The sequence below is a fragment of the Nocardioides palaemonis genome, assembly GCF_018275325.1.
In the GTDB taxonomy this organism is placed as follows: Bacteria; Actinomycetota; Actinomycetes; order Propionibacteriales; family Nocardioidaceae; genus Nocardioides; species Nocardioides palaemonis.
Map to the genome: position 1 here is coordinate 900,115 of NZ_JAGVQR010000001.1, position 55,507 is coordinate 955,621.

General features: G+C 67.9%; 54 protein-coding genes and 2 pseudogenes (1 of these 56 cut by a window edge). 36 read left to right on the top strand and 20 right to left on the bottom strand.

Annotated elements, in window-relative coordinates; translation table 11 throughout:
* Nucleotides 1–264: 264 nt before the first annotated feature.
* Nucleotides 265–1,188, bottom strand: a complete 924-nt coding sequence (locus tag KDN32_RS04290) for an aminoglycoside phosphotransferase family protein (protein ID WP_211730857.1) — start codon at nt 1,186–1,188, stop codon at nt 265–267.
* A 421-nt stretch (nt 1,189–1,609) separates the two neighbouring features.
* On the opposite strand from KDN32_RS04290, the gene KDN32_RS04295 reads away from it, so the two are divergent.
* The 11 genes from KDN32_RS04295 to KDN32_RS04345 all read left to right on the top strand — a co-directional run bounded on the left by KDN32_RS04295 (nt 1,610) and on the right by KDN32_RS04345 (nt 15,630).
* Nucleotides 1,610–5,011, top strand: a complete 3,402-nt coding sequence (locus KDN32_RS04295; protein ID WP_211730858.1) for an NACHT domain-containing protein — start codon at nt 1,610–1,612, stop codon at nt 5,009–5,011.
* A gap of 372 nt (nt 5,012–5,383) precedes the next feature.
* The gene (locus KDN32_RS04300) at nt 5,384–6,337 is read left to right on the top strand and encodes a hypothetical protein (protein WP_211730859.1); all 954 of its coding nucleotides are present in this window, start codon (nt 5,384–5,386) and stop codon (nt 6,335–6,337) included.
* A gap of 61 nt (nt 6,338–6,398) precedes the next feature.
* Nucleotides 6,399–6,620, top strand: coding sequence for a hypothetical protein (locus tag KDN32_RS04305; protein WP_211730860.1), 222 nt, complete (start codon nt 6,399–6,401; stop codon nt 6,618–6,620).
* Nucleotides 6,617–7,465: a P-loop NTPase family protein gene (locus KDN32_RS04310; protein WP_211730861.1), complete on the top strand. Its 849-nt coding sequence runs from the start codon at nt 6,617–6,619 to the stop codon at nt 7,463–7,465. Before KDN32_RS04305 ends, KDN32_RS04310 begins: the two co-directional genes overlap by 4 nt.
* Before the next feature lie 47 nt (nt 7,466–7,512).
* Nucleotides 7,513–7,797 carry a hypothetical protein gene (locus KDN32_RS04315; RefSeq protein ID WP_246056794.1) on the top strand — a complete coding sequence of 95 codons (285 nt, stop codon included), beginning with the start codon at nt 7,513–7,515 and terminating at the stop codon, nt 7,795–7,797.
* A complete protein-coding gene (locus KDN32_RS04320) occupies nt 7,797–8,687 on the top strand; it encodes a hypothetical protein (RefSeq protein ID WP_211730863.1) in 891 nt (296 codons plus the stop codon). Before KDN32_RS04315 ends, KDN32_RS04320 begins: the two co-directional genes overlap by 1 nt.
* A gap of 1 nt (nt 8,688) precedes the next feature.
* Nucleotides 8,689–9,486 (top strand): hypothetical protein, encoded by a 798-nt coding sequence (locus KDN32_RS04325; RefSeq protein WP_211730864.1) that lies wholly within the window; start codon nt 8,689–8,691, stop codon nt 9,484–9,486.
* A complete protein-coding gene (locus KDN32_RS23200; protein ID WP_211730865.1) occupies nt 9,483–11,540 on the top strand; it encodes a type IV secretion system protein in 2,058 nt (685 codons plus the stop codon). Before KDN32_RS04325 ends, KDN32_RS23200 begins: the two co-directional genes overlap by 4 nt.
* Nucleotides 11,541–11,605: 65 nt before the next feature.
* Complete coding sequence (locus tag KDN32_RS04335) at nt 11,606–13,111, top strand: SCO6880 family protein (protein WP_211730866.1); 1,506 nt, start codon at nt 11,606–11,608, stop codon at nt 13,109–13,111.
* Complete coding sequence (locus KDN32_RS04340; protein ID WP_211730867.1) at nt 13,111–14,658, top strand: putative type IV secretion/conjugal transfer ATPase; 1,548 nt, start codon at nt 13,111–13,113, stop codon at nt 14,656–14,658. The genes KDN32_RS04335 and KDN32_RS04340 overlap by 1 nt, the downstream gene beginning before the upstream one ends.
* A gap of 327 nt (nt 14,659–14,985) precedes the next feature.
* Nucleotides 14,986–15,630, top strand: coding sequence for an FMN-binding negative transcriptional regulator (locus tag KDN32_RS04345; RefSeq protein WP_211730868.1), 645 nt, complete (start codon nt 14,986–14,988; stop codon nt 15,628–15,630).
* A gap of 589 nt (nt 15,631–16,219) precedes the next feature.
* On the opposite strand, the gene KDN32_RS04350 is transcribed toward KDN32_RS04345, so the two are convergent.
* Nucleotides 16,220–16,510 (bottom strand): type II toxin-antitoxin system RelE family toxin, encoded by a 291-nt coding sequence (locus KDN32_RS04350; protein ID WP_211730869.1) that lies wholly within the window; start codon nt 16,508–16,510, stop codon nt 16,220–16,222.
* The gene (locus KDN32_RS04355; protein WP_211730870.1) at nt 16,507–16,791 is read right to left on the bottom strand and encodes a type II toxin-antitoxin system Phd/YefM family antitoxin; all 285 of its coding nucleotides are present in this window, start codon (nt 16,789–16,791) and stop codon (nt 16,507–16,509) included. The genes KDN32_RS04350 and KDN32_RS04355 overlap by 4 nt, the downstream gene beginning before the upstream one ends.
* A gap of 78 nt (nt 16,792–16,869) precedes the next feature.
* Between KDN32_RS04355 and KDN32_RS23590 the strand changes: the two genes are divergently transcribed.
* Entirely contained in the window at nt 16,870–17,790 is a 921-nt protein-coding gene (locus KDN32_RS23590) for a recombinase family protein (RefSeq protein WP_443678607.1), read from the top strand.
* A gap of 195 nt (nt 17,791–17,985) precedes the next feature.
* On the opposite strand, the gene KDN32_RS04365 is transcribed toward KDN32_RS23590, so the two are convergent.
* Nucleotides 17,986–18,279, bottom strand: coding sequence for a hypothetical protein (locus tag KDN32_RS04365; protein WP_143554171.1), 294 nt, complete (start codon nt 18,277–18,279; stop codon nt 17,986–17,988).
* A gap of 95 nt (nt 18,280–18,374) precedes the next feature.
* The gene (locus KDN32_RS04370) at nt 18,375–20,741 is read right to left on the bottom strand and encodes an ATP-binding cassette domain-containing protein (protein WP_211730871.1); all 2,367 of its coding nucleotides are present in this window, start codon (nt 20,739–20,741) and stop codon (nt 18,375–18,377) included.
* Nucleotides 20,742–20,902: 161 nt separating this feature from the next.
* Here KDN32_RS04370 and KDN32_RS04380 point away from each other — a divergent pair.
* Nucleotides 20,903–22,069, top strand: a pseudogene (locus KDN32_RS04380) (low temperature requirement protein A).
* A 52-nt stretch (nt 22,070–22,121) separates the two neighbouring features.
* On the opposite strand, the gene KDN32_RS04385 reads toward KDN32_RS04380, so the two are convergent.
* The gene (locus KDN32_RS04385) at nt 22,122–23,771 is read right to left on the bottom strand and encodes a PucR family transcriptional regulator (protein ID WP_211730873.1); all 1,650 of its coding nucleotides are present in this window, start codon (nt 23,769–23,771) and stop codon (nt 22,122–22,124) included.
* A gap of 329 nt (nt 23,772–24,100) precedes the next feature.
* Here KDN32_RS04385 and KDN32_RS04390 point away from each other — a divergent pair, with 329 nt between their 5' ends.
* From KDN32_RS04390 to KDN32_RS04405, 4 genes are all read left to right on the top strand, one after another.
* Entirely contained in the window at nt 24,101–25,267 is a 1,167-nt protein-coding gene (locus tag KDN32_RS04390) for a glutathione-independent formaldehyde dehydrogenase (protein WP_211730874.1), read from the top strand.
* A gap of 1 nt (nt 25,268) precedes the next feature.
* Complete coding sequence (locus KDN32_RS04395) at nt 25,269–25,838, top strand: type 1 glutamine amidotransferase domain-containing protein (RefSeq protein ID WP_211730875.1); 570 nt, start codon at nt 25,269–25,271, stop codon at nt 25,836–25,838.
* Nucleotides 25,835–26,137 (top strand): putative quinol monooxygenase, encoded by a 303-nt coding sequence (locus tag KDN32_RS04400; RefSeq protein WP_075818624.1) that lies wholly within the window; start codon nt 25,835–25,837, stop codon nt 26,135–26,137. The genes KDN32_RS04395 and KDN32_RS04400 overlap by 4 nt, the downstream gene beginning before the upstream one ends.
* 141 nt (nt 26,138–26,278) lie before the next feature.
* Nucleotides 26,279–27,409, top strand: coding sequence for an NAD(P)/FAD-dependent oxidoreductase (locus tag KDN32_RS04405; RefSeq protein ID WP_211730876.1), 1,131 nt, complete (start codon nt 26,279–26,281; stop codon nt 27,407–27,409).
* A 375-nt stretch (nt 27,410–27,784) separates the two neighbouring features.
* Here the strand turns inward: KDN32_RS04405 and KDN32_RS04410 are convergent, their stop codons facing one another.
* Both KDN32_RS04410 and KDN32_RS22790 read right to left on the bottom strand, forming a co-directional pair.
* Nucleotides 27,785–28,051, bottom strand: coding sequence for a HigA family addiction module antitoxin (locus KDN32_RS04410; RefSeq protein ID WP_030485956.1), 267 nt, complete (start codon nt 28,049–28,051; stop codon nt 27,785–27,787).
* A gap of 665 nt (nt 28,052–28,716) precedes the next feature.
* Nucleotides 28,717–28,980 carry an ANTAR domain-containing protein gene (locus KDN32_RS22790; protein ID WP_211730877.1) on the bottom strand — a complete coding sequence of 88 codons (264 nt, stop codon included), beginning with the start codon at nt 28,978–28,980 and terminating at the stop codon, nt 28,717–28,719.
* A gap of 852 nt (nt 28,981–29,832) precedes the next feature.
* Here KDN32_RS22790 and KDN32_RS04420 point away from each other — a divergent pair.
* From KDN32_RS04420 to KDN32_RS04455, 8 genes are all read left to right on the top strand, one after another.
* Nucleotides 29,833–30,666, top strand: coding sequence for a mechanosensitive ion channel family protein (locus tag KDN32_RS04420; RefSeq protein WP_211730878.1), 834 nt, complete (start codon nt 29,833–29,835; stop codon nt 30,664–30,666).
* A 179-nt stretch (nt 30,667–30,845) separates the two neighbouring features.
* On the top strand, nt 30,846–31,697 hold the full coding sequence (locus KDN32_RS04425) for a PRC and DUF2382 domain-containing protein (protein ID WP_211730879.1): 852 nt from the start codon (nt 30,846–30,848) through the stop codon (nt 31,695–31,697).
* A 430-nt stretch (nt 31,698–32,127) separates the two neighbouring features.
* Nucleotides 32,128–32,862, top strand: a complete 735-nt coding sequence (locus tag KDN32_RS04430) for a TetR/AcrR family transcriptional regulator (protein ID WP_211730880.1) — start codon at nt 32,128–32,130, stop codon at nt 32,860–32,862.
* Nucleotides 32,863–33,048: 186 nt separating this feature from the next.
* Nucleotides 33,049–33,246: a hypothetical protein gene (locus KDN32_RS04435; protein WP_211730881.1), complete on the top strand. Its 198-nt coding sequence runs from the start codon at nt 33,049–33,051 to the stop codon at nt 33,244–33,246.
* Nucleotides 33,243–33,527 carry a hypothetical protein gene (locus tag KDN32_RS04440; RefSeq protein WP_211730882.1) on the top strand — a complete coding sequence of 95 codons (285 nt, stop codon included), beginning with the start codon at nt 33,243–33,245 and terminating at the stop codon, nt 33,525–33,527. The genes KDN32_RS04435 and KDN32_RS04440 overlap by 4 nt, the downstream gene beginning before the upstream one ends.
* 106 nt (nt 33,528–33,633) lie before the next feature.
* Nucleotides 33,634–34,701: a YihY/virulence factor BrkB family protein gene (locus KDN32_RS04445; protein WP_211730883.1), complete on the top strand. Its 1,068-nt coding sequence runs from the start codon at nt 33,634–33,636 to the stop codon at nt 34,699–34,701.
* A gap of 667 nt (nt 34,702–35,368) precedes the next feature.
* The gene (locus tag KDN32_RS04450) at nt 35,369–36,106 is read left to right on the top strand and encodes a hypothetical protein (protein ID WP_211730884.1); all 738 of its coding nucleotides are present in this window, start codon (nt 35,369–35,371) and stop codon (nt 36,104–36,106) included.
* A 140-nt stretch (nt 36,107–36,246) separates the two neighbouring features.
* Nucleotides 36,247–36,861: a GyrI-like domain-containing protein gene (locus KDN32_RS04455; RefSeq protein WP_307853705.1), complete on the top strand. Its 615-nt coding sequence runs from the start codon at nt 36,247–36,249 to the stop codon at nt 36,859–36,861.
* A 209-nt stretch (nt 36,862–37,070) separates the two neighbouring features.
* Here KDN32_RS04455 and KDN32_RS23485 read toward each other — a convergent pair whose 3' ends face one another.
* The 3 genes from KDN32_RS23485 to KDN32_RS04465 form a co-directional block, all read right to left on the bottom strand.
* Nucleotides 37,071–37,358, bottom strand: coding sequence for a protein-tyrosine phosphatase family protein (locus tag KDN32_RS23485; RefSeq protein WP_372446464.1), 288 nt, complete (start codon nt 37,356–37,358; stop codon nt 37,071–37,073).
* A 224-nt stretch (nt 37,359–37,582) separates the two neighbouring features.
* Entirely contained in the window at nt 37,583–38,152 is a 570-nt protein-coding gene (locus KDN32_RS04460) for a hypothetical protein (protein ID WP_211730886.1), read from the bottom strand.
* A gap of 241 nt (nt 38,153–38,393) precedes the next feature.
* On the bottom strand, nt 38,394–39,377 hold the full coding sequence (locus KDN32_RS04465) for an NAD-dependent epimerase/dehydratase family protein (RefSeq protein WP_211730887.1): 984 nt from the start codon (nt 39,375–39,377) through the stop codon (nt 38,394–38,396).
* Nucleotides 39,378–39,856: 479 nt separating this feature from the next.
* On the opposite strand from KDN32_RS04465, the gene KDN32_RS04470 reads away from it, so the two are divergent.
* The 5 genes from KDN32_RS04470 (at nt 39,857) to KDN32_RS04490 (ending at nt 42,686) form a co-directional block, all read left to right on the top strand.
* Nucleotides 39,857–40,438 carry an Abi family protein gene (locus KDN32_RS04470; protein WP_211730888.1) on the top strand — a complete coding sequence of 194 codons (582 nt, stop codon included), beginning with the start codon at nt 39,857–39,859 and terminating at the stop codon, nt 40,436–40,438.
* Between the two features lie 149 nt (nt 40,439–40,587).
* On the top strand, nt 40,588–41,202 hold the full coding sequence (locus KDN32_RS04475) for a recombinase family protein (protein ID WP_159899390.1): 615 nt from the start codon (nt 40,588–40,590) through the stop codon (nt 41,200–41,202).
* Nucleotides 41,203–41,428: 226 nt separating this feature from the next.
* Entirely contained in the window at nt 41,429–41,980 is a 552-nt protein-coding gene (locus tag KDN32_RS04480) for a TetR/AcrR family transcriptional regulator (protein WP_211730889.1), read from the top strand.
* The gene (locus KDN32_RS04485) at nt 41,977–42,366 is read left to right on the top strand and encodes a DMT family transporter (protein WP_211730890.1); all 390 of its coding nucleotides are present in this window, start codon (nt 41,977–41,979) and stop codon (nt 42,364–42,366) included. Before KDN32_RS04480 ends, KDN32_RS04485 begins: the two co-directional genes overlap by 4 nt.
* Nucleotides 42,366–42,686 (top strand): DMT family transporter, encoded by a 321-nt coding sequence (locus tag KDN32_RS04490; RefSeq protein ID WP_211730891.1) that lies wholly within the window; start codon nt 42,366–42,368, stop codon nt 42,684–42,686. Before KDN32_RS04485 ends, KDN32_RS04490 begins: the two co-directional genes overlap by 1 nt.
* Nucleotides 42,687–42,944: 258 nt before the next feature.
* Here KDN32_RS04490 and KDN32_RS04495 read toward each other — a convergent pair whose 3' ends face one another.
* From KDN32_RS04495 to KDN32_RS04505, 3 genes are all read right to left on the bottom strand, one after another.
* Nucleotides 42,945–43,469 (bottom strand): glyoxalase superfamily protein, encoded by a 525-nt coding sequence (locus KDN32_RS04495; protein WP_211730892.1) that lies wholly within the window; start codon nt 43,467–43,469, stop codon nt 42,945–42,947.
* 334 nt (nt 43,470–43,803) lie between these two features.
* Nucleotides 43,804–44,328: a glyoxalase superfamily protein gene (locus KDN32_RS04500; protein ID WP_211730892.1), complete on the bottom strand. Its 525-nt coding sequence runs from the start codon at nt 44,326–44,328 to the stop codon at nt 43,804–43,806.
* 861 nt (nt 44,329–45,189) lie between these two features.
* Nucleotides 45,190–46,173, bottom strand: coding sequence for a GlxA family transcriptional regulator (locus KDN32_RS04505; protein ID WP_443678608.1), 984 nt, complete (start codon nt 46,171–46,173; stop codon nt 45,190–45,192).
* A 66-nt stretch (nt 46,174–46,239) separates the two neighbouring features.
* Between KDN32_RS04505 and KDN32_RS04510 the strand changes: the two genes are divergently transcribed.
* Together KDN32_RS04510 and KDN32_RS04515 are read left to right on the top strand one after the other, a co-directional pair.
* A complete protein-coding gene (locus KDN32_RS04510; RefSeq protein ID WP_211730893.1) occupies nt 46,240–46,551 on the top strand; it encodes a putative quinol monooxygenase in 312 nt (103 codons plus the stop codon).
* Between the two features lie 560 nt (nt 46,552–47,111).
* On the top strand, nt 47,112–47,450 hold the full coding sequence (locus tag KDN32_RS04515; RefSeq protein WP_211730894.1) for a putative quinol monooxygenase: 339 nt from the start codon (nt 47,112–47,114) through the stop codon (nt 47,448–47,450).
* 569 nt (nt 47,451–48,019) lie between these two features.
* Here the strand turns inward: KDN32_RS04515 and KDN32_RS04520 are convergent.
* Nucleotides 48,020–48,784, bottom strand: a complete 765-nt coding sequence (locus KDN32_RS04520) for an IclR family transcriptional regulator (RefSeq protein WP_211730895.1) — start codon at nt 48,782–48,784, stop codon at nt 48,020–48,022.
* 68 nt (nt 48,785–48,852) lie between these two features.
* Here KDN32_RS04520 and KDN32_RS04525 point away from each other — a divergent pair, with 68 nt between their 5' ends.
* Genes KDN32_RS04525 through dmpG form a run of 3 tightly spaced genes read left to right on the top strand, consistent with a single transcriptional unit; the run spans nt 48,853 to nt 51,658 of the window.
* The gene (locus KDN32_RS04525; RefSeq protein ID WP_211730896.1) at nt 48,853–49,656 is read left to right on the top strand and encodes a 2-keto-4-pentenoate hydratase; all 804 of its coding nucleotides are present in this window, start codon (nt 48,853–48,855) and stop codon (nt 49,654–49,656) included.
* The gene (locus KDN32_RS04530) at nt 49,653–50,639 is read left to right on the top strand and encodes an acetaldehyde dehydrogenase (acetylating) (RefSeq protein ID WP_211730897.1); all 987 of its coding nucleotides are present in this window, start codon (nt 49,653–49,655) and stop codon (nt 50,637–50,639) included. Before KDN32_RS04525 ends, KDN32_RS04530 begins: the two co-directional genes overlap by 4 nt.
* Entirely contained in the window at nt 50,636–51,658 is a 1,023-nt protein-coding gene (gene dmpG / locus KDN32_RS04535) for a 4-hydroxy-2-oxovalerate aldolase (protein WP_211730898.1), read from the top strand. The genes KDN32_RS04530 and dmpG overlap by 4 nt, the downstream gene beginning before the upstream one ends.
* 27 nt (nt 51,659–51,685) lie before the next feature.
* On the opposite strand, the gene KDN32_RS22195 is transcribed toward dmpG, so the two are convergent.
* The 5 genes and pseudogenes from KDN32_RS22195 to KDN32_RS04555 all read right to left on the bottom strand — a co-directional run bounded on the left by KDN32_RS22195 (nt 51,686) and on the right by KDN32_RS04555 (nt 55,004).
* The gene (locus KDN32_RS22195; RefSeq protein ID WP_307853709.1) at nt 51,686–51,973 is read right to left on the bottom strand and encodes an EamA family transporter; all 288 of its coding nucleotides are present in this window, start codon (nt 51,971–51,973) and stop codon (nt 51,686–51,688) included.
* 268 nt (nt 51,974–52,241) lie between these two features.
* Nucleotides 52,242–52,538: pseudogene (locus tag KDN32_RS22200) on the bottom strand (EamA family transporter); the annotation flags it as partial.
* A gap of 29 nt (nt 52,539–52,567) precedes the next feature.
* Nucleotides 52,568–54,007 carry an aldehyde dehydrogenase gene (locus tag KDN32_RS04545; RefSeq protein ID WP_211730899.1) on the bottom strand — a complete coding sequence of 480 codons (1,440 nt, stop codon included), beginning with the start codon at nt 54,005–54,007 and terminating at the stop codon, nt 52,568–52,570.
* Nucleotides 54,004–54,216 carry a 2-hydroxymuconate tautomerase gene (gene thmT, locus KDN32_RS23490; RefSeq protein ID WP_211730900.1) on the bottom strand — a complete coding sequence of 71 codons (213 nt, stop codon included), beginning with the start codon at nt 54,214–54,216 and terminating at the stop codon, nt 54,004–54,006. Before thmT ends, KDN32_RS04545 begins: the two co-directional genes overlap by 4 nt.
* On the bottom strand, nt 54,216–55,004 hold the full coding sequence (locus tag KDN32_RS04555) for a 2-keto-4-pentenoate hydratase (RefSeq protein WP_211730901.1): 789 nt from the start codon (nt 55,002–55,004) through the stop codon (nt 54,216–54,218). Before KDN32_RS04555 ends, thmT begins: the two co-directional genes overlap by 1 nt.
* 163 nt (nt 55,005–55,167) lie before the next feature.
* Here KDN32_RS04555 and KDN32_RS04560 point away from each other — a divergent pair, with 163 nt between their 5' ends.
* Nucleotides 55,168–55,507, top strand: partial view of an ABC transporter ATP-binding protein gene (locus KDN32_RS04560; protein WP_211730902.1) — the 5' end (the start) only. Its footprint extends 464 nt past the window's final position; only the first 340 of its 804 coding nucleotides appear in the window; it begins with the start codon at nt 55,168–55,170; its stop codon lies off the right edge, out of view.

The following is a 55,507-nucleotide window of genomic DNA, read 5'->3' on the forward strand; positions in this document are numbered from 1 at the left end:
TCCAAACTCATCGCGTGACGCGGGCCCCGCAGCGGGCATCGTTCGAGGTTGACGTCGAGGCCGCGCCAGCCTCCCGCGCAGGGGCGATCACGGCCCGAGAAGTCGTGTCGAGATGCACTGAACTTTGCGCGCCCGCCCACGGGGAACCGTGAACAGATCGGTGGGTTGCGGACCCCCGTGAAAAGTACGGGTGGTCGCGGCCAGGCCTGGACCGGCGCTCGGCTGGCGCGTTCGACGTGGGCAGCGAGAGCCGGATTCCGGACCTCAGACCTCGGCGAGCACTGCGGCAGCCATCGATTGCCGGGCGGCGCAGCGTGCCGGCATCGTGTGCCAGTAGTAGGGGAAGGTGATCATCGCGATGAGCAGCGCCCAGCCCATCCCCTTCGCCCATGCGGCGTCGTCGACGCTGATCGCACCTTTGAAGGTCTGCCGCCCCTGTGGGTCGAGCACCTCCCAGGCGACGATGAGGTCCACCGAGGGATCACCTACCGCGAGCCCGCCGAAGTCGAGCACGGCGGCAAGCTCGCCGTTGCGAATCAGCAGGTTCTCCGCGAGCAGGTCCCCGTGGTACCAGCTCCTGAGCGGAGCGGTGGCTTGCTCGGCAGCCAAGGCGTCGTCCCAGACGCTGAGTGCGCGGTCGAGGTCGAGACCGAGATCGGCGATCGGCCGGCACTCATCGAGCGACTGGCGGAACTCGTGGTCCATGTCCGCCAAGCGGCCGCCGCGGTACCAGGACAGCGCGGGGTCGTCGTTCGCCGAAGGCGGGACCTCCACCTGCCGGAGCTCGGCCACCAACTGCGCCAGGCCGTGGGCGACGCGGTGCGAACTGCCGCTATCGACACCCCAAGGCACCTCCGGAACCTGTCCGTCCAGCCATGTGGTCACGGCCCACTTCTCTGGGTAGCCGAACCCGGGCTCGCCGACCGCAACGATCTCTGGGACTGCCGTGGTCAGTCCCTGAGCGATCACCGGCAGCCAGCGAGCTTCCTTCTCGATAGTGATCGAACCACCGGGCTGGCGCGGCATCCTCACGAGCAGCGCGTTCCCCAGACGGAACAGTGCGTTCGAGGAGCCCGAGGACGCCAGTGACTGGATCCTCAGGTCGGCGTACTGGGGCAGCGACTGCTCGACCAGCCGGCGGACCAGCTGAACATCGACGGCGAGTTCGTCGTCATGGAGTGCCGGCACCTGGTCGATGCTGGCTGGTCGGAAGCCGCGGCGCCACTCGTTTCCCCCGTCCGTGCGCCGCTCTTTCTACATGCGGCTGCCGCCCCACCGCCCGGGTGTCTCTCGGTCCGCCCCGCGGGGCATCCGCGCGCGAGCGGGGAATCTCTAGCAACCCAGTGCTGAAGGCTGATGTGGCGCGCTTGGAAGAGTTCGCTGCATCTCGACAAATGTCGAGATGCAGGCAGGATTGACGAACCTCGCGCGGCGAACGTTGACGAAGCCAGACAGCCCTATGGAGATCGTCAGGGTCCGGAACTGGCTGTCTTGCGCCCGAAATGATGCGGGCCTTGGATGCCCGACCAGTTTCGACTCGTACGTCTATGAGCGCGGGGCGGGGCGAGAAAGCACACCCAGTCGACTCCTGACAGGTAGCGTCCGAGGCGTGCCTGAAAGCAGATACAAGTATCTATACGAACGGCTCGGAGACCACAACTTCCAGTTGCTCGCGAACGCGCTGCTGACGGCCCGGTTCACCGACTTCGTTCCCCTCCCCCTGCGCCAGGCCGACGGCGGCCGGGACGGCGCCACTCGCGGATCGGATCGGTCGCTGATCTATCAGGTGAAGTGGTCGGTCAAGGGCATGGAGAAGGACCCGGTCGCCTGGCTCGACAAGGCCGTTACCGGAGAGGCCGACAACATCAAGCGCCTCGTCAAGGACGGAGCACGCCGCTACGTCCTGGTCACCAACGTCCCCAGCACCGGGAAAGCAGACACCGGAGCCTTCGACAAGCTGAACACGCTGCTTGACCAGCACGCCGAGGACTACGGGCTCGAGCAAATGACCTGCCTTTGGCGTGAGGCAATCGACGGGATGGTCGACAACTCCGACGATGCGCTGCTCTGGAAGTACGCCGACATGCTCGCCGGCTGGGAGCTCGTGCGCTACCTGATCGCCGAGGACCGCGCAGGCCAGCACGACGTCGGCCTCCGCAGGATCATCCGCAAGGTCGCCTCAGTGCAGTGGGACGAGGACGAACGGGTCAAGTTCAGTCAGGTCGACATCGACCGCGAGAAGGTCGCCGACTTGTTCATCGACGTGAACGCCGACAAGCTGGTCGTTCGGGACCGCCGAGACCCCGACCTGCTCGTCCGTGAACCGGTCGGCGGCGCTGCCAGCTACCTGCTCAAGCTCGACCCGCTGCAGGCCCATCGCTGGAACACGGTGGTCCGCGGAGCACCCGGACAGGGCAAGTCCACGCTGTCGCAGTACGTCTCGCAGGTTCACCGCAGCGCGTTCGTCCCCGCGGCGCTTCGCCCGGCCAACCTCCCGACGGTGGACAGGCCGCTCTTCCCGGTGCGGGTCGACCTCAGCGACTACGCCCGCTGGATGAGCGGCGTCGACATCTTCGATACCGAGTCGGACTCCACGAAGAAGACCAAGAAGCGGCCCGCCGCCTCGTGTGGGCTCGAACACTTCCTCGCCGACGTCATGTCGCACGCCGCTGGCGTTCCCGTCGCACCTGCGGGGGTCCAAGAACTGTTTGAGCTGGTACCCAGCCTGATCGTCCTGGACGGGCTCGACGAGGTCGGGCGTCCCTCGGTCCGAACCACCGTGGTGAAGGAGATCGACAACCTTGCGCGCCGCGGGCGCAGCTACAACATCCCCCCGCGCATCGTGGTCACCACGCGACCTAGTACCAACGAGCTTCCCGAGCCTTCATCCGACCACTTCGACATCGTGGTGCTCAGCCCTCTGACGCCACCGCAGCGCAAAGAGTACCTGCGCCGATGGAGCGCGGTGCGCACCATAACCGGTACGGCTGGGCGCAACCTCCGGACTGCGTTCCGCGCGAAGATCGCGGAGCCCTACCTCGACGAGCTCGCCGGAAACCCGATGCAGCTGACCATCCTGCTCGACCTGCTCCACAAGCACGGCGAGGCAACCCCAGACCAGCGGACGACACTCTACGACTCCTACGTCGACCTGCTCCTCGCCCGCGAGGCCAACAAGCATCCGGCCTCCGTCCGGCGACACCAGACCGAGCTGCGCTCCATCATCCCGTTTCTGGGGTGGCATCTGCACGCGCATAGCGAGACGGACCGGCTGAACGCGCGGATGACGATCGCTGACCTAAAAGCCAGCATCCGCCACTACCAGAGAACCTACGGCAACCCCGAGAGCGTCGTGGACGAGCTGTTCGAGGCTGCCAGCGACCGGCTCTGGGCCCTGACCAGCAAGGTCGAGGGCACCTACGAATTCGAGGTCCTCTCACTGCGGGAGTACTTCGCGGCGAACTTCCTGTACCGGTTCGCTGGCGAGGAGACCAAGAAGTTCGACCGTGTCGAAGTGCTCCGGGAGCTCCTGAGGCGCCCGTACTGGATGAACACGGCACGGTTTTACGCTGGCAACGCTGAAGGCAGCGACATCGCAGTGCTCGCCTACGGCATCATCGAAGAGCTCGAGGACGACCCGCCTCCGCACGCGGTCATCGCGGGCTGGACGTCGCTGACCGACGGCGTCTTCGCGAATCGTCCTCGTCTTGCTCGCGACGTGCTCGCAGCGCTGTGCGCCGACGAACACATGCACGTCCTAGTCAACGCGCTGACCCGGCGGGAGATCAGTCCGCTCCCGGCACTCCCCGAGCCCAGTGGCGGCGGACCCGACCCGACCTGGGAGCGGCTGACCCAGCGGATCGCCGAAGACCCAGGGCAGCCGTTCGCGCGGCTCCAGGTCCGGGTGCTGCGGGAACTGTTGAACCAGAAGAGCCGCTTCGCGTCATGGTGGGTCGGTCATGTCGTCGGCAGCATCGACGATCCCGCGAAGCTCGACGCATGGCTTGAGATAGCGGCAGTCTGCGAGGGCGCTGCCGGCCGGACCGTCGACCTGACCGGCGTGGACCTCACCCGGCCACTGGTCGCACAGCGGATCCTCGACACCGGGCTTGTGCCGCCGGCCGGTGGTGAGTTCGACAAGGCGCTGCTGGCCAGCGTCCTGGACGGCCTCTGCCCGAACGTGTCGTCGGTGAGGTCGATCCCGGCGCAGATCGCCGTTGCGTTCGCGCCCGAGGACCACCTGACGAAGTCCGAGACCGGTTTCCCTGAGACCAGCGACGAGCAGCGGCGTCGTCGGCAGGAAGCGCTCAAGCACCTGCGCAGGGAGCGACCGGCCCTCGCCGCGGCGGCAGCCCGGCGGAAGTTCGGACCCGGCGAGAAGGGCAGCACGTTTCCCTGGGCGAACACGGCGGCCGCGTTGTTCGACGAGGTCGGACCCTGCTGGATCGCCTCCCAGATTGCGATCATGGGTGCAGCGTCGCCAATGCGGGAGGGTCTACTCCGCCAACCCGACAAGCTCGCGTTCGGCCGTGACAGTCACCCTGCCGCCCTACTCGAGCAGACCCGCAGGAACGCCGGCGACACTGCGTGGTGGCGCGCCGAGCGCACCCGGATAGACACCGACACCGAACTGTCCGGCGGTGAGCTGGACCGCGCTCATGCGGAGTGGTGCCTGGCCTTGTGGTGCGTCGCCGACCCCAAGGTCGCCGTGGAGATCTTCGATGAATGGACCGCCGTGCTGGCCGCGTTGCCGGAGCCGCGGCGGCGCCCAGTGATCGACTGCGCCCTCCGGTGCAGCACAGGAGGCTGGCTCTCGAAGCTCCCGAAGGACCTCGCTTCGGATGAACCCGCCATCAGCGCTCTTCTGAGTTTCCGGAACCCGACACCGGTCCCGAAGGACGCCATGCCGAGCACCTACACGCGAGCCCCAGCGCGAACATACGACCCGCTTATCGAGGTCGCCCGGGCGCGCCGCTGGTTCAAGGTCGACGAACAGGGCGCCTACAGGTAGCACCTGCTCGTCCGCTGAGCGCTTCCGCGCGTCCGGCGCGCCCACCCCGGAGGTCGCCGACATCCTGTGGCCGGAAGCCCGGGTGGCGGAGTGGACCTCGTCGTCGTCACCCGAGCGGATAGTCGACTCCGTCACTAGATCTTGACCTTGACAGCGAGTTGTCAAGGTTCGCTGCATCTCGACAAAAATCGGGGCCCGCAAGGGGGTCGGCCGAACTTCTTGAACTTTCGGGGGGACGCCCTCTGACCTGCGGAAACGTACGTCCCCCCTCAGCGTCCCCCCTCCAAATCAGGGCCTTGGGGGGACGGATGCGGGGACGCCCGCTCGCGACCTTTCTGCCGTGCTCAGTCACGGACGAAAGGAGCGAGTGCGATGAGTGTGGGCGACCAGCTTGGCCTCGACGACAACAGCGAACTGCTCGACCAGGCCCGCCAGAAGTGGCCGGTCTGGGTGGCAGCGGATCCCCGGCTCGGTGTCGTCGAGAGGTTCGACGACCTGCGGGCCTGGCTGCCCTCGGTGGACAGCTCAGCCTCTGACGAGGTCCTCCTGGCGCTGGCCATGCTCGCGGCCCCCGACGGCGGTGACGATATCGCCGCGGCGGCCGCGCTCGCCAAGTGCCTGCTGCCCGGTGCGTGCCGGCTCGCCGGCTGGCTGAGCACCCTGCCGCCCCGCGAGGTCTTCCGGGACAGCCAGCCCGTCGCCGCCGGCTCCTGGTCAGCCGTCGAGCGGATCGACGAGCTCGTGGCCTCCCAGCTGTGGATCGAGGTGCGGACCTTCAAGTGGCGCCGACTGCGGAAGGTCGCCGCGAACATCCTGATCAACACCCGGGTCGGTGTGCTCCGCGAGGTCGGCGACTCCTTCCACGTCTCCCGGGTCGACCGCACCTGGGCGAACACCACCCTCGTCGAGTCGTTCTCGACCGGCGACTTGGACGCCTCCGACGGGGCAGCGTGGAGCAAGGGCGAGCTGCCGACCGAGCCGGTCGCCGGTGCCCTGGGCCACCGGCCCGAGATCCTCGCCGACGCCGGCCCCGAGCATGAGGAGCCGTCGGCCACCGAGGAACTGCTGGAGCTGCTGGCGTGGGCGTGTGAGAACCAGGTGATCAGCGCGGCCGACCGGTACCTGCTGCTGTGCCTGGTCGACGAGGCCGACCGGATCGAGACCCGCAACCTGACCCGCGGCTACGGCGGCCTGCTCAGCAACGAGGTGTCCAGCCGCGTCGCGCCCCGCATCGGGGTGTCTGAGGCGACCGTCCGCCGCCACGGCTCGCGCACCGTGCGCGCCCTCGCCGCGGCCGCCCCGAGGAAGTTCGGCCATGACGAATGAGCGCAACCGTGATCGCTCCCACCGTCCCGCGACACATAGGCGACTGGAGGTGGTGAAGCCCATGACAAACACCCAGGACGCCGGCGAGAGCCGGACGCCGGAGCAGATCGCGGAGCTGTTCGCGATCGCCGGCCGCGAGACCGAGGCGATCGAGCAGCTGACCGGCTGCGTCGCCCAGCTGCACGAGGTGCAGGCCGCCAAGGCCCAGCTGGCCAGCCTGACCCCGTCCGAGGTCCGCGCCGCGCTCGAGTTCCGCCGCGGCGGCATCGGGGAGGCCCAGTGAGCACCCAGACCTCGAGCCGCCCGGTCGGCGTCGACGAGCTCAAGCGGGCCTGGAACGCGGTGAGCGCCGGCGAGTTCCGGACCGGCCCCGGCGCCGGCAAGGGACCCCGCGGCCGCTGCACCGCCGCCGCGGACAACTGGACCCCGCAGGCGGGGGAGCACACCATCGCCGTGATCGGCTGCGCCGGTTCGGTCGGGGCCAGCACCGTCGCCCTGGCCGCCGGCCTGGCCGCCGCCAGCCCGGTCCGGGTCATCGAGTGCTGCTCGGTCACCGCATCCGGTCTCGCCGCGGCGAGCACCGCCGAGCTCGGCCTGCATCCGACCGACTGGCGCCAGGGCAAGCGCGACCACGTCCTGCTCGAGCGGGCCAGCGAAGTCCTCGCCGGCGTCGACGAGGTCCCGCTGCCCACCGAGGCCGAGCACGAGACCCAGCTGACCATCCTCGACATCGGCTGGGAGGCCGGCCAGCTCCTGGCCACCGACTGCTGGCTCGCCGAGGCCGTCCGCGCCGCCGACCAGGTCGTCCTGGTCACCACCGCCACCGTCCCCGGGATGCGCCGCGCCGGTGTCGTGATGGACCTGCTGGCCGGTTACTGGCAGCCCGAGCAGATCGTCCTCGCCGTCCGCGGCCCGCGCCGCAAGAAGTGGCCCCGCGGCCTCGAGCACGCCGGCGGCCCCGCCGTACGGCGCGCCCTGGTCGCAGACCGGTGCGTGGAGATCCCCGAGGACCGCGAGTTCGCGGTCAACGGCCTGGACTCCCGGCCCGTCCCGGCCCCCTTGATCTCGGCAGCACGTCAGCTGCTCGAGCCCGCACATCTGCCCACTGACACCAGCGAAAGCGCCTGACCCGCCCGGGGTCAGCAACCCAGAAAGGAAGTCCACCCATGGAAGTCATGACCGCAACCGCAACCACCGTGATGGCTGTCTGCCCGAAGGCGCCCCCGGGTGCCGTGGGCCCCACCAACGAGATCACCAGCTACGTGCTGTGGGGCGTCATCGTCCTGTTCGGTCTCGGCATCATCATCGCCATCGGCGCGATCATCGCCGGCCGAGTGTTCTCCCTGCCGCACGCCTCCAAGGTCGGCGTGATCTCGGTGGTGGTCGTGTTCGCCTGCGCGATCGCCTACCTGGTGCTGCCCGGCATGCTCAACGGCATCCTCGGCAAGGGCTGCATCTGATGCGGCGCGCAGCCACGAAGAAGGCAGAAGGCACCAGCGAGTGGAGCCGGCGCCGGCTGCTCGGCATCCTGGCCGCCGCCGTCGCCGTGGCTGCGCTCCTGCTCGGCGGCCTCGCGTACGCGGTCTACCTGGCGGTCGACGGCATCGGTGACGAGGCCAGCGCGAACACCGGCGTGGCCACCGGCGAGACCGAGCGCTCGACGGTGGCCCGCGGTGCCGCGCATCGCGACGACATCGCGGCCGAGCCGATGCTGACCGTGCCCGAGAGCGCGGCCTTCCCGGCCGAGACCACCAGCGCCAAGGCGCCGGAGATCAAGATCCCGACCGGGACCGGAGTCAACGGACCCGCTTTCGTGATGACCGGATTCCCGCAGACCCCGGAGGGTGCGATCGGCCAGCTCGCCCAGATCGACCTCGCGGTGCTCCAGTCGATGAGCCTGAGCACCGCCGAGGAGGTCTACAACGCCTGGGCGCTGCCCGGCGGGGTCCGCGCCGAGGACTGGTGGATCACCGCCAGCGTCCGCGCGTTCCTCTCCAGCACCGGGATGGGCGAAGTCAAGGACCCCAGCGCCTCGGTGACCCTGGAGCCGGCCGCCGCGCTCGTCAAGGGCACCGACGGCCCCGACTGGGCGACGGTCTGCGTGCTGATGAAGGTCAGCGCCACCTACAAGTCCGAAGGCCAGATCGCCTTCGCGCACTGCGAGCGCATGCAGTGGGTCGGCGGTCGCTGGATGGTCGCGCCCGGCGCCCCGCCGGCACCCGCGCCCGCGACCTGGCCCGGCACCCAGCTGGCACACGAGGCCGGCTGGCGCGCCTGGTCCACCGACCACACCGAATCCACCAACCCCGGCGACCACGGCGACCACGGACACCACGAAGGGGAGCACTGAGATGAGCAACCGGATCAACGACTCGATGGGGGAGTCCCGCACGACCCCGCTGCGCGTGGGGGTCCTGGTGGCGATCGCCGTCCTCGTGGCGACCGCCGTCTGGCTCGGAGCGCGCGGCCGGACCGATGACAACAGCCGAACCGACAAGACATCCGGGGACTCCTCGAGCCAGACCGGGCAGCAGGGGCAGAACGTCTCGGTCGACCAGGTCGCCCCGGAGAGCGCACCCGCCGACGGCGTCGTGGTCCCGACCGGCGCCGACCAGGTCGACGGCTACCCGACCCGGTTCCCCCAGACCGACCTGGGCGCGGTCGCGCTGCAAGTCGAGGTCGCCAAGGCGCAGGTCGGGTTCGACTACGACCAGGCCGCCGCCGTCGCCGGCCTGTACGCCCACCCCGAGGACAAGGCCGTCTTCGAGCAGCGCGCCCGCGACGCTGTCGCGCTGCGCCGCCAGCAGGCCGGCGTCCCGAAGGAGGGGGACGTCCCCCCGCCCGCGTCGTACGCCGTGACGCCGATCGCCTACACCCTCGAGGAGCTCGGCACCGGCTACTACGCGGTGAACCTGCTCAGCTACGTCACCCTCACCACCGCCAACGGCAAGGTCAGCGACGGCCTCTACGCCGGCACCCAGCTCATGCGGTGGCTCGAGGTCGACGGCGTGGGCGACTGGCGCCTGGTCCAGGGCAGCACCGCAGACATCGAGCACCTGGTCTCCACCGGACAGCCCAAGGCGGTCGCGCCGGGCACACCGGAGTACAAGCAGGCCGGCTGGATCCCGATCAACGGAGCACCCCAGTGAGCACCGCCGACCTCTTCCACCGGGTGACCCGGCTGGACATCGGCGCCCTGGCGGTCCTGGTCCTCACCACGCTTCTCGGAGCCGCCACGACCATCCAGCCGCCAACCGCGGCCGCGGCCGAGCCGGCGACCAGCACGGCAGCCAGCACAGCGCAGGGCGCCACGGTCGAGACCACCAGCCAGCTGCCGGCCCGCACCCTCAAGATGGGCTGCCTTGGTCCCGACGAACTGTGTGACCTCGGCGGCGAAGCCCTCGAGTGCGCGGAGGACCCGGTCGACTGCGGCAAAGACGCGGCCGGTGGCGTCAAGGACGAGATCGAGGACCAGGTCGAGGGCGTCCAGGAGTGCCTCGACAACCCCAGCCTCACCGACTGCGCCAAGGGAGTCGGGGGAGTGGTGCCGGGAGTCGGCGGGTGTGGGCTGCTCGACGCGATCTGCGACGCCGGGCTCCCGCGGATCGGACTCCCAGGCGTCCCGGGGGTGCCCGGCATCCCCGGACTCCCGAACGTGGGGGACCTCTTCGGCGCCGGCATCCCCGGCCTCGGTGACATCCCCAACCCGTTCGAGAACATCGGCGACGTCATCGCCAAGGCGGCGGCCGATGCCTGGACGGCGGCCATGCTCGCGGTCTGGAGCTCCGGCCTGTTCGTGCTGCGCATCGTGCTCACGTTCAGCGAGCTGTTCTTGACCCCCGACCTGAGCGCCGACGGACCGGGCAAGGACGTCTACGCCTTCACCCTCTGGCTCGCGCTCGCCCTGGTGGTCATCTTGGCGATGATCCAGCTCGGTGCCGCGGCCTTCAAACGGGAGGGCAAGGGCCTCGCGAGGGCGTTCATCGGCGCCGGCCAGTTCGTGTTGGTCTGCGCCTGCTGGTTCGGCTACTGCGTGATGATCGTCGCGGCCTGCGGCGCCATCACCAAGGCGCTGATGAAGTCGCTGCTCAAGGTGCAGACCTGGCCCGACTGGGATCCCCTGGGCGGCCTCGGCGTCGACGACATCACCGAGGCCGGTGTGGCCACCGCACTGGCCTTCCTCGGCATCTTCTTGTGGCTGGCCGCGATCGGGCACGTCCTGGTCTACCTGGCCCGCGCGGCGTCGCTGCTGGTCCTGATCGCCACCGGCCCGCTCTCGGCGGCCGGGCTGGTCTCCGACTTCACCCGCTCCTGGTTCTGGAAGTCGCTGCGGTGGTTCCACGCCGCGGCGTTCACCCCGGTGCTGATGGTGATGGTGCTGGGCATCGGCGTGCAGTTCGCCAACGGCGTCGCGGCCCACCTCGCAGACGGCACCGCCAAGGCGTTCGGCACGGCCCTGCCGGCGGTCATGACGATCCTGATTAGCGTCGTCGCGCCGCTGGCGCTGTTCAAGCTTCTGGCCTTCGTCGACCCCGGCACTCCCAGCGGAGCGTCGTTCCGGCAGGGCATGGCCATCCAGGGCGGCCTCCAGGGGCTGCTGAGCGGCGGCGGTGGTGCCGGTGGCGGTTCGTCGGCCGCGTCGACCACCGACGGCAACGGTCGCTCGTCGGGTGAGCAGAGCGCCGAGGCCTCGACCGGCGATCGGTTCAGCAAGTCCACCCAGGGCGTCCTCGGCAGTTTCGGTCCGGTCGGACAGGCGTTCGCTGCCGGGCTCGGGATGGTCAGCAGCGCCGGAGCGAAGGCCACGTCCCTGATGTCGGACGAGACCAACCAGGCCGGCGTCGGGCAGAGCACCTACGGCCCCGATTTCAGCGGCATGGGTGGCCGCCAGTCCGGCCAGTCCGGGGGCCAGCCCGGTGACCAGAGCGGCGGCACGCACCCCGGCTCGCAGAACGGCGGGGACGACGACTCGCCGTTGCCGACCCCGCCTGCCCCGCCTGCCCCGCCTGCCCCGCCGACCCCGCCGACGCTGCCCACCGGCGGCGGGCCCGGCGGGGGCTCGGGTGGCGGCTCTGGCGGACAGGGCGGCGGTGGTGCCGGAGCAGCGCCCAAGACCCCGGCCGCAGGTGGCGGCGGGGGAGCGGCCGGCGGTGCCGGCGGGGCTGGTGCGGCCGCCGGCGGGATCCCCCCGGTGGCGGTGTAGCCGATGTGCCCCGCGACCTGCCCGCAGCCCCGATCGACCTCTACTGACCCGGAAGGAAGGCGACGATGACCATCTACGCCGACTACCAGCGCGACCGCATCGGCTGGTTCTTCGGCCTCTCCGGAGGCCAGCTGATGTTCCTGGCGCTGGCCAGCCTGCCGGCGTTCTGGGCGATCAGCAGCGGGGCGTGGTTCTCCGCGTTCCTGTTCGCGCTGGTCTGGCTGTTCCTGCTGGGCATAACCGTCATCCCGGTCCGGGGCCGCTCGGCCACCGGCTGGGTGTTCGCCTCGAGCATGTACGCCGTCGGCGGGCTGCTCGGCTGGACCTCCTTCCGCGCCAAGGCGGCCCAGGGCCGAGCTGAGGACCTCGACACCCCCGATCTGCCCGGGGTGCTGCAGGGCATCAAGTTCCACGACGGCCCGCCGCATGGCTCGCAGCTGCAGCGCGTGGGAGTGATCCACGACGACGCCACGAAGACCTGGGCAGTCACCGCCGCGGTCGTCCACCCTGGCATCGGCATGAAGGACACCGAGGAGCGCAGCCGCTACGGCGAGGCGCTGGCCGGGCTGCTCGACGTCGCCGCCCGCACCGAGAAGATCGACGAGATCCTGTTCATGATCCGCACCGTCCCCGAGGACGGTGCCGAGCGCGAGCTGTGGGTCAACAAGCATCGCCGCGGCAACGCCCCTGAGCTGTCCGAGGTCGTCAACAGCGACCTCGCGGTTGGCCTCACCCAGGCTTCGGTGCGCACCGAGCAGTTCGTCACGATCGTCGTCCCGGAGACCCGGATCGCCCGATCGGCCAAGGAGTCCGGTGGCGGGTTCGAGGGCCGCTGCCGCGAGCTCTACCTGCTCATGGCCGAGATCGAGGCCCAGCTGCGCGGCCCGATGGGCATGACGTCGGTCCGCTGGCTCACCTCACCGGAGCTCGCCCTGGCGTCCCGGACCGGCTTCGCCCCCGGCGACCGCGCCAGCATCGTCGAGGCCCTCGCCATGCGGGAGAAGGACCCGAACGTGAACGCCGACGTCCCGTGGGCGCTGGCTGGCCCCTCGGGCGCCGACGCGACGGTGCGGCACTACAGCCACGACGCGTGGAACTCGATCAGCGCCACCATCAAGCTCCCGACCCGCGGCGTCGCGATGGGCGCACTCGCGCCGATCCTCACCCCCAGCGAGTCCGGTGAGCGGCGCTCGTTCCTCGTCGCCTTCCCGATCGTGTCCCAGTCCAAGGCCGACCGGCAGTCCGGCAACGCCGAGTGGGCCGCAGACCTGGCCGAGGGAATGAACGAGAAGCTCGGCCGCAAGACCCGCGCCAAGCAGCGCGACGAGGCCCACAAGGCCCGCGGCCTGGACGCCAAGCTGGCCCACGGCAACGCGCTGGTCCGGCCTTACGCGGTCTGCACGGTCACGGTTCCCAAGACGCTGCGGATCACCGAGTTCGGCCGTCGCCTGGACGCCTCGATCCGACGCGCCGGGTTCGCGCCCCTGCGGCTCGACCTGGCCCAGGACGTCGGTTTCGCCGCCTCGACCATCCCCGTCGGGATGAGCCTGACCCGGAGCGGAGACGCCTGATGCCCACCACCACCCGCCGGAACCGCGGCGGCGGCGATCGAGGCAGGGACATGGCCGCCCTGCTCTCCGACTTCGGCCACGACCTGCCCACGATTCCCCCGCTCGCCCCGGAGGCCAAGGAGCCCCGGATCTTCAAGTACGCCCCGCGCCGCGGTGCAGCCCGCCGCGGCCGCGGCTGGGCGCCCGCCACCGCCCCGGCGCAGGCCTGGCGGATGACGAGTGACCAAGCACCGGTGTTCTGGCCGTTCGTGTCGGCTCCGGCCCTGCCGCCGACCGGGGCGCAGATGGGCGTCGACCAGCTCTCCGGCGGCTCGTTCTACTGCGACCCCTTCGGCTGGGTGCTGCGCGACGACGTGTCGGCGACCAACCCGAACATCTTCCAGTTCGCCAAGCCGGGCACCGGCAAGTCCGGCACCACCAAGGCGTTCTGCACGCGGATGATGCCCTTCGGCTACCGCACCCTGGTCCTGGGTGACCCCAAGGACGAGTACGAGTCACTGTGCCGCGCGCTCGGCGTCGAGCCGTTCGTCATCGCCCCCGGCTTCTGGGCACGAATCAACCCGCTGGCCATGGGCCCGCTCGGCCACGACTGGGAGAAGCTCTCGGCCGAGGAAGCCCAACGGCGCACGACGATCATCTTCAAGCGCTGGCTGGTCCTGATCCGCGGCCTCGTCGGCAGCATGAAGCTCGACGACCAGCGCCGAGTGCCGTTCGGGCCCGACGAGAGCGACGTCGTCCGCAACGCACTGCAGATCCTCACCGGCTACGCCGCCGGCAACACCGTCCTCAAGGAGACCACCATCCCGCGTCTGTGGGACCTGCTGCGCAACCCCACCGAGGAGCTCGTCCGGGCATGCGAGTACGGGAACACCCGCCAGTTCCTCGACCAGACCCGGCTGCTGCGCAACGCGCTCGGCGAGCTGGTCACCGGCACCCTGGCCGGCCTCTTCGACGACTTCACCAACATCGAGGTCGACTGGCGCGCTCCGATCCAGTCGTTCAGCCTCTCCCGACTCGATGGACTCGGCGACGAGGCGGTGGGCATCGCGCTGCTGTGCATGAACTCCTGGGGCCGCGGGCTGCGCGAGATCGCCGAGCCCGGCGACCTGCGCATCGTCGTGCGCGACGAGGTCTGGAAGCAGATGCGCCTCGGCGTCTCTGCGGTGATGAGCTTCGACGCGGACCTGCGGCTCTCGCGCGGCATGGCCGGCAAGGGCGGCGACATCCAGTTCGCCAACCTGCACAAGCCCTCCGACCTGCTCTCGGTCGGCGACGCCGACTCCCAGGCCGCGATGATCGCCAAGGACCTCCTCGAGCTCGCTGACATCAAGATCCTCGGCGGCCAGAAGCCTCGCGTCGCCCGCGAGCTCGACTCGATGCTCGGCCTCGGGCCGATCGCCCAGGACCTCGTCTCCGGGTGGGCGATGCAGGACAAGGGCCGAGCGCTGTGGTGCATCGGCGACGCCACCTACAAGGTCCAGACCGTGCTCCACCCGCTGGAGAAGAAGCTCTACTACACCAACGAGGCCATCGAGGCCGCCCTTTAGAAGTTCGCGCGAAATTTGACGGTTCTGCGACGAACCTGAGCATACGCAAGGGCCTCGTCCCAAGGAGAGCACTCAGGTTCGAAGACTGCGTTGGGAAGCGTGTCGCGCGTCCCGAAAGGGCAGCCGTCACCGAGAACCTCGCCGGGCGGGGCATCCGGGACGCATGAGTCGCGGCGTGTGTGCTGGCCTGCGTCTTCACCGTGGAGGGTTCCTCCATCAAGACGGCGCATTCCACCGTGCGAGCAGCGGTGGTGGGTAACCGGCCCTGCGCAGCATCCGACAGGCACTGGAGGATGCTGCACCTCTGCGAATGTCTACGCTTCAACCATGCTGATACACCCGTGGGACGCCACCGTGAATGATGATGAGTGGCGGTCTTGGCTCGCCGACGGCCGGGAGTTCGGCCAGCTGATCGCGCGAGGGATGGAGGAATGGCCGGTGGTGGTGCCCACCCACTTCCTCCTTGAGGGCCAGCGGGTTGTGCTGCACCTAGCCCGACCCAACCCGGTCTGGAAGGCGCTCGAAGCCGACCCGCGGGCGGTGCTCTCCATCATCGACGACTACGCCTACATTCCCACCACGTGGCGAGCTCCCGCGGACACTCCCCCTGAGCAGGGAGTGCCGACCAGCTACTACGGCGCCGTGCAACTGCACTGCGCCGCGACCATCATCGACGACCCCGCCGAGAAGGCCGACGTGCTGCGCCGGCAGCTCGCCGCTCTGCAACCCGCAGGCGACTACGCGCAGGTCGATGTAGTGGACGGGCCCTACTCCCGGATGCTGTCCGGGATCCGCGCTCTAGCCCTGGACATCGTGAACGTGAAGGCCAAGTTCAAGGTCGACGACCACAAACCCGCCGAGCATCGACTCGCCGTGGCAGCCCGACTACAACAGCGAGGGCAAGGGCGCGACCTCCCGGCTCGTGCACTGCAATTGCGCCGCCTCGACGTCAATACGACCCAGCCGTCCTGAGCCGCTTCTGCGATGCGCCACCTGCCGACCGTCAGGGTCTCGGGCACGCACTCCGGTGGCCGGTCACCGATCCCGCACCGGGTCGCTCCGCGAGCCCATCCCGCACCGGGTCGCTCCGCGAGCCCATCCCGCACCGGGTCGCTCCGCGAGCCCATCCCGCACCGGGTCGCTCCGCGAGCCCATCCCGCACCGGGTCGCTCCGCGAGCCCATCCCGCACCGGGTCGCTCCGCGAGCCCATCCCGCACCGGGTCGCTCCGCGAGCCCATCGTCACGCGGAGCGTGACCACATCGGGATCGTCACGCGGAGCGTGACCACATCGGGATCGTCACGCGGAGCGTGACCACATCGGGATCGTCACGCGGAGCGTGACCACATCGGGATCGTCACGCGGAGCGTGACCACATCGGGATCGTCACGCGGAGCGTGACCACATCGGGATCGTCACGCGGAGCGTGACCACATCGGGATCGTCACGCGGAGCGTGACCACATCGGGATCGTCACGCGGAGCGTGACCACATCGGGATCGTCACGCGGAGCGTGACCACATCGGGATCGTCACGCGGAGCGTGACCACATCGGGATCGATCATTGGCGATAGGCGTCGCGACGGTGAACCACAGAGACGACCTCGATGACGAGGCGGTGTTCAAGGATCCGGTAGAGGACGCGGTACTCGCCTCGCCGTGCTGACCACAGCGGCGCCAACGGCTCACGCAGGGGCTTACCGACGCGGTGGGGATCGGTGCGCAGCGGGCCAGCGATGAACTCGAAGGCGGCCGCAGCGACCGCTTCGGGCAACAACTCCTCGAGGGCTCGTCTTGCGCTTCGGGTCAGGACGACGTCGTACCCGCCTTCCTCGCCTAGGTCCTTACTCAAGATTGGAGGCGTCCGCGCCGCAGCATCGCTGAGCGGACCTCATCCAATGATGAGGTCAGCCCGGCGTCGAGGTCGTCAAGCCCTTCCTTAAGGGCCTGCACCTCCTCGGCGCGACTGAGGACGTCGACGGTCTCCAGCAGGGCGTCGTAGTCCTCAGCGCTGAGAAGCACGACGGCCCGGTCACCGTTGCGGGTGACTTCGAACCGCTCGTGAGTGGCCACCGCGGACTCCACGAGCTTGGAAAGGTTCGCTCGCGCGTCAGCCAGGGACAGAGTCGTCATGTACAAAATTCTAGCGCAACTGCTGTGCTCGGCAAGCCCGTCCGGCCACCGGGTCGCTACGCGAGGAGTACGCCACGCATGGTCTCGCCTCAGCAGCACCCAGCCGAGTCGGTAAGCCTGACGCTTTACGACTTGTTACGAAACGGCCGTTCCGTAAAGAAGCGTAAGCAGCTCGAGCAGCGAAGTGATCCGGCCGGCTGGCGAAACGAGAGGGAGGAGGCGCTGACTGATCAAGTCGAGCCCGCGCTCGATGCCGGAGCCAGTCGCGGCCGCGGCCGGCAGGGCCCACTTCTGGGAGGCGCCATGAACGCACTACTCGTCGGGTACGCCCGATGCTCCACCGATCAGCAAGACCCCACTGCTCAGCGCGACGGGCTGCGCGGTCTCGGTGTCGAGGCCGACCGTATCTATGTCGACCACGGCCTGACGGGCACCAACCGCGAACGCCCCGGACTCCGCGAGGCGCTGGCGGCCTGCCGGTCCGGGGACACCTTGGTAGTGACCAAGCTCGACCGCTTGGCCAGGTCCCTGCCCGACGCCCGAGCTATCGCCGACGAGCTTACTGCGCGGGAGATCAGCCTCAGCCTGGGAGGGTCGATCTACGACCCGACCGATGCCGTGGGCAAGCTGTTGTTCAACGTCCTCGCGATGGTGGCCGAGTTCGAGTCCGACCTGATTCGGCTGCGCAAAGTCGAGGGCATGAAGGTCGCCAAGGCCAAGGGGGCGGCTGAAGGGCAAGCAGCCCAAACTCAGCCGCAAGCAGGAAGCCCACCTGGTCTCGCTGGTGCACAGCGGCGAGTACAGCACCCTCGAGGTCGCCGAGCTGTTCGGCGTCGGCCGCTCCACCGTCTACCGAGCGATCCAGCGCCAGCGGCTGGAAGCGAAGGCAGGAGTCGCAGACCAATCGGCACGTCGCTGACCTCATCTGACGTCGGCGTCCCGCAACCGACACCCGCGCGGGACGCCGACGAGCGATCCCTTCTCGAAGCCACGCAGTGAGCGCGGCGTCCCAACAGTGGTTCGCTGATCGGGCGGCGTCCCCGGGGCAGGGGAGTCCGCGCGGGGCCTTCCCGGTTGCGGGCCCCGCTCCCCGGTCTCAATCTTCCCGTGTCCATCACCCACCTACGTGAATCCTCGTTCCCTGAGGTGGGAGAACCAACCTGGCAGCCCTCGTGGTCTGGGAGCCCGGACAGCTCAATCGGATGACGTGAGGCCCCGGATGTTCGCACCGGGCGGTTGCCTTGCAGTACGCTCACGCAACCACCTGGTGGTGCCAGCAGCCATGCCCCGCGACTTGGGCGTCTGGTGCACGGGGACCACGATCAGCGAAGCCTCACCCTCCAGGGACCACTTGATGGCGTGATAGACCGCTGACAGCGATTCGGTGCTGTCCACGGCGACCAGCCCGGGCGCCACAAGCCGAGCCTCGTGCCACGGCCCCTCCAGGTCAGGCAGGTCCTCCGAGGTCCAAGCGAGATACACAGTCATGCCTTCATCTTTCATGACATGTACGGATTCTTCTTGGCGTGATGCCTCCGAGCCCGCGCGGCAGCCTGACGGCACACCGGCCGCCCGCACCCAGCTCATGTCCGCTCAAGCCGCCGCGAGAGGTAGGGCGCGGTCGCGCTGCCCTCGGCCCTCGCGATGTCGGCCAGCGTGCCGGTCGCGACAACCCGACCGCCGGCATCTCCTCCGCCTGGACCGAGATCGATGACCCAGTCCGCGGTGGCGATCGCGTCGAGGTCGTGCTCGACGAGGACCACCGTGTTGCCGGCGTCGACGAGCCGGTGCAGCTGGCGCAGCAGCAGAGCGATGTCTGCGGGGTGGAGTCCGGAGGTCGGCTCGTCGAGCAGGTAGAGGGCATGGCCGCGGTGAGCGCGCTGGAGCTCGGTGGCGAGCTTGATGCGCTGTGCCTCCCCGCCGCTGAGCTCGGTCGCCGGCTGTCCAAGTCGCAGGTAGCCCAGACCCACCTCGCGAAGCGTCTGGAGGCTGCGTGCGGCGGCCGGTACGTCGGCCAGGAACGTGGCGGCGTCGTCGACGGACAGGTCGAGAACCTCCGCGATGCTCTTGCCGCGGTAGGTGATCTGGAGCGTCTCGGGGCTGTAGCGATCGCCGTGGCACGTCGGGCAGGGAGCGTAGGTGCCAGGCAGAAACAGTAGCTCGACGGAGACGAATCCCTCGCCCTGACAGGTCTCGCAGCGGCCCCCGGCGACGTTGAAGGAGAAGCGGCCGGCGCCGTAGCCGCGGGCCCGCGCCGCGTCCGTGGCGGCGTACAACTTCCGCACGGCATCGAACATCCCCGTGTACGTCGCGAGGTTGGACCGCGGCGTCCGGCCGATCGGGCGCTGATCGACCAATACCAGTCGGTCGAACGACTCACGAGCAGTCGGGTCCTCGGCCAGGACCTGGGTGACCAGGGTCGACTTGCCGGACCCGGACACCCCGGTGACGGCGGTCAGCACGCACAGCGGGATATCGACAGACAGGTCGCGCAGGTTGTGGCGATGTACGCCGGTCAGTCGCAGCCAGCCCTGCGGGGCCCGCGCATCGTGCACGAGCCGCTCAGCGCGACCGAACAGGTAGGCGCTGGTGACCGACTCAGTCACGTCCTCCAGGCCCGCGACAGGGCCGCTGTGAAGCACTCGACCTCCGGCCTCGCCCGCACCCGGGCCGATATCGACGACCCAATCTGCTCGTCGTACGACGTCGAGGTCGTGCTCCACGACGAACAGTGTGTTCCCGGACGCCTTGAGGCGGTCCAGGACATCCAGCAGCGGCTCCGCGTCGGCCGGGTGCAGGCCGGCGAAGGGCTCGTCCAGGACGTAGACGACTCCGAACAGACCCGAACGCAGCTGGGTGGCGATCCGCAGGCGCTGCGCCTCTCCGGGCGACAGCGTCGTCGAGCTCCGTCCCAGGCTGAGATAACCCAGGCCCAGATCGAGGAGCACCTCGACGCGCGCGACCAGGTCAGTGCAGATCCGCGCCGCGACCTCGTCGGCACCCGCGGGCCGCTCAGCGACCGGACGCAGCAGAGCCACCAGCGCTGTGAAGGGCAGGTCGTTGACCTCGGCGATCGAACGCCCGAGAAAGGTCACCGCGAGGGCCTCGGGCCGTAGTCCACTGCCCTGGCAATCCGGGCAGGGCGCTTCCTCCACGAACCGCATGGCCCGCTCGCGCATCCGCTCGCTCGTGGAGTCGGCCAGCACGTGCATGACGTGGCTGCGCGCGCTCCAGAACTTCCCGTAGTAGCCGTGGTCGACGCGACCTGGTTCCGGCTCGATGAGCACCGAGGGCTGCTCGTCGGTGAACAGCAGCCAGTCGCGGACCCGCTTCCTGAGACTGTGCCACGGCTTGTCGACGTCGATGCCGAGCCCCATCACGATGCTGCGCAGGTTGGCGCCCTGCCACGCGCCCGGCCAGGCGGCGATCGCCCCTTCACGGATGCTCAGTGACGGGTCCGGGACAAGCAGCTCCTCGGTGACGTCGTGGACGACGCCCAGGCCGTGGCAGCGCGGGCACGCGCCCGCGCTGGTGTTGGGCGAGAACGCCTCGGCCGCGAGGTGATCGGCACCAGCCGGGTAATCGCCGGCCCGCGAGTAGAGGATCCGCAGCAGGTTGGACAGCGTGGTGATGGTGCCGACCGACGAGCGTGAGGTGGCCGCGCCCCGGCGCTGCTGAAGCGCGACCGCAGGCGGCAGGCCGGTGATCTCCTGGACGTGCGGGGCACCGACCTGCTGCAGCAGCCGGCGCGCGTAGGGCGCGACCGACTCGAAGTAGCGGCGCTGCGCCTCGGCGTACAGCGTTCCGAAGGCCAGCGACGACTTCCCCGACCCAGAGATCCCGGTGAACGCCACCATCACGTTGCGAGGAATGTCCACGTCAATGTTGCGCAGGTTGTTCTCATTGGCACCGCGGACACGCACAAAGCCATCGGTCGCATCGGTGGTCACGTGCTGCCCCTGTCGGTCGCTCTCGGTTTGCTCCACAACGAAGTATCGCGTTCCCCGAAGAGTGCTTGAGACTCCCACGGCGAAACGGGCCCGCCCTCCGAAGCCCACTGTGAGTTGGTGTACGCAAGCATCAAGGTCGGCGAGTGGGTGAGGAGCACCGTATGCGTGACGATGATCTCGGCAATGCGGATGAGCAAGCAGCCGAAGACACAGCAGATCGGTCGGTCGGAACGCTGGAGTTGTTCTTCGACCTGGTCTTCGTCTACGCGATGTCGCAGGTCACTGAACTGATGCTCGCGGACATCTCCTGGGCGGGGTTCTGCCGCGGGAATCTGGCGCTCGCTGCTGTGTGATGGGCGTGGGCCTGCTACGCCTGGCTGACGAACACCTCCGACCACGACGGACCCGGGCCTCGCCTGCTGCTCTTTCTCGCGATGGCGGCCATGCTGATGGCCGCGGTCGCGCTGCCGCAGGCGTTCGCCGCGCGGGCGCTGGTCTTTGCGCTTGCATTCCTGGCGGTCCGACTGATCCACGTCGTGCTGCTGGCTCTTGACGTGCGGGGCGAGGCGGACGTGGGTTCGGCCGCGCTGCGACTAGTCCCCACCCTGCTCGCCGGCCCGGCAGTGCTGGTGGCCGCGGCGTTCTTCGACACGCCAGAACGAGAGTTGCTGTGGATCGTGGCCGCGGTGATGGATCTGTCGGGGCCGGTCCTGGTCGGGACCACCGGTTGGAGCGTGACACCTGCCTACTTCGTGGAGCGGCACGGGCTGATCATCATCATCGCGCTGGGTGAGGCGATCGTTGGGGTAGGCGCTGGCGCCGAAGCCGCTCTTCCGCGCCCGAGTGTTGTGACGGCCGTCCTCCTCGCCGTGCTGATCGCGGCCGGTCTGTGGTGGTCCTACTTCGGCTATCTGCGCGGCGGTGGCGAACGACGGCTGCGCGGCACCACTGATCGGGAACGGTCAAGGCTCGCGCGCGACTCCTACAGCTACCTGCATCTGCCGCTCGTGGCCGGGGTGGTGTTCTTCGCTCTCGGGGTGCACGAAGCAGTCGCGGCACCGGGGGAACCACTCCCCTTGTTGCCGGCCGTCGCCCTGGCCGGTGGCGTTGCGATGTTCTACGTCGGCGACGTCGCCCACCGATGGCGCGACCACCACCAGCTCGCCACCGGTCGCCTGGTGGCCGCAGTGGGGGCTGCTTCGCTGATCCCGGTCGCGGTGGTGGCGCCTGCTTTGGCGGCGCTCGCCGGGCTAATCCTCGTCTGCGTGCTGCACACCAGCTGGGAACTCTGGCACCACCCGGCGATCGGCCCGGTCGACGACTCCTGATCGTCCAGTGCCATCGCCGCGCAGACTCTCGCAACTACGGCTTGGGACTACCTCACCGGACGGCGTTTCGCAGGGGCTCGCCGACGGAGGCACGGCGCAGTCGCCACGCGCGTGTCGCCAGGTGGAGGTTGAGCTGTGCCTCGACGTCGTTGAGGTCGTGGCCCGAGATCTCGGTGATGCGGCTGATTCGGTAGCGCAGTGTGTTGCGGTGGATGGTGAGCGTCGTTGACGTGTCGGCGTACTTGCCCCCGTGGTCAAGGTAGGCCGCTAGCGTGGGGACGAGCTCGGTGCCGTGGCGACGGTCGTAGCTCAATAGGTCGCCGAGCCAGTCCCTGATGAGGCGCTCGACCTCCTCAGCGTTGCCGTCGAGGGCGAGCAGCCGGTCTACTCCCAAGTCGGCGTAGGCGATGAAGCCATACGGATCGTGGGACTGCTGACGAGCCCTGAGTGCTCGTCGGGCTTGCTCATACGCACGTGGGATCTGTTCCGGCGAGTTGGCCGGCTCCCCCTTGGCGATCACACCGTTGGTGTCGCCGTAGGCGCGCGACAAGTCGTTGAACAAGCGGCCCATGTCGACACCTCGATGGGCGAGGGCGACGACCAGTCCCCGGTTCCGGACGACCAAGCAGGCCAGTCGCTGACGAGCCATGGCCATCCGGAGGTGATCGACGTCGCGGTCGTGCCCGCGGTGACCCCGCTCGGAGGACCATGCGCACACGATCAGGTCGTGCGGAACGCCAAGGTCGTGGCCCTGAGCGGATGCCCGGTCCACGGCTACGTCGGCCGGGAGCCCTTCAAGAAGGTCGTCGAGGAGGTCTCGACTCAGTCGGTTCTCCAGTTCATTCATCGCTACGGCCTTGGCCCTCAGCAGCCCCAGTGCGACGCCCGCGTACCGCAGAGCGAATGATGCGTCGTCTCGGTCTTTGTCCGGTGGCACCTCCAGTTCGATCGTGCCGAGTTCGGGGCGTCCGCCGATGACCTCCTCGAGCGAGGTTCGCTCGAGGACCGGTTGGTACCGGCCGGCAACCGTGATCCGGGTCGTCTCGTGCCCGAATCTGTCCCGCAGCACGACAGCGGAGCCAGTGAGCCGGCTGAGTGAGGTGGCCACGTCGAGCTCAGTCCCGGTCGTGGACAGTCGGGCGAACTCCTCAAGCACCCCCTCACGGTGCTGCAGGGCCGCGACGGTGCGCGCCATCTCGTTATTGGCTGCATCGAGTTCGTGGGCGCGTCGGCGGTGGCGCTCGCGCACCTGCGCGTCCGCGAGCGCCGTCCCGAGGAGATCGCCCAACCGTTCGATGACGAACAGTTGTTCGGGGTCGGGCCGGGCGAAGCTGCGAAGGACCAGTCGGCCCGGGGCGCCGTTCGAGACCGCCACAGCCGTCGTCGACGTCCAGGAGTCGCCGTTGTCCTGCACGAATACCCGTTCACCGGTTGAGGGGCTCGGTTCCGCCGGCTTCGTTGGCTCCCCGGGGGGCAGGGTGATCCACTCCCGGTCCCGCTGGAAGGTGACGTGAACCAACTGGCAGCCGGTCACCGACTCGACCTCACGCTTCAGGACGTTGATGACCTCGTCCACGTCGTGACGTTGCATCATCGCCATGGACATCACCAGCAGCCCATCGAGGCCGGTGACGGCACGCCGCAGATCCAGCTCGCCGGTTGGCACCACGGTTCCGGTTGTGGCGGGCTCGCAGACGGTCATCTCTTGATCCCTGGCCGGCCCGCCCGGGATGCCCCTGTGCCGTAGGGACCCCACAGGTCGTCGCGCTGAGCGGCGACGCCTCGGTACATGCAGCACGGATGTATCCCGGGATCCAGTCCGAGTCCGTGAGAGCTCATCGGTCCTCATCAACTCTCGGGGGCAGCGTCGCGCTCACCGTACCCCTTGCCCAGCGCACCCACCCGCGGGGAGTTGTGCACTCGAACCAAATCATGCCCCGGGACTTTGGCCTGGTGCGCCCATGACTTCTTGGTGGTCGGCGACGAGCGTGGACTGCTCGGAGGCACCGACACAACGATTGGAGATTCGCCATGAAGGCTGTCGTCTATCAGGGACCCAAGGATGTCGCGGTCACGGACGTTCCGGACGCCGAGATCGAACGGCCCACCGATGTGCTGGTCAAGATCACAACGACCAACATCTGCGGCTCGGACCTGCACATGTACGAGGGGCGGACCTCCTTCGAGAAGGGCCGGACGTTCGGTCACGAAAACATGGGAGAGGTGGTGGAGATCGGCAAGGGAGTAGAGAAGATCAAGGTGGGCGACCGGGTCGTGCTGCCCTTCAACATCTCGTGCGGGTTCTGCAAGAACTGCGAGCGCGGGCTCACGAACTACTGCCTGACGACGCAACCTGACCCTTCGGCCGCCGGTGCGGCCTACGGCTTCGCCGAAATGGGCCCGTACGGCGGCGGGCAGGCAGAACTGCTCCGGGTGCCCTTCGGCGACCACAACGCGCTGCGCCTGGGTGAAGACGCGCAGGACAAGGAGAACGACTACGTCATGCTCTCCGACATCTTCCCCACCGGCTACCACGCCACCGAGATGGCCGGCGTGATCCCGGGCGACAGCGTCGTGATCGCCGGGGCCGGCCCCGTGGGACTGATGGCTGCGCTGTCCGCGACGATCAAGGGCGCCGCGAAGGTCATGGTGGTCGATCGCCACCCCGACCGGCTCGCGCTGGCCGAGCAGATCGGAGCGATCGCCATCGACGACTCCAAGGTCGACCCCGTGCAGGCTGTGCTGGACGAGACCATGGGGCTCGGAGCCGACCGTGGCTGCGAGTGCGTGGGCTACCAGGCCCACGACCCGCAGGGGAACGAAGACCCGGCTGCCACCTTGAACATGCTCATCAACTCGGTGCGTTTCACCGGCGGGATCGGCACCGTCGGCGTGTTCGTCCCCGAGGACCCGGGGGCCAAGGGCGAATTGGCCAAGCAGGGCAAGGCGGCCATCGACTTCGGCACCCACTGGTTCAAGGGACAGACCATGGGCAACGGTCAGTGCCCGGTCAAGACGTACAACCGCCGGCTGCGAGACCTCATCGCGGCTGACAAGGCGAAGCCGTCCTGGATCGTCTCCCACGAGATCTCGCTGGACCAGGCCGCCGACGCCTACAGGAACTTCGACTCCAGGGCCGAGGGCTGGACCAAGGTCGTCATCAAGCCGGGTATGTCCGACGGAAAGAAGGCAAACTGATATGGCAGCAGATCTTCAGGGCAAGAGGGTCGCGATCCTCGCCGCGGACGGGGTCGAGCGCGTTGAGCTCGAGCAACCCCGCGAAGTACTGGACCGCGCGGGCGCTCAGACCGAGGTCCTCTCGATCCACGACGGCGAGATCGAGGCCCGTAAGAACGACCTGGATGAAGCTGGCACGTTCACCGTCGACGGGCTGGTCGCCGACGCCTCGGTAGGTGACTACGACGCCCTGCTGCTTCCCGGCGGCACGGTGAACCCCGACCAGCTCCGGGTCGACGAGGGCGCCGTTTCCTTCGTCCGCGACTTCGTCGAGAGCGGCAAGCCAGTGGCGGCGATCTGTCACGGGCCGTGGACGTTGATCGAGGCCGGCGTGGCCACCGGTCGCACCCTGACGTCCTTCCCGAGCATCCGCACGGATCTGCGCAATGCCGGCGCGAACGTCGTCGACCAGGAGGTCGTGGTCGACACGAATCTCATCACCAGCCGCTCGCCGGAGGACCTGCCGGCGTTCTCCGAGGCGATCGTGTCCCAACTCGCGGGCACCACGACAAAGGAAGAGGAGAAGTCATGAGTGTGACCAAGGGATTGCTGGTCAGGTTTGACGCGTTGCCCGGCAAGGAGGACGACGTGAAGGAGTTCCTCGACAGCGGCCGTGCGCTTGTCGAGGACGAGCAGGCGACCACCGCGTGGTTCGCGATCCGCCTCGGGCCGACCTCGTTCGGGATCTTCGACGTGTTCCCCGATGACGCCGGACGTGACGCCCACCTGTCCGGCCCTGTTGCGGTAGCTCTCGGCGAGCAGACCGGCACGTTGTTCTCCGAACCGACGATCGAGAAGCTCGACGTGTTGGGCTCCAAACTCCCCGCCTGACACCACAGACCGGGAGTACTTGCCCCGACATGAGGGGTCGCTGCACGCGGTGACTTCGGGCTGACACAGCCCGCTGACGTCGTGGCAGCGGCCCCTTCTCTTGCGGCCTATCGCACATCACCAGCAGATCGAGGAACCGCGATGACAGGACCTGACGACGGCGTTGCCAGGACGCGTTCACCCGAGGTAGCAGTGATCGGGGGCGGGATCGTCGGTCTGTCGACGGCGTACGCGCTGCGGGAGCAGGGCGTGCCGGTGCGCTTGTACGAGGCCGGTCTGCCCGGAACTGGTCAGTCCGCAGGCGAGTCGCGGATCTTCCGGCATGCCCACGACGACCCGCGACTCGTCGCTTTCGCGCGCGAAAGCCGCGGCGTATGGGATGAGTGGGCCGAACACTTCGACGTCGAGCTGGTCTCATCAGACGGTGTCGTGGCGATCGGCGACAGCGCCCTGGCGCGGCTGCGGGTGCTCGACCAGGTCGGCGGCGTGAAAGCGTACGAGATCGATGCAGCCGAGCTCGCCCAGCGGATGCCGCTGCTCGCTGGGTACTCGGGGCCAGCGGTGCTCGACGAGTCGGGCGGCGCGATCCGCACCCGCACCGCGATCACGGCACTCGCGGGAGCCCTCGCCGATGCCGTCACCACCGCAGAGGTCATCTCCATCGATCCCCGCGCCGATGGGACGGTCGAGGTGCGCAGCGTCACCGACCGGGCTGTCTACTCCAATGTGGTCGTGTGCGCCGGCCGCGAAACCGCCCGCCTGGCCCGCAGCGTCGGCCTGTCGCTGCCGGTTCGCCTTGCCGCGCACGTCCGGCTGACCTTCGACGTGAAAGCCGCCGCCCCGGCACGAGTCGCGTGCCTGCAGGACAGCAGCGGCGTCTTCGGCGAAGTCGGCGTCTACGCGACGCCGCTACCGGGCAACAGCAGTTATTCGGTCGGACTCAGCGAGACCGTCGGCGTCCGCGACGACGGGACGTTCATCGACCCTGCGGCGATTCGATCGCTGGACGAACGCGCGCGCGAATACGTGACACGGGCGCTGCCCGGTCTCCACCCAGAGCCCCGCGACTTTCTTCACTGCTGGGTGACCGAGCTCCCATGGAGCGAGGACGGCGTGGCCGTGTGGGAGGCAGGCTCTGTCATTTTTGTGGCCGGTCACAATCTGTTCAAGCAGGCACCTGCGCTGGGTCGCGCTCTCGCCCGAGCCGCGACAGGTGAAGGTCTCGCCGCCGAGCTCGAGCAGGGGGCGCGCCTGGGTGAGCCACAGCAATAGGCTCCCGATCCATTCGACGTAGCATCCACGGGTCCTTCTGTGCGCGGCAGCCGACTGGCAAGGGCAAGCGTAGGTTGAGGTATGGATCAACAAGACCTTCCCTGTTCACCCAGTGCACACCCCGCCCGCTCATCGGCATGAGCGTGCACAAGGGAAGCGGCCGCGGGGGAGTGCCGGCGCCTGTACCTCTCGTCGTGCCCGGGATGCGACGAGGGCTCCGGCGACGCCGAAGCCCTCGTACTCGAATCTGTTGAGCTCGAGCTCTACGTGCACAAGTGACTACAGGTCGTAGTGGTGATCGACGCACCCATGCTGAACTGCTCAAACGCGAGTTCGGCTGGCGTTGGGGCGTCCGTGAGGCCGCACGTTCCGAGTTCAGCTCGGGACCAGGGCGGTGACCTTGGCCAGGTCGTCGGCGTGCAGGTCGCGCTCGACCTCGAGGTCGTAGTCGGTCTGGATGTTGATCCAGAAGCGGTCGTCGACGCCGAGGGCCTTGGACAGGCGCAGGGCGGTGTCGGTGGTGATGGCGCGCTTGCCGTGCACGATCTGGCTGATTCGGGTCTGGGGGAGACCGGTGGCCTGGGCGAGGCGGTACTGGCTGATGCCCAGCCTCGCGAGCCGCGAGGTCCCGGGCCTGTGCACGCATCCCCGATCCTCCTGACAGTGGTCGTCGGGGGACAGGTGTGCAGACAGCGTTCGGCCAACACCAGGGACCGTCGTCCAAGACGCTGATGTCGCTGGACGAGGACGGTGACGAGGAGCCAGGCGCGGCAGACACGCTCCCGGAGCCCGGAGCTGGCTGAAGGTCGCCCAGGCACTCCAACGGCCCCGCTCACGGCCAAACACTCACGCGTTGGGCATCCCGGAAGCCGATCCCCGAGCGGGACTCGATGTGTCGCCGGCGTCGGAGCGCACTATCAGGCGGCAGATCCGGACGTTTGATGAGAACGCACGAGACTGACCGCTACGTGTCATCCCACGGCGTGATCGGGTCGACAGACCCGACACTTCGAGCGGTCTCTTTCAAGCCGGGCTAAACATGGCGGTGGGGTTCAGTGTGGACGGGTACCTTGCCCGAAGTCTCATCAAGCGGTCATGAACGCCTGGTTGGCTTAGGCCCGGGTTGGTCAAGCAATGGCCTCCCGTGCCGATCAGTGCTCTCCAGCAGCGGTGACGATCTGGTCACATTGAGGATGGGACCGCCCGGGCTGGGGTACGTCGCGGAACGCCACCAGTGGATTCGCGAGTGCTCGGGTGGCGAGGCCCGGTCCGTCGAGAAAAGGCGGCCGGGCCGCACCATGTTCTGCTCAGGACTGCGGAAGATTCCGCGTCTCGGCGATCTCGGTCGCAATGTCGATGACCTTGCGGTTCGTGTGTGACGACACGCGCTTCAGGTATCCCAGCGCCTGACAGGCGTCGATCCCGAGGCGCTCCATCAGGATGCCCTCGGCCTGGCCGATGATGGTGCGGCTCTCCACCGCATCGTGCAACTGCTTGATCTCTTGCTCCGCATCAGCAAGCGATTTAGCCATCCGCGCACGCTCCTCGCGTCCGTCGCTAATGGGCTCCACGCCGACCTTCCTACTGAGTCAATCCAAGGTTGCCCTGACGTTAGACAACGTTCGCTCGCGCGACTTCACCCTCAAGTGCCGAGAATAATCTGGGTTGCGGATGTGCACCAGCGTGCGGTTGACGCGGAGGGACGCCGGCGGTGCTTGTCCTGCGAAACGACCCCGCCTGGCTGTCAGTGGTAGACCGGCTAGCGCCGCGCGCTGCTCGTCGAGAAGGTAGACCCCGAAGCTTGGACTGAAGCCGTCGGGCATCGGATGACGTAGGGCGCGGCCACGGACGAGCCGACCTGATGGTAGGACTACGACCCCAAGGTCGGATGCGCTCCAACCGCTCACGACTACCACACTATTGATGGCGACGCAGCGCGCATGTGCCGGTATCCGAACCGAGTGCGGACGCGGTCAGTGCCATGAGGGCGCAGCACGTACCCGGTTTCGCTGGGGTCTGGGAAACGGGACGCGCTCACCGATAGCCCATCCCCACCCGGTGAAAGGGAAGGTAGTCAAGCCGGGATGGTCCACTCTCTTGACCGGTGCCCGGTGACGGTTTCCCCTTCCGACGCACGCCTCAGGCGCCATGGAGGGGCGCTGGCTGCGTGGCGAAAGGCTTGGGCTCAGTCAACGGACCGGATTCAAACGCGATGCAGTCGTCGTGCTCAGCACGTCCATGAACTCGTCGATCGGCAGGTCAAGGATTCGGGCATCGACAACATGTTGTCGATGCTCGACCTAAAGGGGTGTAGCCACACGTCCACCGGCCGTGGTTTGTTTACGACGTAAGCCACGGGTGTGGTCTTACCCGAACCGGTCGCGACCGCTGGTCGGTTCGTGCACTTCTGGAAGGGAAAACTCATGGGAGAGACACTGAAGGACGGCCTGAAAGACGGCCTGAGCACGATCACGGAGTTCTTGCCGAAGCTGTTGTTGTTCCTGATCATTCTGATTGTCGGGATCATCATCGCCAAGAGCATCGCCAAGGCGCTCAGCGCGCTGCTGGAGAAGGTGGGCTTCGACAAGGCTGTGGAGCGCGGTGGTGTGAAGAAGGCGCTGGCGAACTCCAAGATGGATGCCAGCGACGTCGTCGCCAAGCTCATCTACTACACGCTGATGCTGTTCGTGCTGCAGCTCGCGTTCGGTGTCTTCGGGCCCAACCCGATCAGCGACTTGATCACGCAGGTCATCACGTTCCTGCCGAGTTTGATCGTGGCCATCATCATCATCGTGGTCGCCTCCGCGATCGCCGCCGCGGTCAAGGTACTCATCGAAGGCACCCTGGGAGGCCTGTCGTACGGCACGGTCTTGGCCAACATCGCCTCGATCTTCATCCTGTTCCTCGGTGTCGTCGCGGCCCTGAACCAGATCGGCGTGGCCACCACCGTCACGCTCCCGGTCCTGATCGCCATCCTGGCCGCCGTCGTCGGCGTGATCGTCGTTGGTGTCGGCGGGGGACTCATCAAGCCCATGCAGCAGCGCTGGGAGGGCTACCTGACCAAGGCCGAGGAGGAGGCACCGCGGATCAAGCAGGAGGCAGCCAACGCTCCGAGCGTCAGGGACCAGGCCCGACAGGCCAAGGACCAGGCGCAGCAGAAGCTGCAGTCCACCGACTCCACCGGCTCGACGACCGGTGCCACCAGCTACGACACCCAGTACAGCGACCCGAACCCCCGGGGCACCTCGCAGTACTGAACCGGACTGGTTCGAGTCCGGGCCCGCCATATACGGCGAACGGCGCGGCCCGGGCTCGAACCCCCGACAGTTCTATAACCAGTCGTCCGGCGTTCGCCGCGACTCGAACCGCTTCCGGCGACACCATCCGGTACCGCTGCCCACATCATTTCAGTCAGTTCTCGTGAAGGAGAAAGCTCATGCTCACCACGGACCAAGCCCAGCAGCTGCTCAGCAACGGCGGCAACGTGTTGGATTCTGACGGCAAGAAGATCGGATCGATCGACCAGATCTTCCTCGACGATCAGAGCGGTCAGCCCGAGTGGGTCACGACCAAGACCGGCATGTTCGGTGGTGGCGAGTCGTTCGTGCCGCTGCGCGGTGCCGAGGTGGTCGGGGACGATATCGAGGTGCCGTACGACAAGGACAAGGTCAAGGACGCCCCTCGCATCGAGGGAGCCGACTCCCACCTCAGCGAGGAGGAAGAGGACGAGCTGTACACCTACTACGGCCTCGGGGACTCCGACTCCTACCAGTCGTTTAGCGACGTCGACGCACGCATCGCAGGCGACTCAGGCGACGATGATCGGGACCGGCCGACTTCGGCGGAGACGGAGGCTGAGGCGGAGATGACGCGCTCGGAGGAGCAGCTCAACGTATCCACCGAGACCCACCAGACTGGCCGCGCCCGACTGCGGAAGTTCATCGTGACCGAGAACGTCACCACGACCGTCCCGGTCAGTCACGAAGAGGTCCGCCTCGAGCGTGAGCCGATCACCGACGCCGAAGCAGGCGACGCCGTCACCGACGGAGAGCTGTCGTCCGAGGACCATGACGTGGTGCTCACTGAGGAGCGGGTAGTGGTGTCCAAGGAGACCGTGCCCGTGGAGCGCGTCCGCGTCGACAAGCAGACCGTCACCGAGCAAGAGCAGGTCAGCGAGGAGGTCCGCAAGGAGCAGATCGAGCTCGACGAGGACTCCTCGACGGACCTCGACGCCCGCGACGACATCGACGACCACGACGACCAGGACGCCCACGAGTCGCGGGGCTGAGCTGCACCCGACATCCGTATCCGAGGAGCGGATGGGGGCGGGCGGCGGAATCCTTACGCGGCATGTCGCTCCGGCCGCCCCGGATGCGGCACCCGGCCCCAGCTTGGGTCCTGCGGGATTGGGCACCGGTTCCCACCCAAACCGTGTCTCCCTGCTCGGCGCTCGCGACGGCGGTGGGCCCGCATCCGAACTGCGGGCCAGTGGACAGCGGCGGGTAGGTGCCCATGCCTGCCCGCCGCGCCCCCACGTGCACGGTGACCGCGCACCACAGCGGGCACTGCGGTCGGGGCACTGCGGTCGGGCACTGTGAATGCGGGTAGGGGGTGTGCGGGCTCGACGTGCGTGGGTTCGGGTCTTTTCTGCCCTCGGATTGATGGCTGGGCGCCGGTGGTCAGCGGACGATAATCTCCCTGCGACGAGAGGACACCCAATGCCACCGACTGACCAGGTTCCGGATGCGGACGCTGCGCTTGTCGACGGTGAGGCGCCGCCGTCGGCGCGGGTGCGGTTGGACCGTGATCGCATCGTCGCCGCGGCCATCGACTTCATCGACGCTAATGGGTTGCCGAACCTCACGATGCGCCGCCTCGGTGAGCGGCTGGGGGTGGAGGCCATGGCGCTGTATCGCTACGTGCCGGGCAAGGAGGACCTGCTCGACGCGGTCGTGGAGTCACTGGTGATGTCCATGGCTGATGATGAGGACGTCCTCTCTGAACCCTCGGGCGGGTGGCAGGACTTCCTCCAGCGTCTGGCCCACGGGGTACGCCGTGTCGCGTTGCAGCATCCGAAGGTGTTTCCGCTGATCGCGTCCAGGCCGCCCGAAGCCCCGTGGCTGCGCCCGCCGTTGCGCAGCATCGACTGGGTGGAGCTGTTCCTTGACGGGCTGATCTCGGAGGGCTTCAGCGACGACGCGGCCGTCGCCGGCTATCGGGCCTTCTCCAGCTTCCTGCTAGGACATCTGCTCCTCGAGGTCGCCAGCCACGGCGCCGACGTCGGGCCGCTTGACGTCATCGACGATGGCTCACCCAACTACGCGGATCTCAGCGAAGCTCCCACCGTGAAACGCCTACGCGCGGCGCTGTCGGAGGACCACGCGGCTGTGGAGTTCGAGGAAGCGCTGGAGAACCTCCTCGAGCGTATGGCTTTGCTACGCGGCGGGAACTAGCCCATCCAGCAGGGGCCCCAGGTGCCGGTTGGTCCTAACCGACACCCACGCCCGCGAGGGGGGCGAGGTGATTGTCTTGTGCTGTCTCGACACAACCTGCATGCTTACTACGTAAACTTGGCGGGCCCCCGCGGTGCATTCGCCGTACCACTGGGGTCGATCGCCCGCCCGTTCGAGGAGATGCGCGTGAAATTCAAACTCGTTCTGCTGATCGGTGGAGCCATCGGATACGTGCTGGGCACCCGTGACGGCCGCCGACGCTACGAGCAGGTCAAACACCAGGCCGAGCGCCTGTGGCAGCACCCCGATGTGCAGACGAGACTTGGCGAAGTTGACCAACGCCCTTCTCCGCCGAGCAGCGCGGAGGATGAGCTCGATGATTGAACCCGACGGCATCACGACCCGCCCAACCAGCGAGTACTCGACCGGGGGATCTGATCAGCAAGCGCTCGGAGCAGTCCGCGTCGTTCGTCCGCTACGAACTGCAGGCCGAGACCGAGACGCCCCGCCAGGCTATCGGCCACATCGGCCACATCGGCCACACCGGCCACACCGGCCACACCGGCCACACCGGCGAGACCGTCAGGGGTCTGGCCGCGAAGGCCGACGTGAAGCCTCGGCTCGGCGCGCAGGCCGACGAGAGCAGCGTCCCCACAACACCGTGAGCGACGGTCACGGCAACCTGCGCGCATCGCCGATCGTGGGAGCAGCGGTGCTACCAGTGGGGTTCGTGTGCGTCCTCGGGCTGCAGGTGGGGCGGGGCGGGCGTCGATGAGCGAGACGACCGTTGCGCGTGCGTCCGCGCCAGATCCTGACGCCGAGGTGAAACCGGACTCGATCACCGACGTCAAGAAGGCGTCCTGGGGCTATATCCTGCGCAAGACGATCCGCGAGTTCTCCAAGGACCAGTGCACCGACATCGCCGCGGCGCTGACCTACTACTCCGTGCTGGCGCTGTTCCCGGCCGTGATCGCGCTGGTCTCGATCGTCGGCCTGGTCGGCGACGGCCCCAAGACTGTCCAGACCCTGCTCGACATCGTGAGCCAAGTAGGGGGCGCGTCGATCGCCGACACTCTCAGCGGCCCGCTGTCATCGGTCAGTCAGGCCCCCCGGGCCGGCATGGCACTGGTCCTCGGGCTGGCCTCCGCGTTGTGGTCAGCCTCAGGGTACGTCGGAGCGTTCGGGCGTGCCATGAACCGGATGTACGAGATCGGTGAGGGCCGCCCGATCTGGAAGCTCCGGCCATTGCTGCTGCTCGTCACGCTGATCACGGTGGTGCTGGTCGCGCTGGTCGCACTGGCGCTGGTCGTCAGCGGCCCGCTTGCCCAAGCAGTCGGGGATGCGATCGGGCTCGGTTCCGCCGCGGTGCTGGCGTGGAACATCGCCAAATGGCCCGCAATCTTGGCGGTCGTGGTCCTTATCGTGGCATTGCTCTACTACGCCACCCCGAACATCCAGCAGCCCAAATTCCGCTGGATCAGCGTCGGAGCGCTGGTCGCGATCGTGGCATGGATCATTGCGTCCGTGGCGTTCGGCTTCTACATCTCCACGTTCTCCAACTACAACAAAACCTACGGCTCCCTGGCCGGGGTGATCGTGTTCCTGCTCTGGCTGTGGCTCACCAACCTCGCCCTGCTCTTCGGCGCAGAGCTGGACTCCGAACTCGAACGAGGCCGGGAACTTCAAGCCGGTATCGCTGCGGAACGGACGGTCCAACTACCGCCACGCGACACCAGACAAACCGAGAAAGCCCGGCAGAAGGAACGCCAAGACATCGAGCGTGGCCGCGCCCTGCGCCGAAGCCGGGGCGAGCACGACGATCCCGAGGAGGACGACTGACGTGCCCCCGACCCAGCACATGCGCCCATCCCCGCACGAACGGAGCCGCGAACGGAGCCGCAAACCGAGCCACTCCCGCCCCGGCGCGGTCCTCAGCAGCATCGTGGCAGGCATCGCCGCTGTTGCGCTGCTCAAGCAGATGTCGAGGGTATGGAAGGACACCCGGTCGAGAAGAAACCAATCGTCTCGGCAAGCCTAGGTACGAGCGCCATCACAAGGTGGCGAGGTGAACCCTCGTGAGCCAGCGGGCGTGAAAGGGCGGGCGAGGCCCCAGGTCCCCCCAACGGTTGCGGGTCTCGGTTGCGGGTCTCGGTTGCGAGTCGCGGGTGTGGGCGCGTAGTGGGCTCGACCGGGCTCCACTACCCACCGGGGTGTCCTTCGCGCCACCAGACAATTGCACGAACGCCCCTTGCGTCAGTCGCGTGGACGCGCGATGGTTTACAACGTAAGTTCTCTCCCAAGGACGGCCTGCCGTGACAACTAGTGCACCTGCTCCGCCGACCGCGGCGCGCAGCACCTGGGTACTGCTCACCCACCGCCACATCACCTGGCGCCAGGCCGGCGAAGGGTGGGCGGTGCTGCTCGCTGCGGGCGCATGCGTACTCGGTGTTGCGATCACGGCTAAGGCGGTACGCAGCGTGGCACGCTCCCGCACCTGGCACTGACGATGACCAAGGAGACTGGCGCACCGATGAGCTGGTCGAGATGGCTGCGCGGGGTCGCGTGGTGCGGCGTGGGTGCGCTGTTCATCTCGATCCCTACGTGGGGAATGATACGAGTGATCGCGATGGTCGCTCCGCTGCTGCTGGCAGTAGCGATGACGGGCACCGTGTCAGCGTTGACCGACGCTCGCACCCACCCCGAACCCACCGCGGACGGAGGAAGCGCCTACGACTTTCATCAGGGTGCGTGGTGGTGTCTGATCGCCGCCGCGTGCGCGTCGGTAGTGCTGTGCGCAGCAGTAGTATCGCTCGTCTCGCCGAGTTGGGTGCTGGTGTGGCTTGGCGTGCTCGTGGCCACCACGCCGCCGGTGCTGCGGATGTCACTCCACTTCGTGGGACTCACCGGCGCCCCACATCGTCTCGCGGCGTCCGGCGGGCCTGGCGGGCCAATGCTAGGGGATCGGAGAGCGACTGATGCGCAGACAACCGTGGGAAGGGAGGCGCCTGATACATCGGGGTGCCACGACGTCCGGGTCCTCGATCTGAACACGTCCGAGTTGTGCCGACTGTGGCGCGTCACGTTCTGGATGGTGCGAGACGTGCGCTCGCCGGCGCGAACGGTGGCCATCGTCGACCTACGCCAGGCCGTACTGGATGAGCTCGAGAGACGCCGCCCTGACGCGGTGAAATGCTGGCTGACGTCAGGCCGCGGCGAGGCCGACGGGCCAGCCCGCTACCTTTAAGTGAAGGTTGTCGACGAGCGCGATGCCGTCAGTCCTCGTCAACGTCGACGGTGACCGCCACCTGGTCGAGCCGATCCCGTACTGGCACGCTCCACGAGCCGATGGGCTTGCGGAGCGACCCGGCGCGAGATACTCGACCGGTGAAGGTCGACTTCAAGAAGTCGCACGACGCGTACCGCGCGCGTGCCGGCGAGTTCAGGGTCGTTGAGGTGCCCAGGATGAGGCACCTGATGATCGACGGTCGGGGCGACCCCAACACGTCCCAGAAGTACGCCGACGCCCTCGCATCCCTATACCCGGTGGCCTACGGATTGAAGTTCACCAGCAGGCGGGAACTCGATCGCGACTATGTCGTCCCTCCTCTAGAGGCGCTGTGGTGGGCCGCAGACATGACCTCCTTCACGTCCGCGCGCGATAAGTCCCAGTGGTGCTGGACCGCGATGATCATGACGCCTGACTGGCTCACGGAGCAGATGTTCGCTGACGCTGTGAGCGCGGCGGCCGCGAAGCAGCGCGGGGTGAGGCTTGAAGACGTACGGCTGGAGAGTCTCGAGGAGGGTCTCTGCGTGCAAACGTTGCACGTCGGGTCCTACGACGATGAGGTCGACGTCCTGGCTGAGATGCACGGGCAGTTCGTTCCCGGTGCAGGTCTGCGGATGACCGGGAAGCACCACGAGATCTACCTCAGCGATGCGCGGCGGGTCGAGCCGTCGAGGCTGCGCACGATCTTGCGACAACCTGTCGAGCGGGCGTAGCGGCTGCAGGGTGGGGCCGTGGGATCCCCCACACGCTCGTCAGTCTTCCCGGCATCTCGACAGAAATATCGCCGAGGACCGCTAGCGCTTGCCGTCGTAACCAGGAGCTAGTGAGCGCCCGAAGGCCCGGCGGGAACCTTCGGTGAGATCTGGCCCAAGCCTCTCCACCTAAACGCCGGGACCAGTTCGGGATCCCGCAGCGGCTGCAGCTACACGGTGCCGAATCGCACGACGTAGCGCCTCTGCCAGGGCGTCTCGACCGCCCGGCGGTCGTAGCGCTCGCGTACGAAGGCGACGGCATGATCGGCCGGTACGCCATCCAGCACCGCAAGACAGGCGAGCGCAGTGCCTGTCCTGCCGCGCCCTCCGCTGCAAGCGACCTCGACTCGCTCGCGCCCAGCTCGACGCCACGCTTCACACAATGCGTCCCACGCGTCAGCCTTGTCGACAGGCAACCGCAAGTCCGGCCAACGAACCCAACGCTCTTCCCAGTCCATGGGCGGCGCCGGGGGCCTGCTCAAAAAGTAGAGCCCAAAGTCCGGAGACACACCACCCGGCACCGGCTGCCGCAGGCCACGGCCCCGGACCGTTCGACCGGACGGCAGACGAAGCACGCCTGGAGTGGTCGGGCACCAGGTTTGGGTCACAGCCTCAGCGTATGCAGCGGACCGGCTCGTGGAGCGCGCCAGTGCAGGATCGGCTCGTGCCAGTCGACGCCGAGTCACACTCGTCGCGCAATCAGACTGTCGGGGTGTCCACCGACGACCTGTACGGCGGCTCCGCGCATCTGTTTCTCGATTCGAGGTCGCTCCGTTGGAACTGTGAGCCAAGAGTGGTACAGGCCTCGCAGTGTGGTGATCTGGTGACCATAGGGGTCGTCAGGAAGGCGGTAGGCGCCATACCAACAAACGCACGCCGACGCGATGATGGGCGGGATCTCGTCGCGGACGAGCCGGCTCAGGTGCACGCGGTCGGCCAGCATGAGTGCGCCGACTCGACCCGGCGTTGCCACGAGTGTCCCCACCAGCTGATCGCGCAAACCCTCAACGGTTCCCTCCGAGGACGGGTCGGAGTCAGCGATAGCTGTGCGCAGCGGGCCACTCAGCCCCTCCTGAAGTTCGTCACGGGCAATTGAAGGCAGCGCCGTCACGCCCGCTTCGGGCAGCAGCGTGTGAGCCGCTTGGAGTACCAGCGCTGCCCTTGCCGGCTGAGCCAGACGAGGGTCCACAAAGCTGACCCCGCGTCGGCGCGTCAGGTCCCGCCATACACCCTTCTCCAAGTTCAAGAGCATGCGCTCACGGTGCCACCCGCCGGCCAGTGGGCGCATCAGGGAAGTCACCCAATCGGCTTCGGCGTTCATGGAATGTGTCGCCAGAACCTCCCCCGAAGCACCTCGTCGTGGGTGTCTGCGACCCGGTACGGGATGGGCTCGCGGAGCGTGCCGGTACGGGATCCCGTTCTGGTCACGCTCCGCGTGACGACCCCGTTGCGATCACCGATTGCCCGCGACTGTTGTCAGTGGCAACGCGCGGTCATGTGCGGTTTCGATCGAGGGCGGCCCGGACTCGCTGTTCCTCATCGTCGCTGAGGCCAGCTTGCCTGGGCTCGGTGCGCTGGTTCTCATAGGCAAGCGTGTCTCGCAGGGTGTCCTCCAGTGATCGCGTGACGAGACCGGCGGCACGTGCCCGGTCGGTGTTCATGGTGGCGAAGCCACGCCAGGCTGGGTCATCGATCCAGAGCGGAAGTGAGGCCGGGCCCATCCAGGCACCGATCTCGAGCTCGGCCAACGTCACGGCCGGAACGGCGCGCGGCTGCGCGGCGCTGTTGGCGATCTGCGCGGCAGCTGCGATGACCCGGTGGAAGGGGATGGTCGGGCCCGTGGCGTTGAACGTTGCGTCGAGCTGCTGCTCGGCTGCGGTGACGACCCAAGAAGCTAGATCGCGTACATCGATGATCGCGCACGGGAAGTCGGGGTCGTCAGGCACGATTACGTCATCCCCAGTGGGATGAGCGAATCGCCATGGCCAGTACCCCGTTCGGCCCGACCAATCACCCGGCCCCCCGATCAGGCCCGAGCGCACGATGGTAGCCGAGGAGTCGCCAGCGCGGACGAAGCCCTCGCAGGCGACCTTCGCCTCGCCGTAGGTCGACATGTCTTCCATCACCTCACCCTGGAGGGGAGGGAGAAGCGGTGCATTCTCGTCCTGCTCGATGGAGGAGAAGTCGGCGTAGACGTTGCTGGAGGAGATGAACACCCAGTGCCGGGTCCTCAGATCACGCACGGCACGGCGAACCTGCCCAGGCTGGCGCGACACGTCGACCACTGCCGCCCACGATCGCGACGAGACCGACGCCAGGCCGTCGTCGTCATCGCGGTCAGCAGCGATGAAGGCCGCTCCCTCGGGAACCGACGAACTGCCACGCGCCAAGCAAGTCACAGCGTGTTCACGCTCCAGCGCGGCGTCCGCGACAGCCCGCCCCAGCAACGCCGTCCCGCCCAAGATCAACAACTCCATACGCCTCAGTCCACTCATCGGTCGAGAGATCAGCAAGAGCGTTCGCTTCTGGCGTAGCCGCAACCCCAAGGGCACCGGGTCGCTCCGCGAGCCCATCCGGCACCGGGTCGCTCCGCGAGCCCATCCGGCACCGGGTCGCTCCGCGAGCCCATCCGGCACCGGGTCGCTCCGCGAGCCCATCGGTGATCGGGACCGGCACCCGCCGCAAGAGGTAGCCCGCGACACTAGCCGGTGGTGTCGTCGAGTCTGCGGCCATGAGCGAAGACTTGAGAGGGCATGACTTAGCCCCGGCGACATGGCCAAGGCCAGCGGTCCACCGGGGCTTTCAAGAGGAACGATACGTGAGAATGGGGGCGATGACAACGTCGCCACCGCCTCCGCCGAGTCCTGGGCCACCCGCGCCTGGGCCATGGGTAGAGCGCTGGCTGAGCCAGCCCCGACACGGTGTCTACCTGGCCGCCAGCCAAGGCGACCCGCAGTTGGCTCTGGACCTGTACGAGTGGAACGCCGAGATCAGCGCCGCCCTGCTGCGAGATCTCGCCCACCTGGAAGTCGGGCTACGCAACGCCTACGACCGCGCGCTCAGCGCGCGGTGGCCCGGACCCCCGCACTGGACCACGGCCAACATCCCGGCCTTCGCGCCGTTGTGGCGCACCCGTCGTGGTCGACGAGTCGACGTCAACCTGCGGACACGTGAGTCACTCCACCGTGCCGTGGACTCCGCCGGCGGCCCCGCCGCTCCACCCGGCAAGGTCATTGCTGAGTTGATGTTCGGCTTCTGGCGGTTCCTCAGCTCCTCCGCCCATGAGAAGTCGCTGTGGGTGCCATCCCTCCACCAGGCGTTCGCACCGGGCACTGACCGGCGCGACGTCGACCGCCCCATCGGACGTCTGCACGGTCTGCGCAACCGAGTGGCCCACCACGAGCCACTCCTCAGGTACGACATCGCGGGACGCGTCACCGACATCGCGACCGTCGCCGGCCTACTCGATCCCGACCTCGGCCGGCACCTGAGCGCGACCAGTCGAGTCACCCGGGTCCTCGTTCAGCGCCCCCGCTGAACACAAGACTGGCAGCTCGCCGCCGAGGTGGCAGAGGGGGCTTGTCGAAGACGGCCCGCAGCGAGTTCCTGGTGAGGTCGAGCCCTGCTCGATGCCCGAGCCGACCCACAGCCCTGGATCGGCCGGACCAACCCCATTGGAGGTGCGCCATGAACGCACTGCTTGTCGGGTACGCCCGATGCTCCACCGATCAACAAGACCTCACCGCGCAGCGTGACGGGCTGCTCGGACTCGGTGTCGAGGCCGAGCGGATCTACGTCGATCACGGCCTGACCGGCACCAACCGCGAGCGCCCCGGCTTGCGCGAGGCGCTGGCCGCCTGTCGTGCCGGGGACACGTTGGTCGTGACCAAGCTCGACCGGCTGGCCCGGTCCCTGCCTGATGCCCGGGCGATCGCCGACGAGCTCACCACCCGCCAGATCAGCCTCAGCCTCGGCGGGTCCGTCTACGACCCCACCGATGCTGTCGGGAAGCTGCTGTTCAACGTCCTCGCGATGGTCGCTGAGTTCGAGTCCGACCTCATCAGGCTTCGCACAGTCGAGGGCATGAAGGTCGCCAGGGCCAAGGGCCGGCTGAAGGGCAAGCAGCCCAAGCTAAGCCGCAAGCAGGAAGCGCACCTCGTCTCGCTAGTGCACAGCGGCGAGTACAGCACCCTCGAGGTAGCTGAGCTGTTCGGGATCGGCCGCTCGACGGTCTATCGCGCCATCGAGCGCCAACGAATCGCGGCCAAGGCCGATCTTGCTGACGCCTCCACACGACGCTGATCGTCACCTCGTTGGCGTCCCGCAACCGACACCTCGGCGGGACGCCGATGAGCGGAACTGATCGGAGCCGGTCTCGACCACAGCGGTTTGCCCAGTGGGGTTCGTCAACTGGAGCGACATGGACGCCAGGTCAGCTCACTATCGAGTTGGGAGGCCAGGCGCACGGACGCGAGCTTCGCTGTGCGTTTGCTTGCAAACTTAGCCAACCGGTTGGTAAAGTTCGAGTGTGGGAGGTCGAGCATCGCAGCGCAACGACATCGTCGCTTCGGCAGTGGATCTCGCCCGCGACGGGAGGGTCGTGTCGCTTGACTCGGCCGCGCGGGCCGCGGGCGTGACCAAGCCGGGTCTGATGTACCACTTCTCCACCAAGCAGGACCTCATGATGGCGATGGTCGACTTCGTCATCGACGGATACGAATGCGACTTGAAAGCGCGCATCCCAGGAGCAGATCCGGCCCGCGAGAGCGTCGAGTCGCGCATCCACGCGTACGTGAACTGGGCCTGCGACGGCGACTTCTCCGCCGGGGACCTCGTGATGCTGACCGACCCCCGCCTCCATGAGCCACTCACGACCCGCTGGTGCGAACGGATGGAGCCGTGGGTCGCGATACCCGACGACACTCCTGTTCCGAAACGTACGCGGCTGACGGCGGCGCGGCTCATCGCCGACGGCATCTGGTTCGAGACCGTCACCACCCAGCAGCTGTCCGCGAACGACCGGGACCGACACAACGACGTGCAAGCCTTCGCCCACAGCCTCATCGAGGAGAGTCAATGACCAAGTGGTACCTACTAGTGGCAGCGATCGCCTGCGAGGTGACCGCGTCGCTGTCACTCAAGGCAGCCTTAGACCGGCCAGCCTTCTTCGGGCTCGTCGGCGTGGGCTACATCGCGTCCTTCGTGCTGATCGCCCTCGTCCTGAAGCAGGGCATGGCGCTCGGGGTCGCCTACGGCATCTGGGGCGCGATGGGCGTGGCAGCGACAGCCGTGCTGTCCTCGTTGATCTTCGACGAGTCACTGACCGCGCTTATGGGCGTGGGCATCGCTCTCATCATCGCCGGCGTCCTGACCGTGGAACTTGGCTCCCAAAAGGCGCACGCCACCGAAGTCGGCAACACCGGTGTTATCCCGGGCAGCAACAACACCGAGACGGGAGTCGTGTGATGCAGTGGCTCTTCCTGATCGCCGCGATCGCCTTCGAAGTCATCGCCACTTTGTCGCTGCGAGTTGCCGCAAAGGGACGCTCGGCGTTCTACGCGGTCACCGCACTCGGCTACCTCATCGCCTTCTCCTTCCTCACCCTCGCCCTGAACGAGGGGATGGGGCTCGGCGTGGCCTACGGCATCTGGGCAGCCTCCGGTGTCGCGCTGACCGCAATCGCGTCTAAGGCGCTGTTCAAGGAGCCGCTCACACCACTGATGATGGGGGGCATCGCACTCATCATCAGCGGGGTCCTGCTGGTCGAGCTCGGCGCGAGCCACTGACCCGACGCCATGGCCGACCACGCTGGTGGTCGAATATGCCGGCGCCGGACGCTCCTCCGCGACGTTCGCCGTCGTCAGCCCGGCGTCAGTGCGTCCTAGAGCCCGTCAACCTCAGTGTCTCTGTTTGTCTCGTCGCGCCAACCTGGCGTCGAGCAGCCTGATTGTCCCCATCAGCACGCGGGAGCGTGGCAATGCGCGATCCCGCTGTGGTCACGCTCCGCGTGACGATCGGCACGCGGACACGATCGTGGGGATCAGTCAGTCCGTGCGCTGGCAGAAGCGCAGCACGTTGCCGCAAGGGTCGGTGATGGTCATCGTAGGCCCGCCAGGCGCTGAGCGCTCGACGCCCGGGCGTGCTCCTGGGTGACCGCGCTTGCGCAGCTCGTCACGCAGTGCGTAGACATCCTTGACGGGGATCCAGAGGACGCCGCCCGGTGTTCCGTCTCCGTAGTGCTCGGAGAGATCAAGCACTGCGGCATCACGGCGCACACGACAGTAGAGCGGCAGTCCAGGATCGAAGCGGTGCTCCCATTCGACCTCGAACCCCAGCCACCGCACGTAGAAGTCACGGGCTAGCTGGTCGTCCTGGATGCGCAATACAGGTACAGCTGGCCCGAGTCTCGGCCCGTCCAACACCGCACTTGCCGTGTTCCAGTCGCGCAGTCCGAGTTGCGCCGCAGTCGCCTCGAGCGCCAGCGAGTGAGAGATGTGCACACCCTCCGCAGCAAGCCTGGAGCGCAGCGACTTCGCTGCGGACTTCGCGTCATCGGTCGAGATATCCATGTCCGTCCCTTCGGCGTCCGCGCGAGCCGGTCCCCGCGTTGCCGGCCAGGACGCCTAGAAGAACGGGTCTGGCGATGCAGAACAGTCGATGTGTTCACCAACCGATCTCTCGGTGCGGGAGGCGGGTCACACCAAGACCCGACCGCAGGTTACACCCGGGATCGAAGGCTCTTCGCCCCGAATGCCAAACCGTTTCCAGCGGCGAACGACTGGCGAGGCCACGCGAAATCCGTAGTCGCGTAAGCGGATCCCGTACCGGGTCGCTCCGCGAGCCCATCCCGTACCGGGTCGCTCCGCGAGCCCATCGGCACGCGGACACGATCGTGGGGATCAGTCAGTCCGTGCGCTGGCAGAAGCGCAGCACGTTGCCGCAAGGGTCGGTGATGGTCATCGTAGGCCCGCCAGGCGCTGAGCGCTCGACGCCCGGGCGTGCTCCTGGGTGACCGCGCTTGCGCAGCTCGTCACGCAGTGCGTAGACATCCTTGACGGGGATCCAGAGGACGCCGCCCGGTGTTCCGTCTCCGTAGTGCTCGGAGAGATCAAGCACTGCGGCATCACGGCGCACACGACAGTAGAGCGGCAGTCCAGGATCGAAGCGGTGCTCCCATTCGACCTCGAACCCCAGCCACCGCACGTAGAAGTCACGGGCTAGCTGGTCGTCCTGGATGCGCAATACAGGTACAGCTGGCCCGAGTCTCGGCCCGTCCAACACCGCACTTGCCGTGTTCCAGTCGCGCAGTCCGAGTTGCGCCGCAGTCGCCTCGAGCGCCAGCGAGTGAGAGATGTGCACACCCTCCGCAGCAAGCCTGGAGCGCAGCGACTTCGCTGCGGACTTCGCGTCATCGGTCGAGATATCCATGTCCGTCCCTTCGGCGTCCGCGCGAGCCGGTCCCCGCGTTGCCGGCCAGGACGCCTAGAAGAACGGGTCTGGCGATGCAGAACAGTCGATGTGTTCACCAACCGATCTCTCGGTGCGGGAGGCGGGTCACACCAAGACCCGACCGCAGGTTACACCCGGGATCGAAGGCTCTTCGCCCCGAATGCCAAACCGTTTCCAGCGGCGAACGACTGGCGAGGCCACGCGAAATCCGTAGTCGCGTAAGCGGATCCCGTACCGGGTCGCTCCGCGAGCCCATCCCGTACCGGGTCGCTCCGCGAGCCCATCCGCTTGCGAGCTCCGCTCGACCATCCCCGTGTGGGACGGCTCGGGCTACGCGTCAATCGCGGAATGGGTCACCGGTGTAGGGCATGTCGCGTGCCGAACCCCATTGTGTGCGGTCAGTAAGGCTCGCGACCCGGATGGCCCATCATCAGTCGTAGAAAGCGGCTCTTCCCAGATGAGGGTGTAGGTCGGCCGGGCGCGTCGGTCCGCAGATAGACGTCGAGGTCTCCCCGACGACGGAGGTTCCTACGCCATCCATCCGAAAGACCTCGACGTGACCGACGCTACCCCGCCGGCCGGCTTCGGCCGCCCTGACCTGACCGCCTTCGCGTCTCATCCCAATCGACCCTGATCGAGTCTGCTGACCCCCTCGACGAGAACGCAGCGACATCACAGCCACCCAACCCCGACCGTCCGGGAAGCCGGGACACGTCACATGGCCTGTGCTGCGGGCGTGTCGAGTGGGTCGTCCAGGGGCGACGCAGGAGCGTCGACGCGACGTGCTGAGAGGTGGTTCCAGTCGAGCACTAGGACACCGGCTACAGGCATGGCGATAGGTCAGGAACGGCGTCGCTCCCTACGCAGGAGGGAGCGCAGAGTCTCGGCGTTCGCGTAGCCGACACGAAGCGCGATCTCCGCGGAGGTGAGGTCCGTGGTCGCCGAGAGGTGCCGCGCTCGTTCGATGCGAAGCCGTTGGACGAAGCCGAGCGGAGTGAGGTTGAGCGCCGCACGGACTCGTCGCTCGAGGGTGCGCCGACTGGTCCCGAGCGACTGCGCCACCGACGCGACGTCGAACGGTTCGTCCAGGCGGGCGCGCACGAAGCGTTCGAACTCGACGACGATCGGGTCCTCGTGCCGGAGATGTTCGTAAGCGACGAAGGCCGCCTGCGACGGACGCTCGTCGATGATGAGGAGCTTGGCGACATGTTGGGCCAGGTCGGGGCTGATCGATCGCACGAGTGAGAGCGCGAGGTCGATGTGGGCGAACGCGGCGCCGGCGGTGACGAGGTTCCCGTCGACCACGACCATGGTGTCGAGATCGAGGGCGACGGTCGGATAGCGCTTCAGGAACTCCGGCCCCAGGAACCAGCTGGTCGTCGCCCGCCGATGATGCATCCGTCCGGTCTCGGCGACAGCGAACACGCCGGTGCACGCCGCGGCGATCCGGGTGGTCGCGTCGTCGAGGCGCCCGAGCGAGGCGATGACCGAACGAACGTCCCGGCTCCGGAGGGCGTCGTCGGTCGCGGCGGCCGTGAGGGTTCCAAGCGCAGGGACGACGACCACGTCGAACTCTGCGGACTCCGACAGCGGGTGGTCCACCGACAGGGTCATCGATGCCGTCGTGGTCACTCTCCGTTTCGGTCCGAGGATGGCGAGTTCGATCGGGTCGATCCGCGGGTCGACATCGCCGCGGACTCCGTCGGCCACCCGCACGATGTCGATGACCGACGCGACAGCCGAACCGAAGCAGCCGTCGATCGCGATCAGTCCGATACGCATGGCGCGAACAATAGCAATACTGCCGTATACGCCACTTCTCACATGCCCTTGCTCGTCATACGCTCAACTCGTTCCACCAAGAAACCTCGACACCTAGGAGAACCCCTCATGTCCACACCCGCATCACTTCCGTATGCCTTCGTCGCCAAGATCGTCGCGGCCGATGGACAGCACGACGCGCTCGCCGATCTGCTCGCCGGCGCTGTCGCGCTCGCCAACGAAGAAGTAGGAACGATTGTCTGGTTCGCGGTCAGGACCCACGCCGACACCTTCTGGATCTTCGATGCATTCCCCGACGAGGCCGCTCGCGAAGCCCACGCCAACGGCGCCATCGTCGCAGCCCTGATGGCCAACCAGCACCTCCTCGGCGCAGCACCCGAGATCCTGGCGGCCGACGTCCTCGCGTCCAAGCTCCCGTAGTCCGCCAACGCACGAGACGATCGCGCCCCGCCGAGCCGTCGCCAGGTCGCGACGCAACGCCCACGCTGCGTTGCCGAGCGGTGCGAGGCCTATCGGCACACGGACAGGATGCCGGCCGCGAGCGCTCAGCCGGCGAGGGGTCCGTCGCAGAGGAGAGCGACGTCGGTATCGGGCAAAGCCGTGAGGCCAGCGCATCGCGCGACCACCAGAACCGAACCGCCCCTGCCCTGCGTTTGCGCAGGTCAGGGGCTGTTCGCCGGAGCCGCCTGTCGGAACCGAACCGACGACCTAATCACGTCGGCTTTGCGTCTGCTGAGCATGAACGCAAGAGTTTCGAGGACACGTCCCCGCGTGCGGCAGCCCGGCCATGAGACCGGCCTGGTCCTTCGACAAACCGACGGCGCTTGGCGACCGGGCCGTCTGAGAAGGCCCGCTGCTCGACGTTGGATTGTCACCGACGGCCTTTTCCCACGGGACGACCATTTGCCAGCGGCAGCGGCAACGGTCGCGTCGCGTCACCTTCAACTTTCCGAACAACTTCAATCCGACGAGAGGTACCCATGATCTTCATCGCCGCACGCTTTCTAGTGCAATCCGAGCATGCCGACAATTGGCCGGAAGTCTCGCGCTCGTTCACCGAGTCGACCCGCAGCGAGGAGGGGTGCTTGTGGTTCGACTGGTCGCGCAGCCTGGACGACCCAAACGAATACGTGCTCCTCGAAGCATTCCGCGACGAAGACGCGGGCGCGTCCCATGTCCAATCCGAGCACTTTCAAGCCGCGACGCGTGAGCTCCCGGGATACCTCGCCGAGACCCCGCGGATCGTCAATACACAAGTGCCAGGGCTCGAGTGGGCCCAACTAGGCGAACTGGCGGTCGACGAGTCCTCGCCGAGCTAGCCAGCAGCGCGTCACCTCGACGTTTCGTTCCGTCGCCGCCGCTGGGCGACCGCAGTGCAGCCGTCGAGCTCTCCCATTGCGGTCGCGGCGTTTGCCGCTGGCTTCGGCCGCGAGCATCGGTTCCACCGGTCGCAGCGCCCCAGCCGATGCGCCGTCGTCGATCGCGGCGGTCACGGCGTGTGAGGCGGGGCACCGGTCGTGAGCCCGCCGACCTTCGGCGGGCCTGTAGTCAGCGTGACGACAGGTGCGGCAAGAGCGAGCTGGCGCTAACGATGGTCAGCCAGCGGTGTCTTACGCCAGCGTGGCCAGTCGAGCCCCGAGCCGTGACCGACCGTCGCTCGGCGACCTGCGCGGCCAGGTCAGGCGCGGCCGAACGCGCCCACCATCAGACACGCAGCGACAGCGAGGTCGCGACGCTGAGCAGCGGTCCCGCTGGCCGCGGTGTCGACACGAGCGTGACCAGAACGGGAGTGTCACGCCGAGCGTGACCAGAACGGGATCCTCTTGCGGAGAGCCAACGTCCCCGAGTCGCGCCGCGCCATCACTGGACGCCCTCCCGCATCCGGGCGTCAGTGTCTGCGCGCCAGCGCGTGGCGTCGAGCGAGGGTGGCGGCGATGCCGGCGGCCGCGGCCCGGACGGAGGCGGCGTGGTCGGCGGGGTGGAAGCGGGTGGCGTCGCCGGAGATGCTGATGGCGGCCAGGGGTCGGTCATCGGCGTCGAGCACGGGCGCGGCTACGCACACCAGGCCCAACGCGCCCTCCTCGTACTCGAACGCGACCCCCGACGAAACGACGCTATCGAGCTGTTGACGCAGGCGCCCGGGGGCGGTGATGGTGCGGGCGGTACGACGCTCGAGCGGGCCACGCAGTACCTCGATCCGCTCATCCTCGCCGGCGAAGGCGAGCAGCGCCTTGCCCAGTGCGGTCGCGTGGACTGGCATGCGACCACCCACCCGTGAGGGCGAACGAGGCGCGCGGTGGCCGCTCACCTTGGCGACGTAGACAACTTCGGCGCCTTCTCGCAGTGCGAGGTGGACGACTTCGTGTGTGCGCTCGTAGAGGTCCTCGAGGAATGGGGTGGCCACCTCGAGCATCGTACGTTCGACCGAGGCGCGCATGCCGAGCTCGAAGAGGTGCGAGCCAAGGTGAAAGTCGCCGTCGGCCCGGTCGAGCAGGCCTGCTTCAACGAGTTGTCCCGACAGTCGGTGCAGGGTCGCTTTGGGCAGCCCGGTGCGACGCTGCAGGGCGGCGAAGCTGAGGCCGTGGTCGTCGGCCTCGAAGGCATGCAGCACGATCATCGCCTTGCCGAGAACGCTCGCGGGGTCCAAGGACATGAGACCAGTGTTCCACTCACACGAACTCCGTTCTAGGTTTCCCGGTCGCGCCCACCCACGATGGCGCCATGACCACCCAGACCCCCGAGATCGTCGCCGCCTCCGAGCGCCTGCTCACCGCGGCAGCCGACGGCGTGCCCTGCGCACCGGTGCGCGACCTGATCGGGTCCACCGACATCGCCACCGCATACGCCGTGCAAGCGCGCGGCACCGCTGCCAGGCTCGCCACCGGGGCGACCATCGTGGGCCGCAAGATCGGGCTCACCTCCAAGGCCGTCCAGGCGCAGATCGGCGTCGACCAACCTGACCTGGGCTACCTCTTCGACGACATGGGCTACACCAGTGACGACGTGATCCCGATGAGCAGGCTGATCCAGCCCAAGGCCGAGGCGGAGATCGCCTTCGTGCTCAAAAAGGACCTCGCCGAGGGCGACCTTAACCTGGCCCGGATCCGGGGTGCGGTCGACTACGTGTGCGCCGCGATCGAGATCGTCGACAGCCGCATCGCCGACTGGGACATCACCTTCGCTGACACCGTCGCCGACAACGGCTCCAGCGCGCTCTACATACTGGGAGAGAAGCGACGAACCCTCGAGGAGGTCGAGCCGGCCCTGGTGGAGATGGTGATGACCCGCGACGGCGAGCAGGTCTCCGAGGGCAACGGCGCCGCCTGCTTGGACGATCCCCTGAACGCGATGTCGTGGCTGGCCCGCACGGCGCTCGAGTTCGGGGACCCCCTGCGTGCAGGCCAGGTCATCCTCTCGGGCGCGCTCGGTCCCATGGTCGCGGTCATGCCCGGCGACTCCTTCACAGCCACCATCACTGGGCTCGGCTCGGTGAGCGCAACCTTCTCCGAAAGGGAGGACGCATGACCAAGACCCAGCCAAAGACGAAGGTGGCCATCATCGGCTCCGGCAACATTGGGACCGATCTGATGATCAAGGTGCTCCGGGTCAGTAAGACCCTCGAGATGGGGGCGATGGTCGGCATCGACCCCGAGTCCGACGGCCTTGCGCGGGCGGGACGCTTCGGCGTGGCCACCACCGCAGAAGGGGTCGACGGCCTGATCGCGATGGAGGGATTCGACGACATCGACATCGTCTTCGACGCCACCAGCGCCGGCGCCCACAAGGCCAACGCGGCCAAGCTGGCGCCGTACGGCAAGAAGCTGGTCGATTTGACCCCGGCGGCCATCGGACCGTTCGTGGTGCCCGCGGTCAACCTCGACGAGCACATCGGGCTCGACAACCTCAACATGGTCACCTGCGGCGGCCAGGCCACGATCCCGATCGTCGCCGCCGTCTCGCGCGTCACGGACGTGCCGTACGCCGAGATCGTCGCCTCGATCGCGTCGAAGTCGGCCGGTCCCGGGACCCGTGCGAACATCGACGAGTTCACCGAGACCACCTCGCACGCAATCGAGGCGGTGGGCCGCGCCTGGACGGGCAAGGCGATCATCATCCTCAACCCCGCCGAGCCGCCGCTCATCATGCGCGACACCGTCTTCTGCCTGATCAACGACCCCGACGAGGTCAAGCAGGACGCGATCAGGAAGTCGATCGAGGAGATGGTGGCCGCCGTCGCCGCGTACGTGCCCGGCTACCGCCTCAAGCAGGCCGTCCAGTTCACTCGCGTCCCGGCCGACGAGCCTGTCCACACGATGCTCGGCAAGGGCGTCGGAGAGGTGGCCGTCTCCCATAAGGTCGCGGTGTTCCTCGAAGTAGAGGGTGCGGCCCACTACCTCCCGGCCTACGCCGGAAATCTCGACATCATGACTTCGGCGGCCATGCAGACCGCCGAGCGGATCGCCACGGAGCTCTCCGCCGGCGTGCTCACGGAAGGTGCCCCCGCATGACCGCGCTCTACATCCAAGACGTCACCCTGCGAGACGGGATGCACGCCATCCGCCATCGTATCGACCCTGCCGACGTCGCCCGCATCGTCACCGCCCTCGATGACGCCGGTGTCGACGCGATCGAGGTCACCCACGGCGACGGCCTCGGAGGTGGCTCGATCAACTACGGGCCCGGCTCCCACACCGACTGGGCCTGGATCGAGGCGGCCGCCGCGGTCATCAACAACGCCAGGCTCACCTCGCTCCTGGTCCCCGGCATCGGCACCGTGGAGCACCTCAAGGAGGCCTACTCCCTCGGGGTGCGGTCGGTGCGCGTCGCGACCCACTGCACCGAGGCCGACGTCGCCAAGCAGCACATCGAGACCGCCCGCGAGATCGGGATGGACGTCTCGGGGTTCCTGATGATGTCGCACATGGCACCCCCGGACGAGCTCGCCCAGCAGGCGAAGCTGATGGAGTCCTACGGCGTGCACTGCGTCTACGTCACCGACTCCGGCGGCCGCCTCACGATGGACGGCGTGCGCGAACGGATCCGCGCCTACCGCGACGTCCTCTCCCCGGAGACCGAGATCGGCATCCATGCCCACGAGAACCTCTCGCTCTCGGTCGCCAACTCCGTCGTGGCCGTAGAGGAGGGCGTCCGCCGCGTCGACGCCTCGCTCGCCGGTCAAGGCGCGGGCGCGGGCAACTGCCCCATCGAACCGTTCATCGCCGTCGCCGACCTGCAGGGCTGGACGCACGGCTGCGACGTCTTCAAACTCCAAGACGCTGCCGACGACATCGTCCGGCCACTCCAGGACCGCCCGGTACGCGTCGACCGCGAGACGCTGACCCTGGGCTACGCAGGGGTCTACTCCTCGTTCCTGCGGCACGCCGAGAACGCCTCGCGCGAGTACGGCGTCGACACCCGCGACCTGCTCCTCGAGGTCGGCAAGCGCCGCCTGGTCGGTGGCCAGGAGGACATGATCATCGACATCGCCCTGGACTTGCTGCGCGAGCGGGAGGCAGTCTCCGCCTGAGGGTGGCTACGACGAAGGGGCTGGGCTTCACGATGGGAGGCCCAGCCCCTTCCTCATGCGTTTGGACGGACGGGTCGCGACCAGCACCCCGGCGAGCAGCATGGCTCCACCGGTGCTCTCAGCGAGGTTGGGGGCATCTCCGTGAACTGCCCATGCACCGACCATCGCGACCACCGGCGCCAGCAGCGCCCACGGCACCACGGCCGAGGACGGATTGCGAGAGAGCAGGGTGTTGAAGATCCCGTAGCCGACCAGGGAGGCGAGCACCACGGTGTACGCCGTGGCCGCAAGAGGACGCCAGGACAGTGCCGCCACGGCAGCAGAGACCTCGGCCGGGCCGTCGACCAGGAACGAGAGGGGCGAGCAGCGGCAGTGGGACCACCGAGGCGGACCAGATCGTCAGGCCTAGGCCCGACGGCACGGCCGCGGCTCGGGTCACCACGTTACCGGCGGCCCAGGAGAGTGCAGCCAACAGGCACAGCGCCAGGGCGACGGAGGGCCACGAGCCGTCCCGCCCGACAGCCACCACGGCCAGCCCGGTGCTCCCGAACAGCGCTCCGACCAGCTGGAGCCGCGTGGGGAGCTCGCGCAGGGCGACCGCTGCGATCACCAGCGTGAACACGACCTGACCCTGAAGCACCAGAGCGGCGAGCCCGGGCGGCATCCCCGCTGCCATGGCGACGTACAGGAAGCCGAACTGGCCCAGCGAGACAAGCCCGCCCACCGCTGCCAGCACCCGCCAGGTCACCCGGGGTCTGGCGACGAACAGAACCGCGGGGAAGAAGACCAATGCGAACCGAAGCGCGGCGAAGAGCAGTGGTGGCGTTCCTTCCATCCCCCAGTCGATGACCAGGAAGTTGATCCCCCACAAGCTGCCCATCAGGGCAGCCAGCAGGACGTCGCGCCGGTTCAGGAGGGCTTCCCCGTGATCTGCATGATCACGGCCTTGGGCTCAGTGAAGAACTCGCGGGAGAAGTTGCCGCCCTCGCGGCCGACGCCTGAGGCCCCCACGCCGCCGAAGGGGGCACGCAGGTCGCGGATGAAGAAGCAGTTGACCCAGACTGTGCCGACCTCGAGACGGGCGGACACCCGGTGGGCGGTGTGGAGGTCCTCGGTGAAGACTTGGGCGTCGAGGCCGTAGACGCTCTCGTTCGCCAGATCGACGACCTCGTCCTCGCTGTCAAAGGGGTGGATCACCACGACTGGGCCGAAGATCTCCTCCTGGACGTGGGGGCTGTCCAGCGGCATGTCGACGAGCACGGTGGGCTTGACGAACCAGCCGTCCCCCAGGCCACCGGTCAGCATCCGGCCGCCGTACTGCTCGACCGATTCGACGTAGCCCTTGACCTTCTCGAAGTGCTGCTCGGAGGCCAGCGGGCCGAACTCCGTCGCCGGGTCCAAGGGGTCGCCGAACGTCATCGCCTCCGCGGCCGCGACGAAGCGCTTCACGAACTCGTCCAGGATCGGCCGCTGCACGAACAACCGACTGCCGGAGAGGCAGATCTGGCCGGCGTTGCGGAAGATCGACTGGATCGACCAGTGCACGGCGTTGTCGAGCTCGGCGTCGGCGAAGACGATGTTGCAGTTCTTGCCCCCGAGTTCGAGTGAGACGGGGGTGAGGTTCTGCGCAGCGGCCGCGCTGATCGTCTTGCCCGTGCCGGTCTCACCGGTGAACGTGATGCGGTCCACGCGTGGGTCGCCGGTCAGCGCCGCGCCGACGGAATGACCGTAGCCGTGGACGACGTTGAAGACGCCGTCGGGGAGCCCGGCCTCGGTCGCAAGCCGCGCAAGGATGGTCGCACTGGTGGGGGTGTCCTCGGCCGGCTTGAGTACGACGGTGTTGCCCCACGCCAGGGCCGGGGCGACCTTCCATGTCTCGAGCATCAGCGGGAAGTTCCACGGCGCGATCGCGACGACGACGCCTGCGGGGTCGAACCGTGTGTAGGCGTGGTGGCCCGAGTCCATGGGCAACACCTCGGCCGTCGCCATCTTGGCGTGGTCGGCGAAGAAGCGGAAGTTCAGTGCGGCACGGGCCACGTCGTGGTGGCACTGCGCGAGTGGCTTGCCCATGTCGTGGGAGTCCGCGGCCGCCAGCTCGTCGGCGTTGGCCTCCATCAGGTCGGCCAGCCGGTGGAGCAGCCGCTGGCGTTCGCCGTACCCCAGTCGCGGCCAGGGGCCGTCGTCGAAGGCGGTGCGAGCGGCCGTCACCGCGGCTTCGGCGTCGGCCCTGTCGCCGAGGGCGACCTCCGCCCACGCTTCACGGGTCCACGGGTTGACCGTGTCGAACCTGGCACCGTCGAGGGAGTCGACCTCCTTGCCGCCGATGACGTGGGCGAAGTAGGTGCTCATGGGTTGTCCTTTCGGGGGGTGGCCGTGCGCTCGGCGATCGTGACGTCGCCGGCGGCCCAGTGAGTGGGAGGTACTTCGCGAACGACCACTCGCACGTTCTCTTGCGGGGCGTCCACTGCGGCCACAACCGCCTGGGTGAGGCCGGAGATTAGGGCACGGATCTGCTCGGGGCTGCGGCCCTCCACGAGGGTCACCTCGACGAGTGGCATCACTCGGGGCTTCCGCAGTCGAGAGCGACCTCGCCGAGCGTCGAGAAGCGGCACACCACCGTGGAGCCGGGGGTCGCGTAGACCGCGTCGGACATACCGCCGGTGAGGACCACCCAGCCGGGCTCGATCGCCAGGCCGCGCGTCGCCAGGTCGTTCACCGCGAGGGCGAGAGCCTCCGCCGGGTTGCCGAGGACGTCGGCGCCGGTTGCCTTGTGCACCACCTCGCCGTCCACGAGCACCTCGACGCTCTCACCCACCAGATCCATGCCGGGCTCGCGCTCGACCCCACCCAGGACGTAGGCGCCCGAGGAGGCGTTGTCTGCGACCACGTCGGCGGCGGTGAACTTGAAGTCGCGGTAGCGGCTGTCGATCACCTCGGCGCCGGCGCGGACGGTGCCGACCGCGGCCAGGGCTTGCTCGGCGGTGACGCCGGGGGCGACGAGGCGGTCCCGCATGACGAAGACGATCTCCGGCTCGACCCGGGGGTGGATCAGGGCATGCTGCGGGACGGGCTGACCCGTCTCGAGCGCCATCGCGTCGGTCAACCAGGCCACGAGGGGGGTGTCCACGCCCATGCGCTGCTGCTTGGCCACGCTGGTCAGACCGAGCTTGACGCCGGTGATCTTCTCACCGCGGTCGAGTCGGCGCCGCAGCGTCTCGGACTGGATGCGGTAGCCGGCGGCCACGTCGAGCTCGGGCCACTCGTCGGTGAACTTGGTGCGGTCACGTCGCTCCGCCTCACACGCGAGCAGCTCGGTGGCGACGGAGTCTTCGGTCCAGGTGGTCATGGACTCGAAGGTAGGCGTCTTCCTCGGGTCCCAGAGTCTCGCGTTCTCCGTTGGCGAACCCTTGAAGGACTTGTTCGCCTGTGAGGAACACGCAACGGGGTGATGTCCATCACAACCTACCGTCGTGGCAACAGCTCAGCGATCCCTCTCTCTGGAGTCCTCCATGACCATCACTGCCGAGGCGCCATCCGTCGCCGGCGAGTCCATCGTCATCCGTGGGTTGAGCAAGACCTACGTCACCGCCACCGGCCGTACGCCGGTGCTCGGCGGCATCGACCTCACAATCGAGCCGGGTGAGCTGATCGCCCTCGTCGGCCCGTCCGGCTGCGGCAAGTCCACCATCTTGAAGATCCTTGCCGGCCTCATCCCCTTCGACGACGGCTCGGTCGAGGTCGGCGGTCAGGAACCGCGTGAAGGGCGCCGCGACGTCGGCTTCATGCTCCAGCAGGCCGTGCTCATGCCGTGGCGCTCGGTCGCTGGGAACGTTCGGCTGCCCTTCGATC

What these genes read in the sequence shown, in the direction of transcription:
- KDN32_RS04300 (WP_211730859.1), top strand. Translation starts at nt 5,384, where the DNA reads ATGAGTGTGGGCGACCAGCTTGGCCTCGACGACAACAGCGAACTGCTC.
- KDN32_RS04305 (WP_211730860.1), top strand. Translation starts at nt 6,399, where the DNA reads ATGACAAACACCCAGGACGCCGGCGAGAGCCGGACGCCGGAGCAGATC.
- KDN32_RS04315 (WP_246056794.1), top strand. Translation starts at nt 7,513, where the DNA reads ATGACCGCAACCGCAACCACCGTGATGGCTGTCTGCCCGAAGGCGCCC.
- KDN32_RS04320 (WP_211730863.1), top strand. Translation starts at nt 7,797, where the DNA reads ATGCGGCGCGCAGCCACGAAGAAGGCAGAAGGCACCAGCGAGTGGAGC.
- KDN32_RS04325 (WP_211730864.1), top strand. Translation starts at nt 8,689, where the DNA reads ATGAGCAACCGGATCAACGACTCGATGGGGGAGTCCCGCACGACCCCG.
- KDN32_RS04335 (WP_211730866.1), top strand. Translation starts at nt 11,606, where the DNA reads ATGACCATCTACGCCGACTACCAGCGCGACCGCATCGGCTGGTTCTTC.
- KDN32_RS04340 (WP_211730867.1), top strand. Translation starts at nt 13,111, where the DNA reads ATGCCCACCACCACCCGCCGGAACCGCGGCGGCGGCGATCGAGGCAGG.
- KDN32_RS04345 (WP_211730868.1), top strand. Translation starts at nt 14,986, where the DNA reads ATGCTGATACACCCGTGGGACGCCACCGTGAATGATGATGAGTGGCGG.
- KDN32_RS04355 (WP_211730870.1), bottom strand. Translation starts at nt 16,791, where the DNA reads ATGACGACTCTGTCCCTGGCTGACGCGCGAGCGAACCTTTCCAAGCTC.
- KDN32_RS23590 (WP_443678607.1), top strand. Translation starts at nt 16,870, where the DNA reads ATGGTCTCGCCTCAGCAGCACCCAGCCGAGTCGGTAAGCCTGACGCTT.
- KDN32_RS04365 (WP_143554171.1), bottom strand. Translation starts at nt 18,279, where the DNA reads ATGACTGTGTATCTCGCTTGGACCTCGGAGGACCTGCCTGACCTGGAG.
- KDN32_RS04385 (WP_211730873.1), bottom strand. Translation starts at nt 23,771, where the DNA reads ATGACCGTCTGCGAGCCCGCCACAACCGGAACCGTGGTGCCAACCGGC.
- KDN32_RS04390 (WP_211730874.1), top strand. Translation starts at nt 24,101, where the DNA reads ATGAAGGCTGTCGTCTATCAGGGACCCAAGGATGTCGCGGTCACGGAC.
- KDN32_RS04395 (WP_211730875.1), top strand. Translation starts at nt 25,269, where the DNA reads ATGGCAGCAGATCTTCAGGGCAAGAGGGTCGCGATCCTCGCCGCGGAC.
- KDN32_RS04400 (WP_075818624.1), top strand. Translation starts at nt 25,835, where the DNA reads ATGAGTGTGACCAAGGGATTGCTGGTCAGGTTTGACGCGTTGCCCGGC.
- KDN32_RS04405 (WP_211730876.1), top strand. Translation starts at nt 26,279, where the DNA reads ATGACAGGACCTGACGACGGCGTTGCCAGGACGCGTTCACCCGAGGTA.
- KDN32_RS04420 (WP_211730878.1), top strand. Translation starts at nt 29,833, where the DNA reads ATGGGAGAGACACTGAAGGACGGCCTGAAAGACGGCCTGAGCACGATC.
- KDN32_RS04425 (WP_211730879.1), top strand. Translation starts at nt 30,846, where the DNA reads ATGCTCACCACGGACCAAGCCCAGCAGCTGCTCAGCAACGGCGGCAAC.
- KDN32_RS04430 (WP_211730880.1), top strand. Translation starts at nt 32,128, where the DNA reads ATGCCACCGACTGACCAGGTTCCGGATGCGGACGCTGCGCTTGTCGAC.
- KDN32_RS04445 (WP_211730883.1), top strand. Translation starts at nt 33,634, where the DNA reads ATGAGCGAGACGACCGTTGCGCGTGCGTCCGCGCCAGATCCTGACGCC.
- KDN32_RS04450 (WP_211730884.1), top strand. Translation starts at nt 35,369, where the DNA reads ATGACCAAGGAGACTGGCGCACCGATGAGCTGGTCGAGATGGCTGCGC.
- KDN32_RS23485 (WP_372446464.1), bottom strand. Translation starts at nt 37,358, where the DNA reads ATGGACTGGGAAGAGCGTTGGGTTCGTTGGCCGGACTTGCGGTTGCCT.
- KDN32_RS04460 (WP_211730886.1), bottom strand. Translation starts at nt 38,152, where the DNA reads ATGCTCTTGAACTTGGAGAAGGGTGTATGGCGGGACCTGACGCGCCGA.
- KDN32_RS04465 (WP_211730887.1), bottom strand. Translation starts at nt 39,377, where the DNA reads ATGGAGTTGTTGATCTTGGGCGGGACGGCGTTGCTGGGGCGGGCTGTC.
- KDN32_RS04475 (WP_159899390.1), top strand. Translation starts at nt 40,588, where the DNA reads ATGAACGCACTGCTTGTCGGGTACGCCCGATGCTCCACCGATCAACAA.
- KDN32_RS04485 (WP_211730890.1), top strand. Translation starts at nt 41,977, where the DNA reads ATGACCAAGTGGTACCTACTAGTGGCAGCGATCGCCTGCGAGGTGACC.
- KDN32_RS04490 (WP_211730891.1), top strand. Translation starts at nt 42,366, where the DNA reads ATGCAGTGGCTCTTCCTGATCGCCGCGATCGCCTTCGAAGTCATCGCC.
- KDN32_RS04495 (WP_211730892.1), bottom strand. Translation starts at nt 43,469, where the DNA reads ATGGATATCTCGACCGATGACGCGAAGTCCGCAGCGAAGTCGCTGCGC.
- KDN32_RS04500 (WP_211730892.1), bottom strand. Translation starts at nt 44,328, where the DNA reads ATGGATATCTCGACCGATGACGCGAAGTCCGCAGCGAAGTCGCTGCGC.
- KDN32_RS04510 (WP_211730893.1), top strand. Translation starts at nt 46,240, where the DNA reads ATGTCCACACCCGCATCACTTCCGTATGCCTTCGTCGCCAAGATCGTC.
- KDN32_RS04515 (WP_211730894.1), top strand. Translation starts at nt 47,112, where the DNA reads ATGATCTTCATCGCCGCACGCTTTCTAGTGCAATCCGAGCATGCCGAC.
- KDN32_RS04520 (WP_211730895.1), bottom strand. Translation starts at nt 48,784, where the DNA reads ATGTCCTTGGACCCCGCGAGCGTTCTCGGCAAGGCGATGATCGTGCTG.
- KDN32_RS04525 (WP_211730896.1), top strand. Translation starts at nt 48,853, where the DNA reads ATGACCACCCAGACCCCCGAGATCGTCGCCGCCTCCGAGCGCCTGCTC.
- KDN32_RS04530 (WP_211730897.1), top strand. Translation starts at nt 49,653, where the DNA reads ATGACCAAGACCCAGCCAAAGACGAAGGTGGCCATCATCGGCTCCGGC.
- dmpG (WP_211730898.1), top strand. Translation starts at nt 50,636, where the DNA reads ATGACCGCGCTCTACATCCAAGACGTCACCCTGCGAGACGGGATGCAC.
- KDN32_RS04545 (WP_211730899.1), bottom strand. Translation starts at nt 54,007, where the DNA reads ATGAGCACCTACTTCGCCCACGTCATCGGCGGCAAGGAGGTCGACTCC.
- thmT (WP_211730900.1), bottom strand. Translation starts at nt 54,216, where the DNA reads ATGCCACTCGTCGAGGTGACCCTCGTGGAGGGCCGCAGCCCCGAGCAG.
- KDN32_RS04555 (WP_211730901.1), bottom strand. Translation starts at nt 55,004, where the DNA reads ATGACCACCTGGACCGAAGACTCCGTCGCCACCGAGCTGCTCGCGTGT.